Below are 53142 nucleotides of genomic sequence, written 5' to 3'. Positions count from 1 at the left end.
CGACGCCGCCAGTTGATTCGCCTGGCGCGCATTGTCCGCGTTCTGCTTCACGGTGCTGGTCAGCTCTTCCATCGACGAAGCCGTCTCTTCCAGCGAACCGGCCTGCTCTTCCGTGCGGCTCGACAGGTCCTGGTTGCCGGCGGCAATTTGCGTCGACGAGGTGGCGATGCTGTCCGTGCCGCTGCGTACTTCGCTGACGATGGTCAGCAAGCTCGTGTTCATGTCTTTCAGGGCCAGCAGCAGTTGCCCGGTTTCATCCTTGGCGCTGGCGTCGATCTGCGCCGTCAGGTCGCCATCGGCCACCTTGCGCGCCACGTCCACGGCCGTGCGCAGCGGGCGCACGATGCCCATCGTCAACAACCAGGCGCACACAACGCCAAAGCCCAGCGCCAAGGCCGCCAGCACCAGCAGCAGGTTGCGGCTGGTCTTGGCCACTTCATCGATATCGCGCGCCGTGGCGTCGATGCTGGCGCGCTGGTGCTCCAGCAAGTCCAGCACCATCTTCTGGTACTTGGCGGCGGCCGGCACGAAGGCTTTTTCAAACACATCGTTGGCGGCCTCGACCTGTGATTCGCCCTTCAGCTTGTAGACCTGGTCGCGCGAACCGATATACACCTTGCGCTGCTCCAGCAAGCCCGCGAACATGGCCTTTTCCTCCGGCTTGTCGATCAATGCCTCGATCTTCTTTTGCAGCTCGGCCGAGCTGGCCGACGAGACTTTCGATTCCTCGGCGAAATAGCCGCTGAGCGAGGTGTCGCTGCTGCGGGCGATGGCGATCGTGCGGCGCACGGCGCTGTCGATGCGGCCATACCAGTCGGAAATATAACGTTCCTTGGCCAGCGGCTGCTCCATCATGGTGCGCGTGGCCGTGGCCACGTCATGCAAGCGCCACACGCTGATGCCGGTAATAAGCATGGAAAACAGCAAAATCACGGCAAAACCGAGTCCGAGCCGGACACCGATGCTGACGTTGCGTAATACATTCATGTAACTATCCTAAAAAGCCCCAAGGCCAGCGTGGCAACAGGCTGGCGATCCCGCTCAAGAGCGGGCGCTGGCTGGCCGCCATAGCGAATCGGCATAAAAAGTGAAACTGAAGTGAAACTGGCGCACGGTTCGGCTGAACCGTGCGCCAGGAAATGCGCTAGCGTGCGCCTTGCAGAAAAAGCAAACAATGCTTAGGGTCAATTGTTTCTCAAAAAACCCTCCTGGCACCGGGGTGTCAGGACTTGTCGAGGGCAATGCAACGCCGTCCTGGACTTTTCCTGGCGGCCTAGGCGGCCAGTTTCTCGATCAGACCCATGTCGGCGCTGGACATCAGCTGGTCGATATCGACCAGAATCAGCATGCGCTCGTCGATGGTGCCCAGGCCGATCACGTATTCCGTGTTGATCGAACGGCCCATGTCCGGCGCCGGCTTGATTTGTTCGGGCAGCAAGGTGGTGACGTCGGAGACGCGGTCGACCACCATGCCCACCACGCGGTTGCCGATATTGAGGATGATGACGACGGTGAACTGGTCGTAGCTGGGCGTGCCCAGGTTGAACTTGATGCGCATGTCGACGATCGGCACGATGATGCCGCGCAGGTTGACCACGCCCTTGACGAACTCGGGGGCGTTGGCGATGCGCGTCGGCGTTTCATAGCTGCGGATTTCGCTGACTTTCTGGATGTCGATGCCGTACTCTTCCTGGCCCAGGGTAAAAGCCAGGTATTCGGCAGCCTTGGCAACGGCCGCGCCAGATTCGCTGGAAGTGGTGCTCATGATAATCCTTTAGTTAAATCGCCCGGGGGCGCAGGCCACGGCACGCTGCATGCATGCCGTTGACGTGACAAGAGCCATCCGCAAGGAATGGCTCCGACTTATATGTTTTTGCAAATACTTTCCTGCAATTAGCTTATGCTTCTAATTTCCGTGCGGCAATGTTACCCCATGTAAATTTTACATGCACTAAAAAAGAGCGTCTGGCGGCGGGCTTCATTGCCAAAGAGGAAATTACGTGGCAAAAACGGCACGCTGCGCGGCCCCCATCGGATCGCCGGCACAGGCGCCGGTACTGCCCGGCCCGCCGTTTTATGCCACACTGCGGCCTTTACCTCCCTTGTCTTTTAGAAGTCTGAACCATGCATACCTTGCTTTCCCAATGGCAGCCGCGCCTGCTGGCGCTGGCCACGGCCGGCCTCGGCGACGACAGCGCCCACGACATCAACCACCTGCACCGCGTCTGGCGCAATGCCGAACTCCTGCTGCCGGAGCATGCCGACGCCGATGCGCTCGTGGTCTTGGCCGCCTGCTATCTGCACGACCTGGTCAACCTGCCGAAAAACCATCACGAGCGCCACCTGGCGTCGCGCCAGGCGGCCGCGCTGGCCTGCCGCCAGCTGGCGGAACTCGATTTCCCGGCGGATAAACTCGCTGCCGTCGGCCACGCCATCGAAACGCACAGCTTTTCCGCCAATCTGCCGCCGCACACCATCGAAGCGCAAATCGTGCAGGATGCCGACCGCATCGATGCGCTCGGCGCCGTGGGGCTGGCGCGCCTGTTCTATACGGCGGCGCGCATGGACAGCGCGCTGGCGCATGGCGCGGACCCGCTGGCGCAGCATCGCGAGCTTGACGACAAGGCATATGCGCTCGACCATATCGTCACCAAGCTGGACAAGCTGCCCGGCAAGATGCAGACGGCGGCGGGCCGCGCCCTGGCCGAACGGCGCCTGGCCGTGCTGACGGATTTCCGCGCCACCTTTGCCGCCGAATGGGGCGCCGCTTCCGGTCCGGCTTGATGGCGATAGCCAGCATCGCGCATGCTGTCTATAATATAAGGCTCAGCTATCGCGCCACCGCAGCACCGCGTCGGCGCAACGCCAACAACTGAACCCCGCTGGCCGCACGGCTGCGCGGGGTGTGCGCCGAAAGCATGCATGTCCGATAAAACCAGCCCCGACAGCCATTCCACGTCTTCCCCCGCCGCGCCAGTACGTGCCGGCAACCTCAATTTCATCCTCGTCTGCGTCTTCATCGACATGCTGGGCATCGGCCTGGTGGTGCCCGTGCTGCCCATCCTGATCGGCGACTTTGTCGACGGCAAGGATGCGCAGGCGTTCTGGTACGGCATCATGGCGGCCGTCTTCGGCTTGCTGCAATTCATCTTCATGCCCATGCTGGGCGCCATCAGCGACCGCGTGGGGCGCCGCCCCGTACTGCTGTATTCGATGGCGGGCATGAGCGTCAATTTCCTCACCACGGGCTGGGCGCCCAACCTGGCCTGCCTGTTCATCGGCCGCGTCATCGGCGGCGTCTCGTCGGCCAGCATGTCCGTCGCGGCCGCGTATGCATCCGACGTCTCCACGCCGGACAACCGCGCCAAGAGCTTCGGCAAGATCGGCGCCGCCTTCGGCCTGGGCTTCATCTGCGGCCCCATGCTCGGTGGCCTGCTGGGCGAAATCAATCTGCACCTGCCGTTCTACGTGGCGGCGGGCCTGTCGGCAGCCAATTTCATCTATGGCTACTTCATGGTGCCCGAATCGCTGGCACGGGGACCGGGGCCGCGCGCGCCGTTCACCCTGGCCCGCATCAACCCGTTCGCGGCCCTGCTGAAGCTGGCGCGCCGCGTGGAAATCCGCGGCCTCGTGGTGGCTTTCGGCCTGATGACGTTTGCGCAGATGATGCTCAACACGACGTGGGTGCTGTACACGCACTTCCGCTTCGACTGGACGCCGCGCCAGAACGGCATCGCCCTGTTCTGCGTGGGACTGTGCGCGGCCGTGGTGCAGGCGGGCCTGCTGGGCATCCTCATCAAGCGCTTTGGCGAAGTGCGCCTGTCGCTGCTGGGCATGGCGTCGGGCGCCCTCACCTATCTGCTGTATGGCCTGGCCACGCAGGGCTGGATGATGTATGCGCTGATCCTGTGCAATCTGCTGGCCTTTGCCGCCGGCCCGGCCCTGCAAGGCATCATCTCGAAGTCATCCAACGCCGGCGAACAGGGAGAATTGATGGGCTCCCTGCAATCGATCAGCAGCCTGGCCATCATCATCATGCCTTTGCTGGGCAGCATGATCCTCGGCGAAGTGAGCCACCTGCCGGCGCAGGACTGGCGCATCGGCAGCACCTTCTACCTGTGCGCCATCATGCAAACCGGGGGCATCGTCGTGGCCTGGCGCTACTTCAAGGCGCAGCGCCAGACGCGACTTGCGGTTTCCACCACAAAGTAGTCAGCAGGATAATATTGCATTTGAGAAATAAATAGGCGAGAATGGGGAATCAGCCGCGCGTTACCGACGTCCGGCATTCGATGGTGAGCAAGGATGGGTATGACTGACTTTTATTCCAGCGCCTGGCGCCGAACCGTGGCCATGCTGGCGCTGGCGCTGCCATCCCTGGCTGGCGCGCAATGCTCGCGCGACATCCAGGTGCCCGTGGCGGCCATCGGCGCCAGCGTCGTGATCAATGGCGCCAGCATCGGCGGCATCTACCCCGACATGCTGCGCAGCATGGGCGCCAAGGTGGGCTGCCATTTCATCTTCACGGCCGTGCCCCGCGCGCGCCTGGAAGCGATGTTCGAGACGGGCAAGGCGGACATGCTGATCCCCGCCAGCAGCACGCCGCGGCGCGACCAGCACGGCCTGTTCATCCCCCTGATGGGCAACCGGCCCCTGCTCATTTCGCTGCAAGGCGCGCGCGCGCCCATCAGCACCATGCAGGAATTGATGGAGCGGCGCGAATTGCGCGTGGCGCTCGTGCGCGGCTACGACTATGGCACGCCGTACCAGGCGCTGGCCAAGGAACTCTCCAGCCAGGGCCGCCTGTTCTACGAGGTCGACGCGCTGTCCGTGGCACGCCTGATGCAAAGCGGCTTCATCGACGCCACCATCATGAGTCCCACCATCCTCGCCGGCGTGGCGCAAAACGATGCGCGCGTGTACGGCCTGGCGGACCGCCTGCGCCTGGAAGCGCTGCCCGAGCTGCCCTGGGGCATGAGCGGCGTCTATCTGTCGCGCAAGACCTTGACGGCCGATGACCAGGCCACCCTGCGCGAACTGCTGGAAAAGGCGGGCCGCTCGGGCACGCTGATGGATGGCTTCCAGCGCCATCACCGGCAGGAACTCTTGTCGCTGAGCATACGTCCCCGCTAGGGCCCTCGCATGTCGGGTTTGGTCGTCGCCGTCGTCCTGTTTGCCGCCCTGCTGCACGCCAGCTGGAACGCCATCGTCAAGTCGGGCAAGGATACCTTCCTCAGCACGGTGCTGGTCTCCGTCGGCGCGGCCCTGATTTCGCTGGCGGTCCTGCCATTCGTCGCTGCTCCCGCGCCCGCCAGCTGGCCCTACCTGGCTGCCTCGGCCGTGGCCCAGCTGGCCTATTATTCGCTGCTGGCGGCCGCCTACAAGGCGGGCGACATGAGCCACGCCTACCCCCTGATGCGCGGCAGCGCGCCGCTGATCGTCGCGCTGGCCAGCTGGCCCCTGATCGGCGAACGCCTGTCCTTCACGCAGATGGGCGCCGTCGGCTGCATCTGCGCCGGCATCTTCGCCCTGTATGTTGCCTCGCGCACGCCCGCCATCGGCGGCATGCCGAAAAACACGGGGCGCGCCACGGCCTTTGCACTGGGCAATGCCTGCGTCATCGCCAGCTACACGCTGATCGACGGCATCGGCGTGCGCCTGTCCGGCGCGCCGGCCGCCTATACCATGTGGATTTTTGTCTTGAACGGCGCCGGACTCTTGCTGTGGACGGCGGTGCGCCGCCCGGCCGACCTGCTGGCGTATGCGCAAACGCAATGGCATCTGGCCGCGTTCGGCGGCTTCGGCACCCTGGCCTCGTATGGCCTGGCCCTGTGGGCCATGACGCAGGCGCCCGTGGCCGCCATCGCCGCCCTGCGCGAAACGTCGATTTTGTTCGCCATCGCCATCGCGGCCCTGTTCCTGCGCGAAAAAATCAGCCCCCGCCGCTACCTGGCCATCGGCCTGATCGCGGCGGGCGCCGTGCTGATGCGCGCAGGCTAAGGCTTACTCGTTCGGCGCGATCGGCAACTCGATGGCGCTGGCCGCCCCTGCCGCGTGGTATACGCGCTGCGTGGCCTTCCTATAATGGCCCGGGTCGGCCAGGAAGATGTTCGGCACGTAGTTTTGCGGGTTGCGGTCATACAGCGGGAACCAGCTCGACTGTATTTGCACGGCGATGCGGTGGCCGGGCAGGAAGACGTGATTCGCGTTCGGCAAGGCGAAGCGGTAGCGCTCGACCTTGCCCGCAGGTATCGGCGTCGGGTGCTCGAAGCTGTCGCGGTAGCGCCCGCGGAAGATATCCATCGCCACGCCCAGCTGGTAGCCGCCCATGGCCGGCTGCGACGGCACTTCGTCCGGATACACGTCGATCAGTTTCACCACCCAGTCGGCATCCGTGCCGCTGGTGGCGGCAAACAGGTTGACCATCGGTGCGCCGGCGATGCGCACGGCTGTTTTCAAGGGCTCGGAAACATAGCTGAGCACATCCGTGCGGTCGGCATAGCCGCGCTGGTCGCTGACCAGCCATGGCTTCCACACGTCGCCATCGTTCAGGCGCACGGGACGGGGCACGAAGGGCACGGGCTTGGCGGGATCGGCCACGTATTCATCGAAGGCGCCTTCAGCCGCATCCGCGGCGCCCGATGGCGTCGCAAAGCCCAGCTTGTAGCCATCCTGCAGATAGATCGGCGTCAGCTTGGTGTCGCACGTCTCGCACGCCAGCGGCCACTGCTGCAGGCGCTGCCACTGGTTCGTGCCGCTCTGGTACGACACCACGGGCGCCGTGTTCGCGTCCGGCGCGCCATCCTTCAGGTATTGGTTGAGGAATGGCTGCATGACTTTGGCGCGGAACTGACGCGCCGTGTCGCCGTCGAACTTCAAGGCGCCCAGGCTCGAGCCTTCATAATTGACGCCGCTGTGGCGCCACGGGCCGATGGCCAGGTAATTGAGGTTGTTGCGCTTGTCGCGCCCTTCCATCGCCGAGTAGGTGGCGTACGGGCCATAGATGTCTTCCTGGTCCCATTGCCCCACCACGTGCATGGTGGGCACGATCAGCGGACGCTTGGCGAGGATCTTGTCGAGCGCCTGTTCCTGCCAGTAGCTGTCATAGGCAGGGTGTTCGAACAGCTTTTTCGTGTACGTCAGCTTGTCGATGCCGAACTTCTTCGCGTAGTCGCCGGCCGAGCCGATGCGCAGGTAGGCGTCGTAATCGTCATACACGCCGAGGGCCGGCGATTCGCCGCCGCCGCGCACGCTGGTCTGGCCCGCGATGTACGACAGGCTCGGCATGCGGAAGGCGCCGTTGTGGAACCAGTCGTCGCCGCGCCAGCCATCGACCATGGCGCTCATGGGGATGGCCACCTTCAGCGCGGGATGCGGGTCGACCAGGGCCATCAGCACCGTGTGGCCCTCGTAGGAAGAGCCCAGCATGCCCACCTTGCCATTCGTTTCCGGCACGTTTTTCACGAGCCAGTCGATGGTGTCCCACGCATCGGTGACATTGTCGACCTTGGTATTGTTCAGCGGGCCGCGCACGGGACGCGTCATCACGTAATCGCCTTCGGAGCCGTACTTGCCGCGCACGTCCTGGAACACGCGGATATAGCCGTTTTCCACCAGGGTGTCGTCGCCCTGCGGCAAGGTGGCCAGCATGCTGGGGCTGGCGGCGCGCTGGGCCCGGCGTGCCGCGTTGTACGGCGTGCGCGTGAGCATGATCGGCGCTTTTTGCGCGCCTTTCGGCACGACGATCACCGTGTACAGCTTGACGCCGTCGCGCATGGGCACCATCACCACGCGCTTGACGTAATCATTCAGATCCGGCATCACCAGCTTGGCGCCGATATCGGGCGCCATCGGCGGCGTTTGCGCCAGCACGGGGGCGGCAAACACGGAATTCAAGGTGGTACTCAAAGCCAAGGCCAGACCGGTGAGCCGGACGGGGGACGCAACGCGCATACTGTTCTCCAATGGGTTCTTGCCACGTAAAAGTGGCCGAATGGCAATAGTACCCGGAAAGCAAGGCCAGCAGAAGGCAAGCTTCTGACGCGGCGCAGCAGATAAATCGGACCGCAACTTGACAGAACGCGTCCGAACTGCAACCATAACGCCATGAAATTTATTCATTCACAACACGCCCGCTTGAATTGGTGGTCCCGCTCACTCCGCGCGGCCACTGCATAGTGATGTGATTTATGATCAACGCCGCCTCGATCGGTGGCGTAACAGGCTGGAGCCTGGATCATCCCCGATGCAGGCGGCTCGAAAGGAAACTTGATGAGCTTGCCTAATACCCCCGCTACCCCAGACACCGAGAATACCCCTGCCGCGCCGCTGTCGGCCGCCGCCATCGCTTCGCAATCCGTGATCCTGACGGGCGACCGTCCTACCGGCCCCTTGCACCTGGGCCATTTCGTGGGCAGCCTGCGCGACCGCGTTGCCTACCAGAACAGTTACAAGCAATTCATCATGCTGGCCGACGCGCAGGCGCTGACGGACAATATGGACGACATCGACAAGGTGCACCGCAACGTCGTCGAAGTGGCGCTCGACTACCTGGCCGTCGGCATCGACCCGACGAAAACCACGGTCTTCATCCAGTCGCAGATCCCGGAACTGGCCGAGCTGACCTTTTATTACCTGAACATCGTCACCGTGGCACGCCTCGAGCGCAACCCTACCGTCAAGGAAGAGATCCGTTTGCGCGGCTTCGAGCGCGACATCCCGGCCGGCTTTTTGACCTATCCGGCCAGCCAGGCGGCCGACATCACGGCCTTCAAGGCGGGCGTGGTGCCCGTGGGCGAAGACCAGATTCCGATGATCGAGCAGACGAATGAAATCGTGCGCCGCTTCAACCGCATGTACAACCGCGAAGTGCTGATGGAATGCAAGGCGCTGGTGCCGGACATCGGCCGCCTGCCCGGCATCGACGGCAAGGCGAAAATGAGCAAGTCGCTGGGCAACACCATCAACCTGGGCGCGACCTCGGCCGAAATCACGGCCGCCGTGAAAAAAGTCTATACCGACCCGCTGCACCTGCGCGTGGAAGACCCGGGCCACCTGGAAGGCAATATCGCGTTTACCTATCTGGATGCCTTCGACCCGGAAAAAGCGGCGCTGGCCGAGATGAAGGCCCATTACGTGCGCGGCGGCCTGGGCGACAGCATCGTCAAGAAACGCCTGGATGTGGTCTTGCAGGAACTGCTGGCGCCGATCCGCGCGCGCCGCGAGGAATTCGCCAAGGACAAGGGACAAGTCATCCAGATGCTGAAGGAAGGCACCTTCAAGGCCCGCGAAGTGGCGGCCCGCACGGCCGATGAAGTCAAGTCGGCGCTGGGTCTGAATTACTTCTAAGCTGCTTCTCATTAACAAATAGCAATAGCAAACTGATGCGCCTTGGCGGAGTCGGGTAAAATCCCGCTTCCCCCAGGGCGCAATTCATTTGTCACCGTGGCACCAGCAATCAGTAGAGAAGACAACGCGCAATGACCGATACCGCTATCGAACGACTGCTGCAGCAGCATTTTTCCATCGATGCGCTGCAACAGGCGCCCGCGCCCCTGCAGCAGGCGCTGCGCATGCTGGGCGGCTGGCTGGCCGCCGAACGCAGCGAAGCGTATCCGCACACGCCGTACGCCGAACTGCTGACGCAATTGGCCGACACGCGCCCGCCCGCGCACGGCATGGCGGTGGCGGACTTCCTGCAAGAGCTCGATACGACCGTGCTGGCCAATACGGCCCAGCTGAACCACCCGCAATACATCGGCCACATGACCCAGGCCTTGCCCTGGATCAGCGTGCTGGCCGAGGCGTTTACGGCCACCCTGAACCAGAACCAGGTGAAGATCGAGACGGCGTATGTGTCGACCCTGATCGAAAAGCAGATGCTCGGCTGGCTGCACCGCCAGGTGTACCAGCAGTCCGATAGCGTCTACGCGCAGGCGATGGCCGCCACCAGCGGCGCGCTGGGCAATGTCGTCAATGGTGGCACCATGGGCAATTTGACGGCCCTGGCCGTGGCGCTGGAAAAACAGTTGCCCGGCACGCGCAAGCGCGGCCTGTTTGCCGCCATGCAGGATGCCGGCCATGCGGGATTGGCCGTGATCGGCTCGGCCCGCAGCCATTATTCCGTGAAGAAAGCGCTGGCGACCCTGGGACTCGGTGAAAACGCCCTGCACCTGGTGGCCGTGGACAGCGACAACCGCATCGATGTCGCCGCGCTGGAAGCGACCATTGCCGATTTAAAACTGCGCAAGATCAAGGTCGTCGCCATGATCGGCATCGCCGGCACGACGGAAACGGGCGCCATCGACCCGCTGGCCGCCATGGCCGCCATTGCCGCGCGAGAAAACATCTGGTTCCATGTGGACGCGGCCTGGGGCGGCGCCCTGCTGATCGCCGAGCAATACCGTCCGCTGTACGACGGCATCGCCCTGGCCGACTCCGTCGTCATCGACGGCCACAAGCTGCTGTGGGTGCCGATGGCGCAAAGCATGGTGCTGTTCAAGGACAGCGCCAGCCTGAACCTGCTCAAGCACAATGCCAACTACATCCTGCGCGACAATTCGGGCGACCTGGGCCAGACCTCGCTGGAAGGCTCGCGCCGCTTCGACGCCTTGAAACTGTGGACCTCGTTCAAGGTGCTGGGCGTGTCCGGCTACACGACCCTGCTGCAGCAGGCGGCCACCCTGTCCGGCCAGTTGCAGGATTTGCTGGCCGACCAGCAGGATTTCGAGCTGGTCACGCGCTCCGACACCTTCATTCTGACCTACCGCTACGTGCCCGTGCACTTGCGCCAGCGCATGGAAGCCTTGCTGGCCGGCGGCCAGGCAGACGCAGCCGCCGAGCTGAACAAGCAACTGAACACGCTCAACGCCAAGCTGCAAAACCGCCAGAAGGCGGAGGGCCACAGTTTCGTCTCGCGCACGGTGCTCGAATCGACGCGCTACCCTGGCCCGACCAATGTGCTGCGCGTGGTCATGACGAATGTCAAGACGCGCCCCCACCACTTGCGCGCCATCCTGGCCGAACAGCGCGCCATCGGCCAGGCGCTGGTGGCGGAACTGGGCTTGCAGGATTGACCATTATCAAAAATCAATAGTCTGCGCCAGCCGGCAGTGCTAGAATTTTGACTGGAGATGGCATTCCTCCCACGCAACTCTTCGTGAACCGCCCCCGGGCTGATGATGCCTGCAGACTTTCCTGGACTTCCGGAAAGATGCAGGCGCGCACCCAGCGCCCAGACATCGCCCCCGCCTGTCCAGGTTCCATCGACTCCAGACTGGACACGCATGATGACCCGCCGCCCTGCCTTCCTCGCCGCCCTCGCCGACTTGTTGTTGCATCTCGTTAAATGGCTGCTGATCGCCTTCGCCGTGGCCGTGCTGGCCGGCACGGCGTCGGCCGCTTTCCTGTTCGCCCTCGACTGGGCGACGCGCACGCGCCTGGCGCAAACCTGGCTGCTCTGGCTGCTGCCCGTGGCCGGCTTTGCCGTCGGCTGGCTGTACTTGCGCTACGGCAGCAAGGTCGAAGGCGGCGCGAATATGCTCATCGATGAAATCCACGATCCGAAAAACATCATTCCGCTGCGCATGGCGCCGCTGGTGCTGGGCGCCACCGTCGTCTCGCATTTGTTCGGCGCCTCCGTCGGGCGCGAAGGCACGGCCGTGCAGATGGGCGGCGCGCTGGCCGACCAGTTGACGCGCCTGTTCCGTTTGAAGAATGAAGACCGCCGCATCATCCTGATGGCCGGCATCAGCGCCGGCTTTGCCTCCGTCTTCGGCACGCCGCTGGCGGGCGCCATCTTCGGCCTGGAAGTACTGGCCATCGGCCGCTTGCGCTACGAAGCCATGCTGCCCTGCCTGGCCGCGGCCGTCATCGCCGACCAGGTGGTCCTGCTGTGGGGGCCGATTTTGTACATTGCCCACACGCATTACGCCGTACCGCCGGTCCCCGCCATCTCGGCCTGGACGCTGGGCGCCATGGTCATCGCGGGCGTGCTGTTCGGCGTGACCGGTAAAGTGTTTGCGCAAGCCACGCACGGCTTGAGCGGGCTGATGAAGCGCTGGGTCGCCTACCCTCCCCTGCGCCCGCTGGCGGGCGGCCTCGCCGTCGCAATCGCCGTGTGGCTGCTGGGCACGGACCGCTACATCGGCCTGGGCATTCCCACCATCGTCGACGCGCTCAAGGGGCCGCTGCCGGCGCATGACTTCCTCGACAAGATGGCGTTTACCATTGTTTCCCTCGGCACCGGCTTCAAGGGCGGCGAAGTGACGCCCCTGTTCTACATCGGGGCGACATTGGGCAATGCGCTGGGGCCGCTGCTGCACCAGCCCGTCACCCTGCTGGCCGCCATCGGCTTTGTCGCCGTGTTTGCCGGCGCAGCGAATACCCCCATCGCCTCGACCCTGATGGCCATGGAACTGTTCGGCGCGGAGATCGGCGTGTACGCAGCCATCGCCTGCGTCGTGGCCTACCTGTTTTCCGGCCATGCGGGCATTTACCGGGCGCAGCGGGGCGGCCATGCGAAGCGCACAGCCAGCAAGGAGCTTGATACATGACACAGAATATCTACGACAACGACGCCTTTTTCACGGCCTACGGCCAGCTGCCCCGCTCCGTTGGCGGACTCGACAGCGCACCCGAATGGCCGGCCCTGCGCGCCATGCTGCCGCAGCTGCAAGGAAAACAGGTGCTGGACCTCGGCTGCGGCTATGGCTGGTTTTGCCGCTGGGCACTGGACGCCGGCGCGGCGCGCGTGCTGGGCGTGGATGTCTCGGAAAAGATGCTGGCGCAGGCGCGTGCCATGGGGGAACGCGCAGCCGTCAGCTATGCCCGGCTTGATATGGAACAACTGGCCTTGCCGCCGGCCGGCTACGACCTCGTCTACAGTTCGCTGGCATTCCACTACATCGAGCGCTTCGACGCCTTGCTGGCCGCCATCCGCCATGGCTTGAAACCGGGCGGCAAGCTGGTGTTTTCCATTGAGCATCCGATCTTCATGGCGCCGCGCCAGCCCGGCTGGCTGACGGATGCGCAAGGCCGCAAGAGTTGGCCCGTCGACAGCTACCAGCAGCAAGGCCCGCGCGTATCGGACTGGCTGGCGCCCGGCGTCGTCAAGCAGCACCGCACGCTGGGTACGACGCTGAATTTATTGATACAAGCCGGTTTCCAGATTGAACACGTGGAAGAATGGGGTCCCACCGACGAACAGCTGACGCAACAGCCGGCGCTGGCGGAAGAGCGCGAGCGGCCGATGCTGCTGCTCATCGGCTGCGGTCTCGGCTAAGCGCGCCCTCAGCTGGCCACATTGCGCGTAAAGCGCAAGGTGGAGGCGCCCGCATTGACGTAGGCATACGCTTGCGCGCTGCTGAAGACCAGAAAATCGCCGCTGGCCAGCTGTCTGGTCCCAGCCGCCAACTCCAGCTGCAACTGCCCTTCCAGCACATAGATCATTTCGCTGAAGCCGGCAGGGTCGGCTTGCGCATCGTAGCGCTCGCCCGGCGCCAGGGTCCATGACCACAGCTCCACCTGGCGGCTGGCGGGGGCCGCGCCCAGCAGCACGGCCTGGCTCGCCTGCGATGCACTTTGCCACACCAGCACGCGCAGGCTGTCATGCGGCTGCCGCGGCGGCTGGACCAGGTCGACGAAGGCCACGTTCAGCGCGGCCGCCACGTGGTCGAGGTTGGCCAGGCTGATGTTGGTGCCGCCCGCCTCGACGCCGTTGAGCATGCGCCGGCTCAGGCCGGACAGACGGGCCAGTTCCTCCTGGCTCAGTCCGGCAGCCAGGCGCAGGCGCCGCAGATTTTTGGACAGGTGTGCCAGCACGCCACCGGCCTCGGCTTGACTGCGCAATATATTGCTCCTATGATGATGGGAAATATTTTGCTCATAGCATAGCTCCCCATGAAAACACACGCAAGTCCCCCGCCCGCCCTCGGCCTGCCCGAACTGGCCCTGATCGCCATCACCTTCATCTGGGGCGGCACCTTCCTCATCGTGCAGCACGCCGTGACGGTCAGCGGCCCGCTGGCCTTCGTTGCCGCCCGCTTCGCCGTCGCCGCCGGTATCGGCGCCCTGATTTGCCGGGGCCAGCTGCGCCAATTGACGAAGGCGGAGTTGCTGACGGGTATGGCGATTGGCGTCAGCATCTTTGGCGGCTACGCGCTGCAAACCTATGGCTTGATGCATATCACGAGCAGCAAGTCGGCCTTCATCACGGCCTTCTATGTGCCCATCGTGCCGCTGGTGCAATGGCTGGCCTTCAAGCAGCGGCCCCATCCGGCCGTGTGGGCGGCCGTGGCGCTGGCCTTTGTTGGCTTGCTGCTGCTCACCGGCACCGATGGCCTGAGCATGGGCTTTGGCAAAGGCGAGCTGATGACGGCCGTGGGCGCCATCGCCATCGCGCTGGAAATCATCCTCATCAGCCGCGTTTCGCCGCAACTGAACATCCTGCGCGTGACCATCGTGCAACTGGCCACGGCGTCGCTGATCGCCCTGCTGCTGATGCCCGTCATGGGCGAAGCGCCGCCCGCCCTCAGCCAGACCTTCCTCCTCAGCGTGCTGGCCCTGGGCTGCGCCAGCGCGCTGATCCAGTACGTGATGAACTGGGCGCAAAAGCGCATTTCCGCCACCAAGGCTACCCTGATCTATGCGGGCGAGCCCGTGTGGGCCGGCGTCATCGGCCGCATCGCCGGCGAACGCCTGCCAGCCCTGGCCATCGTCGGTGCGATCCTGATCATCGGCGCCGGCATCCTCAGCGAATGGCGGCCGAAGCGCACGCCGGACGCCGGCAAGGCCGTGCAACCCTGAATTTCATTCCACGCCGCGCCGCAGTGCCGGCTCGCCATGCAAGGCAAACGGCACGGCCCTGGCCCAGCGGTTCGAGGATAGCGAGAACGTCAGCGCGCGCACCTGGTGGTACCAGCCGGCGGGCACGTACAGCATGTCACCCGGCTCGACGATGCATTCGATCATGGTCGCCTGGCGCGCCAGCGGGAAGCGCTGGAAATCGGGCGCCTCGGGGTCGAAAGGCGAGCCGAACAGGATGGCGTTCGCCTCGCTGGGATACAGGAAGGCATCGTGGTGCGGCGGCGATAAAAAGATGCGCTTGCTGCCCCACACTTGCGCAAAGATATTGTCGTCGTAATCGCAATGCAGCGGCGTCACCGTGCCGGCCGGCCCGACCCAGAAGCGTGGCGGCCCCATCTTGTCGAAATACGCGGGCCAGTGGCACAGGCTGTTCAATTCGCGCAGCTCCAGGTTGCCCAGGTAAGGCGGCAGCGCGTGCTGTCCCTCTTCCACCAGGTCCAGGTATGCCCCCATCGACATATCCTGCATGGCGCGGTCGGGCGCGAACGCCGTGTTGATGTAGTCGCCCACGCGCGCGCGCACGGGCACGTGACTGTAGCGCTCGCGCAAGACGCCGGGCGCCAGCCCGGACAAGGGCCAGCGCTTGAGCAGGCCGCTCATCAGGAAAGGCAGGCCCAGCGCGGCGCGGGCGCGGAAGGCGGCCGCGTCCAGCATGCCCAGGCGCGGCACCTCGGCGATGGCCGGCAAGTGGCGCGCGGCGCGCCGGATGGCCTCGCGCATGGCGTGGATGGACGTCACGCCGCGCACCTGCGCATCCTTGTGCTCGCGCGCGAGCTTGCGGGCAAGGGCCGCCTCGGGCGAGCTGAATTCGGCTGGCGGCCGCGGCGGCAAGGCGCGGGCCGCGCCAGGCGCCGTGGCGGACTGGGGAGGTAACTTTTTCTCTACTGACATAAGCTTCTTTACGATGGACGCGTTGCCTGGCAGACGGCAACAGAGCGCTATTCTAAGCCAGCAAGGTGCGCCTGAGCACGTCGGCCTGCTCGCCAGCCTGGCGCGCCCTGGCGCCGTATTCGCTGGCAGTGCCCGGATGCAGCCAGGCCTGGGCCTTGGCGGCCAGGTCCAGGTACAGCCTTTCCTTTTCCTGCAGTGCCCGGATGGCGGCCCAGATGGCCTCTTCCGCCTTGTCATTCTGCAACTCGCCAAGCACTTGCGCCGTGAAACTGTGGCCCGTATGGCAGCGGAAGCGCTGCGGCTGCTGGCCATGCAGTTCCCATAGGGTGCCTTGGCAGGCCGGGCAGGTAAATGTGGATGGCACGGCAATTTTTTCCAGTTGTTCCATATTCCCCACTCCCCTGGCAAAACGGTTTTCCACGGCGATCCAGTGCGGCGCCGGCTGCAGCGCCTGGGGCGGCGCCGGCTTGCCGCTGACCAGCGCCAGCAGGGCCGGAGCGATCTGGGCGACGGGCAGGCGCCAGTCCACGTCCACGTGGTCGATGGCGCTTTGCGACATCGACGGCGCCACGGCTTCCTGCGGCTCCTGCACCAGCACCTTGCCGCCGCACGCCTTGATGGCTTGCAAGCCGGCCGTGCCATCGTCGAGGTAGCCGCTGAGGATCACGCCCACGGCCCTGGGGCCGAACGCGGCCGCCGCGCTGCGGAACAGAGGGTCGATGGCCGGGCGCGTGTGGTTTTCCTTCGGGCCGCGCGTCAGCTCGATGGTGGCCTGGCCAGCCGCGATGGCGACCAGCATATGCCGGTCCGGCGGCGCCAGCAGGATGCGCCCCGGACGCACGGGTTCGCGCCCTTCGGCAAAGCGCACGGGCAAGGAGCAAGTCTTGCCGAGGATATCGGGCAGGATGCTCTTGCGCGCGCCCACATGCGCGACGACCAGCACGGGCGCCGGCAAGGTGGCGGGCAAGGCGGCAAAGATGCAGGACAACGCTTCCATGCCGCCCGTGGAAGCTCCGATCAGTATCAACGCTTCCATGCCAGCCCCCTTTCGCGCGACGCATCCCCGCAGTCATTCTGGAACGCCCGCAGCGCCGATTCCGTGCGCCGCCTAACACAGGACGCCATGCGCCGGCGCTGCGGTTACAATGCGGCTCCCACACTGCCGTGACCGCCATGCCCTATCTGATACTTGCCGTATTTGTCCTCGCTTACCTGCTGGCCAGCCTGCTGTGGCACGTGCCCGTGCTGGTGGCGGCCGTGTACGGCGTGATGAGCGTGACTTGCTTTGCCGTCTACGCCATCGACAAGCGGGCGGCCCGCACGCAGGCGTGGCGCACGCCGGAGAAAACCTTGTGGCTGCTGGGATTGCTGTGCGGCTGGCCCGGCGCCGTGCTGGCGCAGCAGTGGTTGCACCACAAGACGAGCAAGACCTCGTTCCAGATCGTGTTCTGGATTACGGTCGCGCTGAATATGGGGGGATTTGCCTGGCTATGCATGCGCTATGCGCAGCCAGGCGTCTAGCAGGCAGACTTGCCACACCGCACAAAACCGTAGCGAGCGGGATGGGTTGTGCTTGAGAAGCGCAGCTGTGCGGATGCACGGGGCCGCCGAGTCACTGAGCATCGCACGCCGCAAATCGCGACGCGCTGCAGGTTTTGGCGGGTGTTCTTAAACGGGCGTCTTGAAGATCGGATCGACGATGAACTGCTGCGCCTTGATGCGCAAGGTGCGCTCTTCGTCCAGTTCGGCGCGCGTTTCGCCCAGTTCCTCGCGTTCCGCTTCCAGTTCCAGGCGCACGGCCGCCAGTTCCGTTTCCACGCGCGTCAGGCTTTCCAGCTTCAGCTGGGCCTGGATCAGTTCGGCACGGGCCGCTTCGGCCGCCTCTTCCAGGCGCGGGATGCCTTCGAGCTTGAATTGCGCCTTGGCCAGGTCCATGCGCGCCTGCTCGGCAGCCTCTTCCAGGCGCGGCAAGCCCTCCAGCCGCAATTGCGCCTTGGCCAGGTCCGTGCGGGCCTGGTTGGCGACCTGGCGCTCGCGTTCGAGTTCCTCGCGCAGGGTGTCCAGTTCGCCCGCCTGCAAGTCCAGCACTTCCTGCTGGCGCTCGTTTTCGCTGGCCAGGTCCATCAATTCCTGTTGATTGTCGTTCATCTCGGCTTCATGCGCACTGTGGCTGGCGCTCAATTCCTGTCCTACATAATCGAGAATGGCTTGCTGCAGCACGGGCGACAGTTCGGCCGCCGCGGCGATCTGGCGCTGCGCACCGGCCTTGCGGCGCTGCAAGAGCTTGCTGATGGTGCCCAGGCAGGCGCCATTGCCCAACCGCTCGCGCAGCGCGCGCACCGTGATGGCCAGGCCTTCGGCCGCCATCGCCTCCATTGCCGCATTGATCTGTTCCGCGCTTGCTTTTGCCATGTCGTATTCTCGTGAATGTTGCCTGGGGCCATATTACTGGGACTATCTTGCCCAGGGGCATTATCTTATGCCAGCGGCGGCAAAGCGTAAAGTATTTCTCAATAGAAATTGCAATTGCACAACGGAAGCGTGTGCAAACATGCGGCCTGGTCGCCGTCAGTCTTCCAGCAAGCCATTTTCCGTGAGCATGTCCTGCACCAGTTCCAGACGCAGCACGGGATTGTCCTGGCTGAGCAGCAGCTGCTTTTGCATGGCCGTCAGCGACAGCAGTTCGCACCAGCGGTTCGCCACCCAGCCGCACTCGTCGAGCCGGTATGGCGGCTGCAGCGGCATTTGCTCGGGCGGGATCTTTTGTTCCTGCAAGGTGCGTATCAGCGCGCCCAGGGCGTCGGCCACGTTCTGCTGCTCTTGCGGGATGGGGATGGCCTTATCCGGCGGCAAGGTCTCGATCCGCGCCGTCCACAAGCCGTGTTTCAGCTGTTCGCTGGAAACGATGTGGAAGCGCTCCATGCCCATGCATTTGATTTGCAGCAAGCCCGACAACGGCGCCGCCCAGTCGATGACGCGCGCCAGGGTGCCTACCGGCGCCAGCGTTTCCAGCTGGCCCGGCTTGCGCACTTCCGCGCCGTCCAGCAACTGCACCACGCCGAACGGCTGCTCGCCCATGATGCACTTGCGTATCATGTCCAGATAGCGCACCTCGAAGATCTGCAAAGGCAGATAGCCGTCGGGATACAGCACCGTATTGAGCGGGAACAAAGGTATCGAGGTCATAGGCGCATGATGGCACGAATGGCATATCCGTGCAGCGCGCCTTGCCCCCGATTACTTGTAGAAGCGGCGCTTCTTGGCGCGCTCGGCCGCCTTCGGCGCCAGCACTTTGACGGCCTTCTTCTGGATCGTGCCGCCGGCGGTCGTGCCCGGCACGCGATGCTCCGCCTCGTAACCGGGTTCTTCGGCGCGTTTGAGCGTTTGCCGGGTCAGCGCTTCGACGGCCGACAGCAATTCCACCTCGTCGGCGCAGACGAGGGAAATCGCCTCGCCCGAAGCGCCCGCGCGGCCCGTGCGGCCGATGCGGTGGATATAGTCTTCGGCCACGGTCGGCAAGTCGAAATTGACGACGATCGGCAATTGGTCGATGTCCAGGCCGCGGGCAGCCACGTCGGTGGCCACCAGCACCTGCACCTCGGCCGCCTTGAAGCGGGCCAGCGCGCGCAGGCGGTTCGGCTGCGTCTTGTCGCCGTGGATGGAATCGGCGCGCACGCCCTGCTCCAGCAAGGTGTTCACCAGTTGCTCGACGCCCTTGCGCGTCTTGACGAAGACCAATACCTGGCCCCAGCGCTTTTTCTTCAGCAGGTGCAGAAACAGTTCCGGCTTGCGTTTCTTGTCGCACACGATCACCGACTGTTTCACGGCCTTGACCGTGCTGTTGCGCGCGCTCACCTCCACCGAGACAGGGTCCTTCAACATGGTTTTCGCCATGGCGCGGATGGCGTCCGAGAAGGTAGCCGAGAACAGCAGGGTCTGGCGCTGCTTGGGCATGGTCATCAGCAACAAATCCAGCTCGCGCTCGAAACCGAGGTCCAGCATGCGGTCGGCTTCGTCCAGCACCAGGGTCTGCACTTGCTCGAACTTGACGGCGCCCTGCGTCTGCAAGTCCAGCAGGCGGCCCGGCGTGGCCACCAGCACGTCGAGGCCCTTGCGCAGCTTGCTGATCTGCGGCTCGATGGGCACGCCGCCATAGGCGACAAAGCTGCGCAGCGGCAAGTTGCCGCCATAGCTGCGGAAACTCGCATAGACTTGCTCGGCCAGTTCGCGCGTAGGCACCAGCACCAGCACGCGCACGCATTGCGGCGCCACCACGCCTTCCAGGGTCAGGCGCTGCAGCAGCGGCACGGCAAAGCCGGCCGTCTTGCCCGTGCCCGTCTGGGCGGCGGCCATCAGGTCGCGTCCGGCCAGCACGGCGGGAATCGATTGCGCCTGCACGGGCGTCGGCTTGGCATAGCCAAGCTCGTCAAGTTTGCGGACCAGGGGATCGATCAGGCCGAGGGAGGAAAACGTCATGGGAAAAGCAATCTTGGCAAATGAAAAGGTGGCGCGCACGGACGGGCCGCGCGCGCGATTGCCGAGATTATAGGCCAGCGGGGATGCCGGCCGGGGTTTCACGACGGATTTTCAGCCTGGCATCAGCATCAAAACTTCATTTCCATGGTCGCGCGCGCTTGCGGCGAGCTCGGTGAAATGCTGTTGCGCTGTATCGTGCCGCTGGCGTCCGTGTAGCTGGTGCGGCTTTCGAAGTCTTGCGCCAGCAGGTTCGATACGGCCAGGCGCAGCTGCTGCTTCGCGTTGAATTTCCACAGCGCATAAATATCGAGGTCGCGCCGCGGCGTCGTATAGGCACTCTGGCGCTCGGTGATGCGCACCGGGCCGCCATTGCGGAAGTTGAAGCTGCCGCCCGTCGTCAGCACGCCGTCCGGCGTCTTGTAGTCGAGACCGACGTTGCCGCTGACGGGCGTTTGCTGGTCGAGCCGGTTGTCCGGCCCCGGCACCTGCTCCACCTGCGACCAGTTGCGGCTGACGCTGGCGCGCACATCCAGCGCCGGCACGGGTCCGGCCAGCACGGCGCGCAGCGGGAACTTCGCTTCCAGTTCCAGTGTCTGCGTAGTCGCGCGGCCGTCGTTGACGGGCGTGGATACCCAGCGCTCATTGAGATACAGCAAACCCTGGCGCGTGTAGCCATCGATGCGGCGGGCCGAGGCGCGCGCACTGAGCAAGGCGCCTTCGGCCCAGTAATGTTCGTAGGAAGCGTCGATGCCCAGCGCCAGCTCCGGCTTCAGGTTCGGATTGCCTTCGCGGTCAGGCTCGGTCTGGCTATTATTCGTCGACATCATACGGCGCGGAATCAGGCTGGAGGTGGCCGGCGCCTTGTAGGTGCGCGTCAAGGCCAGGCGCACCTGGTCGCCCTTGGTGTCAGGCAATTTCCACAAGGTTTGCAGCAGCGGGCTCCAGACGCTGCTGCACTGCTGCACCTCGTCATACGTGTTGCCGATACTGCGCGTATCGATGCCTTCCCAGCGCACGCCCGCATACATGGACCAGCGCGGCGTGATATCCCACTCGTCCTGGGCATACAGCGCCAGGCGCTTGATGTCGGCATTAAAGTCTTCATCGACGTTGAATGGCGGGCGCCCGCCCGGCAAGGCCAGCTCACGCTGCCAGCGCTCCTCGTCCCGCTTGCTGTAGCCGCCATCCCAACCCATCGACAAGGCATGGCCCGGGATGAGCGGCGAAGAATACTTGCCGGTGGAAGAGACGCTCTTTTCCGACGCATCCACGCGCGCGGTACGGTCCAGCGCCAGTCCCACGCCATCAATACGGCCGAGCGGGTGGTTATCGGACGAATTATTGCTGAGGCCTACGCGCAGTCCCAGTTCCAGCCTGGCGCCGCCATCGAGCTTGCGCACCCAGGTCAGGTCCGTTCGGCCAAATACATAGTGGTTGCCGCCGTCGCTGTCGTTCGTATCGTAGTCTGGTCGCAAGCCCATGATCGTGTCGGTACGGCTGTGAGTACGGCTTTCGTTGCGTCCGAGATTGAGGAAAAATTGCGCCGTCAGATTATCGCCGCCGGGAAAAGCCCAGTTCAGGCGCGGCGACATGTTGATGCCTTCCGAGCGGCCATCGCCCGTGCCCTTGCTGTTGCGCAGCAGATTTTGCTGGCCGTCCGGCACATAGCCAAGGTCCCGTGCCGGGTTTGCATAGTGATAGTCATAGCGATAAAAGGAGGCCGCCAGCGAATAGGAAAAAATGCCGTCCTTGTCCGACAATTGCAGGTTGCCATTGCTGGAAAACGCATCGCGCCCTCCCCCCGCGCCCAGCTTGACATCGCGCTGCGCCGTCTTCACCGCTTTCTTGAGCACCACATTGATGGTGCCGGCGATCGACTGCGTGCTGTACTCGGCGCTGGCCGCATGCAGAATCTCGATGCGTTCGATGACGTCGGGCGACAGGGTGTCGAGCGAGAAACCGGCCGGCGCCCGTTCGCCGTTGAGCAAAATCTGCGTGTAGCCGCTGCCCAGGCCGCGCATGCGGATTTCGCCGCCCGAGCGCCCGGCCGCGCCGGACACGGTGATGCCGGGCAGGCGCTTGAGCACGTCGGTGACGCTGGTGTCGCCATACTTGAGGATTTCTTCGCTGCTGACCACCATCTTGCTGGCCGTATCGTCGCGGCGCGGATCATAGCCGCCGCCCTTGACTTCGACGGTCTGCATGGCGGGAGCGGTGGATTTCTCGGCCTTCTCGGCCTTCAGCGGCGCGGCGGCGGCATCAGCGGCTGGCGCTTCGGATTGCTGCGCCTGGACATTCCAGGCAAGTAAAACGGCGGAACAAAGAATGGTAAGGCGGAGGCAACGGCGTGGCATCATGACCTGGCTAAAAAAAGTTGGCTGAATAAAAATGGCTAAAAGCTAAAAAACAGGCCGCTGTATTGTGCTGCAATTTTTTCCGAGTGGCACAGTTTCCTGAAAATATACCCTATGGCAAATTAAATTCGGCAGCAGACTGCGATATGTCCCCTTGCATACGGTACATATCATTGCGTACCACATCGCCGCTATAATGCGTTTTCGCCATTATTCCCACCACCCCGTCAAAGGCTTCCCATCGTGTCTGACCGTCTTGCCGTTTTGCCTCAATATCTGCTGCCCAAGGGAGCGTTGACCAACTTCGCCGGCCGCATCGCCGGCGCCAAGGGTGGCGCCATGACGACGCGCCTGATCCGCTGGTTCGTCGGCCGCTACAACGTCAACATGGATGAGGCGCTGGACCCGGACATCACGCACTACGCGAGCTTCAACGACTTCTTCACGCGCGCGCTGCGGCCCGACGCCCGTCCGCTGGCGCAAGCCGACTATGTCTGCCCCGTCGACGGACGCATCAGCCAGTTCGGCATGATCGACAAGGACCAGATCTTCCAGGCCAAGGGCCACAGCTTCAGCACCACGGCCCTGGTGGGCGGCGATGCGGCCCTGGCAGCGCAGTTCGAACACGGCAGCTTTGCCAATCTGTACCTGAGTCCGCGCGACTACCACCGCATCCATATGCCGTGCGACGGCCGCTTGACGCGCATGATTTATGTGCCCGGTGAATTGTTCTCCGTCAACCCGACGACGGCGCGCGGCATCCCCGGCCTGTTCGCCCGCAACGAGCGCGTCGTCTGCGTGTTCGATACGGCCAACGGCCCGTTCGTCATGACCCTGGTGGGCGCCACCATCGTCGGCAGCATGGCCACCGTCTGGCACGGCGTCGTCAACCCGCCCCGCACGGGCCAGGTGCGCGACTGGAGCTACGCCAACGACAATGTCGTGCTGAAACAAGGCGACGAACTGGGCCGCTTCCTGCTCGGGTCCACCGTCGTCATGCTGTTCCCCAAGGACAGCGTGCAATTCAATGCCAACTGGCAACCGGCCGGCCCCGTGCAGTTGGGCGAAGTCATGGGCAAGCTGCCCAAGTAAATGGCGCTCGGCGCGCGCCTACACGGGCGCGTCCGTGCGATACATTTCCTCCATCAAGTCCAGGAACGCGCGCGTCTTGGCCGGCATCAGCCGCCGGCCGGGAAACACGGCCCAGCCCGTGACCAGCGGAAAACTCCATTCGGGCAGGACCCGCACCAATTCCCCCGTCGCCACGTATGCCTTGGCAAAGCGGTCCGTGCTGGCCGCGATGCCCACGCCCGTGCACGCCATGCGCACCAGCAACTCCGGAGAGTTCGCCAGCAGGCGCACGGGCAAGTCGCGCTCCCATGTCGTCTTGCCGCGAATCAAGGTCCAGTGCACGAGGCCATGCACGGCCCGTGGCAGGCTGAGCAAGTCATGGCCGTACAGGTCGTCGGGATGCTCGGGCAAGCCGTGCACGCTCGTGTATTGCGGCGACGCATACAGCGCCAGGGTGCTGAAGGCAACGCGGCGCGCGGCCAGGCTGGCGTCGTCGGGCAAGTTGCCCATGCGGATGGCCAGGTCGAAATTTTCTTCCAATAAATCCACGCGGCGCGCCGACAGGTCCAGCTCCAGCGAAATGGCCGGATAGCGGCGCACGAATTCGGCAAGCACCTGGCGCATCAGCGCGTCGCCGAAGTCGGCCGGCATGGAAATGCGCAGCAAGCCGCTGGGCCCCGCCTGGCGGTGCTGCGCCAGGGCACCTGCCGCCTCCGTTTCCTCCACCACCTTGCGCGCATGCTCGAGCAGGCTGGCGCCAAACTCCGTCAGCGCCAGCTTGCGCGTGGTGCGCAGCAGCAGCCGTTCGCCCAGTTTCGCCTCCAGCTGCGACAGGCGCCGCGACAAGGTTGACTTGGGCAAGTCCACGCGCACGGCGGCGCGGCTGAAACTGCCGCATTCGACGACGCGCGCGAACAGCAGCAAGTCTCCGGGATCGATATCCATGCTTGACCTCTCAACTTTATTGTTCCACCAGTGGATTAATGTTATCCATTTTAACGGCTTCCGCATCAATTTTGGAATTGCTATAGTTCATCCATCGCAAGACACCTCACACGGAGAAACAAGATGAACATCCTGCAAATCAATTCCAGCGCCCGCAGCACCGGTTCCGCCTCGACCCGCCTGGCCGACGCCCTCGTCGCCCGCGTACAGGCGGGCAACCCGGACGCCGCCCTGGTCCGCCGCGACCTGGCCGCCGTACCGCACCCCGTGCTCGACGAGCCGACCCTGCAAGCGCTGTTCACCCCGGCCGACAAGCGCACGCCGGAACAGGCGGCCCGCATCGCCCTCGACGACGCGCTGATTGCGCAAGTGCAAGCGGCTGACGTGATCGTCATCGGCGCGCCGATGTACAACTTCGGCATCACCGTGCAACTGAAAAGCTGGTTCGACGCGATTGCCCGCGCCAACGTCACCTTCAAGTACACGGAAAACGGCCCCGTGGGCCTGCTGACCGGCAAGAAAGTCTATGTGGGCCTGTCCCGCGGCGGCTTGCACCGCGATAGCGCCCACGACAGCCAGGTGCCATACCTGAACACCATGTTCGGCTTCCTCGGCATGACCGACGTGCAATATGTGTATTCGGAAGGCATGGGCATGGGCCCGGAAGCCGTGGCCAAGGCGCAAGCGCAGGCCGATGCCGAGATCAACGCGATCCTGGTATAAGTACAACGATTGATGGGCATCAACCCGGGACGGCGCACGAGCGCCGTTCTTCCCAACTGGAGAGCAGCATGAGCGACATCAATACCCTCAGCAAACCGCGCGCCGTCGAGCGCGTGATCGCCGGCCAGGCCGTCATGGATGGCGCCGGCGTGAAGATCAACCGCGTGCTGACGCAGCAGCTGCAGCGCCGCCTCGACCCGTTCCTGATGCTCGACAATTTCGCCAGCGACAAGCCGAACGACTATATCGCCGGCTTCCCCGAGCATCCGCACCGGGGCTTCGAGACAGTCTCGTACATGATCACGGGACGCATGCGCCACCGCGACAGCGCGGGCAACGAAGGCTTGCTGACCTCGGGCGGCGTGCAATGGATGACGGCCGGCAGCGGCGTGGTCCACTCGGAAATGCCGGAGCAGGAAGCAGGCGTGATGGAAGGTTTCCAGCTATGGCTGAACCTGCCCGCGCGCGACAAGATGCGCACGCCGTGGTACCGCGATTTCGAGAGCAGCGAAATTCCCCGCTACACGATGGATACGGGCGTGGTCGTGCAAGTGATCGCCGGCGAGAGCCATGGCGTGACGGGCGCCGTGCAGCGCGAGCTGACGCAGCCGCTGTACCTCGATATCGACTTGCCGGCCGGCACCAGCTTCGAGCAGCCCTTGCCGCCAGGCCATAACGCCTTCCTGTACACCTTCCGTGGCGAAGTGCAGGTGGATGGCAAGGCCGTGCCGGCCCTGCGCATGGCGATCCTGGCCAATACGCCGGGCAGCGACGGCGTGCGCATCGAGGCGCCCGAAGGCGGCCGCATGATCCTGATCGCCGGCCAGCCGCTGAACGAGCCGATCGCGCAATATGGTCCGTTCGTCATGAATACCCAGGCAGAGGTGTTCCAGGCCGTGCAGGACTTCCGCGAAGGCAAGTTCGGTGTAACGGCCGCGCCAGCCGCCTGACGCCGGCAAGGCGCGGCACGGCCGCTCACAGCGCCTGGAACACGTGGCCGGCGCGCGTCGTGACGCTCGCCCTTGCCGCGCGTTTCAGCTGCTTCACGTTGCCAGCCACGCGCCGCGCGCCGCGGGCCAGGCTGGCCACCGGCGCCGCCGCCGTGCTGGCGGCCTCCGTGGCGGCCAGCTTGAAGATGCTGACCACCTGCACCAGGTTGGCGGCCTGGTCCTGCAAGGATTCGGCCGCCGCCGCGGCTTCCTCCACCAGGGCCGCATTTTGCTGCGTCACGGTATCCATCTGCGTGATGGCTTGATTGATCTGCTCGATACCCGACGTCTGCTCCTGGCTGGCGGCCGTGATTTCACTCATGACGTCCGTCACGCGCTTGACGCTCTCGACAATTTCTTCCATCGTCGCCCCCGCCTGCTCGACCAGCTTGCTGCCGGCATCGACGGCATCGACAGAATGCGTGATCAACTCCTTGATTTCCCGGGCCGCGGCGGCCGACCTCTGCGCCAGGTTGCGCACCTCGCTGGCCACCACGGCAAAGCCGCGTCCCTGCTCGCCGGCCCGCGCCGCTTCCACGGCCGCGTTCAAGGCGAGGATATTCGTCTGGAACGCGATGCCATCGATGACGCCGATGATGTCGACGATCTTCCTGGCCGATTCGTTGATCGAGCCCATGGTGCCGACCACTTGCGCCACCACGTCCCCTCCCCTCAGCGCGACATTCGATGCCGACTGCGCCAGCTGGTTCGCCTGGCGCGCATTGTCCGCATTCTGCTTGACGGTCGAGGTCAGTTCCTCCATCGACGAAGCCGTTTCTTCCAGGGAACTGGCTTGCTCTTCAGTACGCGAGGACAGGTCCAGGTTGCCTGTAGCGATCTGGCCCGAGGCAGTGGCGATCGTATCGATGGATTCGCGGATGTCGCCGACCGCCTGCGCCAGGTTTTGCTGCATGATCTGCATTGCATACAGCAGGCTGTGGTCGTCGCCGCTGTGGGTGGTCACCGGCACGGCCAGGTCGCCGGCGGCGATGCTGCGCACGATATGCGCCGCGTATTCCGGCTCGCCGCCCAGCTGGCGATAGATATTGCGGATGAGGAAAAACCCGATCACGGCGGCCAGCAGCGCACCGAGGACTATGATGGCGATGATGATCGTACGTAAAGTGACATAGCGGGCGCTCGACTCCTCGTATTCCTTTTTCGCCTCGTCGACTTGCAGTTTGTGCAAGGCATTGATGCCTTCGCGCATCGCCGGAATCAGCGTTTGCAGGTGCGCCTCGGCCTGCCTGGCGCCGTCGATCTTGCCTTCGCGCAGGGCCGCGACGGCCGGCATCAGGCCTTCCCTGACCATCTTCTCTCGGTCGACGGCAAATTTATCGGCCAGCAGTTTCTCGTGCGGCGTCAGGTACGTTGCCATGTAAGCATTCCAGATCTTGTTGACCTCGGTGATCGTCGCCTCTATCGTTTCCGCCTTGGCGTGGATCTTCGCGGCGACGGGGTCAAGCAAGGCTTCGGCCAGCTGCAGCCGGCTGCGCACCAGCAGGCTATCGATGCGGGCGACTTGCTCCAGCGCCACGGTACGGTCTTCATAGGCCGTCTTCAAGCCTTCATTGGTCTTGTTCATGCCATACAGGCCAAACAAGCCGATCACGATGGACAGCAGGGACAGAAAACCGATCACGACACTCAAATGCGCCTTCAATGTCATCTTCATTGCTGGATCTCCAGGTAGGTCAAGCGACTTTCATGCGTTCTCACCTTGTCATGCCGCCATGCGCCAAGTTGGCTGGCATCAGCAATAAATTATGCAGGGAACTGTGCAAACAAATCTCCCGCTTTGTCACCGGCCAGTTTCCCCCTCCTTGCCGCGTGCCTGCGCCCGGCATCGCCGCATTTCCTTTACACTAGCGCAACATCCACCCACCACCGACTCCATGCACGAGACTACCGAACACGATGCCACCCACCTGCACGCCCATTTAAAAGGCGACGCCAAGCACACCCATTCGTTCGAGGGACGCAGCCAGAGCATCCTGGCCTGGGCCCTGGGCCTGACCCTGTCGTTTGCCGGCATCGAGGTGGCGGCCGGCTTCCTGTCCAATTCGCTGGCCCTGATTTCCGATGCAGGCCACATGGTCACGGACGCGGCCGCGCTGGGCCTGGCCCTGCTGGCGCAACTGATCGCGCGCCGTCCGCCATCGCCGCGCCACTCGTTCGGCTTCGGCCGCGCCGAGGCGCTGGCCGCCTTCGTCAACGGCCTGGCCATGCTGTGCGTGGTGGGCTGGATCTGCTACGAAGCCGTGCTGCGCTTTTCCGCCCCGCAAACCGTACAGGGTGGCATGGTCTTCGTCGTGGCCTTCATCGGCCTGCTGATCAACCTGGTGGTGGCGTGGGTCTTGTCGAAGGACAAGCAAAGCGTGAATACGCGCGCCGCCCTCGTGCACGTGATGGGCGATTTGCTGGGATCGGTCGCCGCCATCGTCGCCGGCGCCGTGATCTATTTCACGGGCTGGATGCAGATCGACCCGCTGCTGTCGATGCTCGTGTCCCTGCTGATCCTGAAATCCACGTTCGGGGTATTGAAAGAGTCCTACCACTTCCTGATGGAAGGCGTGCCCATGCAGATCGACTACATCGCCGTGGGCACCGATGTGGAACAGGTCGATGGCGTGATCGCCGTGCACGACCTGCACGTCTGGGACATGTCGCCGGGCCAGCCGGCCCTGATCGGCCATGTGGAAATCGAACACCTCGACCACTGGCCGAAGGTCTTGCGCGCGATCAAGAAGATGCTATTGAGTAAGCACGGCATCGACCATATCACCCTGCAGCCGGAGACGGCCACGATGGCGGGCTTGCATGCAAGCGACAAGACGCACTGACAGGGAGACGTGGGAATCCGGGCCGGATTCCCACGGATAGATTAACTTCTTCTTGCCTCAAGCACGCCACTGACGTCCTTGATCACATTCAGCGCCTTCAACAACTGCGCCGTCGAACTGATCTCGGCCGTAAACGTCATGCGGGCCTGGCCCTTGGCGCTTTGGGTGTTGACGCCGATCACGTTGATCTTTTCGCGCGAGAAAATTTCGGAGATGTCGCGCAGCAAGCCCTGACGGTCGCCCGCGAGGATGAAGATGTCGACCGGATAGACGGTGTCGTGGCCCGTGCTGCCCCACTCCGTGAAGATCACGCGTTCTGGCGCCTTGGCGCGCATTTCCTCGAAATTCTTGCACGTGGCGCGGTGGATGGAGACGCCCTTGCCGCGCGTCACGAAGCCGACGATACTGTCCGGCGGCGCAGGCTTGCAGCACTTGGCCAGCACCGTCATCAAGCCTTCCGTGCCCACCACCAGCACGCCGGACTTGGCGCCCTGCTCCACGCTGGAAGCGCGGCTCTTGCCCACCAGCACGGCATCTTCCGGCACCACCACTTCGCCATTGTCGTGCAGCGCCTGCTCCACGTGGCGCAGGCTGAATTCATCCTTGCCGACCGACAGGAACAGCTCGTCGACTTTCGCAAAGCCCAGCTTTTGCGCCAGCGCCTCGAGGTTGACGGCCGTCTTGCCTTCGCGCTGCAGCGATTTTTCCACCAGCGCGCGGCCGTGGGCCAGGGTTTCCTGCATGTCGATGGCGTGGAACCAGGCGCGTATCTTCGAACGCGTGCGCGTGCTGACGGCGTAGCCGGCGCTGAGCCAGTCGCGCGACGGCCCGGCCGTGCCCGGCGCGCCCTTGGCCGTGATGATTTCGCAGGTCTGGCCATTCTTCAGCTGCGTATTCAGGGGTACCATGATGCCGTCGACCTTGGCGCCGCGGCAGCGGTGGCCCACGTCCGTATGCAGGTGATAGGCAAAGTCGACGGGCGTGGCGCCCACGGGCAATTCCAGCACCCTCGCCTGCGGCGTCATGACGAAGATGCGGTCGTCCAGCGTGGCGGATTTGAGCTTTTCCACCCATTCGCGCTGGATTTCTTCCTGGCCCACGACGGCGTCGGCCACTTCCGTCTTCCAGGCCAGCAACTGGCGCAGCCAGGCGATCTTTTCGTCGTACTTCTGGCCGGCGAAGTTCGAGCCGCCCTCTTCCTTGTAGCGCCAGTGCGCGGCCACGCCGTATTCGGCAAAGCTGTGCATTTCATTGGTGCGGATTTGCACTTCCAGCGGGCGGCCATCCTCGGCCGTCACCACCGTGTGCAGCGACTGGTAACCGTTGGGTTTCGGCCGCGAGATGTAATCGTCGAATTCTTTCGGGATCGGCGTCCAGATATTGTGCACCACGCCCAGCACCGTGTAGCAGGTCTTGACGTCGGCGACGATGACGCGGAAGGCGCGCACGTCGTACAGGGCCGTGAAGTCCAGCTCCTTGCCGCGCATCTTGTTCCAGATGCTGTAAATGTGTTTCGGGCGGCCAAAGACTTCGGCCTGGATGCCGGCCGAAGCCAGCTCCGTCTGCAGGCGCAAAATCGCCGAGGAAACGAAGCCCTCGCGCATCATGCGCTTTTCTTCCAGCATCTTGGCGATGCGTTTATATGCTTCCGGCTCGATGAAGCGGAACGACAGGTCTTCCAGTTCCCACTTCAGCTGCCAGATGCCGAGGCGGTTCGCCAGCGGCGCGTACAGGTCCAGCGTTTCCTTGCCGTACTCGCGCGTCATTTCATTGAACAGCTTCAAGTCGGCAAAATAGCGCAAGGTGGTGACGCAGGCGGCCAGGCGCACCAGCACGACGCGCATGTCGGACGCCATCGCCAGCAGCATCTTGCGCAGGGTTTCCACCTGGGCCACGGCTTGCTGCGCCGCATTCTTGCCACGCCCGCCAGTGCTGCCGTGCTGCGCCTGGGTCAGGGCGCGCAAACGTATCAGCTGGCGCACGCCGGTGGCCAGGTCGCACACCTGCTTGCCGAAGCGCGGCTCGATATCGGCCGCGGTGTCCGGCTCGAGCAGGGTCAGCTCGAACATCAGGCCGGCGATGCGCGTTTCCGCATCGCTGCGCAGGAAGGCAAGCGTGGTGGCGACGCCAATGGCGAAGTCCAGCGCGGAGCGGCCGGCGAAGGTCTGCTTGTCGCCGTACGCTTCGGTGGCATACGCGAGCGCGTCCAGCACGCGCGCGCTGTCCGGCGCACTCAAGCCCTCTACCAATTGTTCCGATGTGGCGCTATGCGGGGCCGAGATGGAAACCATGTAATACCTTCAACTTAGTAAATCAACAGCTTAACGTTCTGCAGCGATGATGACGATTTCAACCAGGCAAGCTGGATTGGCCAGTTTGGCCTCTACCGTGGCGCGCGGCGGCGTGTGGCCGGAAGCCACCCAGTCGTCCCACACTTCATTCATGCCGGGAAAATCCTTCATGTCGGCGATATAGATCTGGCACGACAGGATGCAAGTCTTGTCGCTGCCCGCTTCCATCAGCAGGCGGTCGACGTGGCCCAGCACTTCGCGCGTCTGGCCGACGATGTCCTGCGTCGTGTCTTCGGCGATCTGGCCCGCCAGGTAGATGGTGCTGTTATGAATCGCCACTTCGGAGAGGCGTTTGCCTACGTGCAATCGTGTAATTTCCATCTTATTTCTCGTTTCGGTTGTTTCAAAATCGGTCGTGCGTTACTGCGGTATGACGGTGTGACGCTATTACTTGCCCAGCAAAAACTTGCGCGCGATGGCGATCTGGTCGTCGTGCACGAACGTGGGGGCATGGCCGACGCCGGCGATTTCCACCAGTTCCGCCTTCGGGCCGCGGCCCAGCATCAGCGTGGCCGTGTCATGCGACAGCAAATCGGATTCCGAGCCGCGCACCAGCAGGGTCGGACAGCGCACGGCGTCGTACGCGGCCCACAGCATGGCTTCGTCGCTGGCCGCCGATTCCGGCGTGGCCGAACGGAACGGCATCGCCAGTCCCATATCGTAATGGCGGCGCCAATGGCCATCCTTATCCTGGCGCAACACATCGGCCGCCAGTTTATGCCATTCGGCGTCCGTGTGCGGGCCGAAGCTGGCCGACACGTCGCGCACAAACTTGGCGCCCTGCTCGAAGGTCTCGAAACGCAGGTCCTGGCCGATATAGTCGCCGATGCGCTGCAGCGCTTCCGGCGCCAGGGTCGGGCCGATATCGTTCAAGACCAGCTTGCTGATCGGGCTGTGCGGCAGCGATGCCAGGCCCAGGCCGATCAAGCCGCCCATCGACGTGCCGAACCAGTCCACCGTCTGGCGTTCGCCATTGGCCAGCACGCGCGCCAGCAGGGTCACCATGTCGCTCACATATTGCGGCACGCGGTAAAACTGCGGGTTGGCCAGCCAGCCCGAGCGGCCACGGCCCACCACGTCGGGACAGATGACGCGGTAATCGCTGGCCATGGCGCGCGCCAGGTTGTCGAAGTCGTCTGCCACGCGCGTCACGCCATGGGCGCAAACCAGCACGTTCGGGTTGTCCGCCGCGCCCCATTCCTTGTAGGACATGGTGTGCAAGCCTGCGGGGGAGATACACTGGACAGATTTGATGCTTGCTTCGATCATGCGATTCCTTATAAGGCCAGACAAAATCTGCTGCACGTCGGTGCTTGCGGCCGGCGGTGCTCGCCGTACTCCCGTACGGTTGCGCTTCCCGGCCAGCACTCCCTTCCGCTCGCTACGGTTTTGTCAGGCGTCGTTATTTGGTAGTAAAAAAACAAAGAAACCGGCAATTTGCCGGATGCCCCGCGCTCGACTCTTCGGCAGTGTAGCGCAGCGCGGGCAATGCTCCAAGCGCGCGCCTGAAATGCTGCGCCGCAGCACTCCATTCATGGGGCAATACCCGATATAGCGAAAGTGCATATCTGCGGTTATCCACAATTGAGCGGCCCGTCCAATCGGTGGATGATCGCAGCATCAACCCGCAAGAGGAGACCACTCGTGAAAAAACCATTCTATAAAATCCTGTACGTCCAGGTGCTGTTCGCCATCGTGGCAGGCGTGCTGCTGGGGGTGTTCTACCCATCGAACGCCGTCGACATGAAACCGCTGGGCGACGGCTTTATCAAACTGATCAAGATGATCATCGCCCCGGTGATCTTCTGTACCGTGGTCTCCGGCATCGCCGGCATGCAGGACGTCAAGAAAATCGGCCGCGTGGGCGGCAAGGCGCTGCTGTACTTCGAAGTGGTCTCCACCTTCGCGCTGGCCATCGGCTTGCTGGTTGCTAACATCCTGAAACCGGGCGCCGGCTTCAACGCCGATCCGGCCCACCTGGACGCCAAGTCGATCGCGCAATACACGCACGCCGAAGGCTTGACGACGACCGACTTCCTGATGAACATCATCCCGAAGACCTTCGTCGACGCGTTCGCCAAGGGCGACATCCTGCAAGTGCTGCTGATCGCCGTGCTGTTCGGTTTCTCGCTGTCCTTACTGGGCGAGCGTGGCCGCCCTGTCACCAAGCTGATCGACGAGCTGTCGCACGCCATCTTCGGCATGGTCAACATCATCATGAAAGTCGCCCCGATCGGCGCGTTCGGCGCGATGGCCTTCACCATCGGCAAATACGGCCTGGCTTCGCTGATCCCGCTGGCTAAACTGATGGGCTCGTTCTACCTGACCTGCTTCCTGTTCGTCTTCGTCGTGCTGGGCCTGATCGCCAAGTACACGGGTTTCTCGATTGGCCGCTTCCTGCTGTACATCAAGGAAGAACTGCTGATCGTGCTGGGTACCAGCTCGTCGGAATCGGCCCTGCCGGCCCTGATGAAAAAACTCGAGCGCCTCGGCTGCTCGAAACCGGTGGTCGGCCTGGTCGTGCCTACCGGCTACTCGTTCAACCTGGACGGCACCAACATCTACATGACCATGGCCGCCCTGTTCGTGGCGCAGGCAACCAACACGGAACTGACCATCTGGCAAGAGCTCACCATCCTCGGCGTGGCGATGCTGACCTCGAAAGGCGCCTCCGGCATCACCGGCGCCGGCTTCATCACGCTGGCCGCCACCCTGGCCGTGGTGCCGACGATTCCCGTGGCCGGCATGGCGCTGATCCTCGGCATCGACCGCTTCATGAGCGAATGCCGCGCGCTGACTAATTTTGTGGGCAACGGCGTGGCAACCATCGTCGTGTCGAAATGGGAAAAAGAGCTGGACATGGACAAGCTGCATAGCGAGCTGGCCAATCCGACCTCGCCCGTCGACGACGCCTACATCGCCCCGGCAGTCAATATCGTCAAGTAAGCGGCCTCCCCCGCAGCGGCAATACGAAGAAGCCCCGCAGAGCGATCTGCGGGGCTTTTTGCATGGGCGCCCCCTGTTGCATCATCAACCAATAGTTAATGATGCATCAACTTGAAGCCAGATGATTAATCGACGCAAAACAATTACAGTTACAGTACTGTTCGCCAGCAAGCTCCCGCATAATGACATTGCGTTAATGCAAGCCTGACACCGAACCATCGACCTTTTGAATGGAGTACTCATGTCCCTCACGCCCGCCTTTTACGCCACCTGGAGCCCACGCCTGTTGGGCTTGCTTCGCATCATCCTCGGCTTTCTCTTTCTGCAGCACGGCACGGCCAAGCTGTTCGGCGCGCCGCACGTGGCCATGTTCGACGGCCTGCAACTGTTTTCCGTGATGGGCGCGGCCGGCGTCATCGAGCTCGTCGGCGGCACGCTGCTGCTGATCGGCCTGTTCACGCGCCCCGTCGCCTTCATCCTGTCGGGCCAGATGGCGGCCGCCTACTTCATGGCGCATGCGCCGGCCGGCTTCCTGCCCATCCTGAACGGCGGCGAAATGGCCGTGATGTACTGCTTCACCTTCCTGTATTTCGCGGCAGCGGGCGCCGGCGCCTACAGCCTCGACGGCTTGCGCGGCAAGGCGGGCGCATAAAAAAAGAGCGGACATCGCTGTCCGCCCTTGCATTTCCTACAACCATCCGTTTATACGGCGGACACGTCCAGCTCAGCGCCCGTGGCCGCCTGCACCTGTTCCTTGCTCACGCCTGGCGCCAGCTCCACCAGCTTCAGGCCGTTTTCCGTCACGTCGATCACGCCCAGGTCGCTGATGATGACGTCGACCACGCCCACGCCCGTCAATGGCAGGTCGCACTGCTTGAGCAGCTTGTGCGACGTCGTGCCATCCTTGGCCGTGGCCACGTGTTCCATCAGCACCACGACGCGCTTGACGCCGGCCACCAGGTCCATGGCGCCGCCCATGCCCTTGACCATCTTGCCTGGAATCATCCAGTTCGCCAGGTCGCCCTTTTCCGACACTTGCATAGCGCCCAGGATGGCCAGGTTGATCTTGCCGCCGCGGATCATGCCGAACGAGTCGGCCGAGCTGAAGTAGGCGGCGCCCGGCAAGGCCGTCACCGTCTGCTTGCCGGCATTGATCAGGTCCGCATCGACTTCCTCGTCGGTGGGGAACGGGCCGATGCCCAGCAAGCCGTTTTCCGACTGCAGGAACACTTCGATATTTTCCGGTACGTAATTGGCCACCAGGGTCGGCAAGCCGATGCCCAGGTTCACATAAAAGCCATCCTGCAATTCCCGCGCAGCACGCGCAGCCATTTCGTCTCTCGTCCAAGCCATGATGTTCTCCGTATTCTTTTTTAAGCTTCGCTGCGCACGGTGCGCTGCTCGATGCGTTTTTCCGGGTTCGCGTTGACCACGATGCGGTGCACGAAGATGCTCGGCGTATGCACCTGGTCCGGGTCGATCTCGCCTACCTCGACCAGTTTTTCCACTTCGACGATGGTGATCTTGCCAGCCATGGCCACGTTCGGGTTGAAATTGCGCGCCGTCTTGCGATAGACCAAATTGCCCGCGCGATCGGCCATGTAGGCTTTCACCAGCGACACGTCGGCCACGAGACTGCGTTCCATCACGTACTGCTCGCCGTCGAATTCGCGGATTTCCTTGCCGTCGGCAACGATGGTGCCCACGCCCGTCTTGGTAAAGAAGGCGGGAATGCCGGCGCCGCCGGCGCGCAGCTTCTCGGCCAGCGTGCCTTGCGGCGTGAATTCCAGTTCCAGCTCGCCGGCCAGGTACTGGCGCGCGAATTCCTTGTTTTCGCCCACATAGGAGGCGATCATTTTCTTGATCTGGCGCGTGGTCAGGAGCTGCCCCAGGCCGAAGCCGTCCACGCCGGCGTTGTTGGAAATGGCTGTCAGGCCCGTCACGCCCGAATCGCGCAAGGCGCCGATCAGGGCTTCGGGGATGCCGCACAGGCCGAAGCCGCCGACAGCGATGGTCTGGCCATCTTGGACGATACCGGCCAGCGCCGCAGCGGCGTCAGGATAAACTTTATTCATGGGTGTCCCTCTATTTTGTTAAGCTTTGGCCTAGAGTCCAGGACTCTGGCAGCGACTCAGCATAAAATACGCGAGTGGAAAGTACAATACCGTAGAACTACCGGCGCCGTGCCGGCAATCCCCCTGTGAGAGTGATACGCATCAGATGAACGCCGCGTCAGCCATCGACTATGAAAGCATCTTCCTGCACGCGCCCGTCGGCATGTGCATGTCGGAAAACCGCATCATGCGCAGCTGCAACGAAGCGCTGGCGGCCATGTTCGGTTACGCGCGCGCCCAGCTCGACGACCAGTCGTTCGAGGTACTCTACCCCACGCACGATGAATTCCTGCGCACCGGTGACCGCATCATTCCCATCATGAACGCCAGGGGCCGCTATTCGGATGAGCGCATCATGCGCCGCAGCAATGGAGAATTATTCTGGTGCCACGTCACGGGCCACGCCATGCTGCCCGCGCAGCCGCTGGGGCCGGGCATCTGGACGTTCGAGGATGTCAGCGAGAAACGTCCCGTGACGGCGGAACTGACGCCGCGCGAGCGCGAGATCGCCGCCCTGCTGGTGGAGGGCAAGACGAGCAAGCTGATCGCCCGGCAGATCGACCTCAGCCCCCGCACGGTGGAAATGCACCGTGCCAAGCTGATGCGCAAGTTCGCCGCCTCCACCTCATCCGAGCTGGTGCACAAGCTGGTGGGCTTGCAGCTGCAGCGCTGACGGCGGAGGTCAGGGCGCGCCGGCCTGCTCCCGCCTTGCCTGTTCGTACTTGATGATTTTCAATACCCTGGAGTTGGCAAAATACTGGATGCAATTGAGCGGCGAATAGAAAATATCCGTTTTCCATTCCCCCGACACCAGCTCCTTGCCCGTCGGGTCGTCGGCAGGCTGGAAAATCGTATCGGCCAGAATGCGGTGGACGCCAGACACATTCGGCCCCGACTCATGCCACGTCGAGCTGTTCATGACCACGAAATCGCCGGCATTCAAAACAGGCGTGACCTTGACGAACTTGATGCTGAAACTGTCGGGATTGATTTCGCCAGCATCGCCGAGATAACCGAGTTTATGCGAGCCGACATAAAAACTCATTGCGCCGTTGGCCTCATCCACACGGCTCAAGGCGGTAAAAACGCTGCACTTATTCAGATTGCCCAGGTGATAACAGCTATCCTGATGCAGGAATACCCGGTTCGGGCTGAACGCATCCTTGATGACGAAGCGGTGATTGTATAGCGCCACATCGGGACCGAATATCCGCGACAGCGTTTCGGCATAGACCGGCGCACGGTACATTTCCAGCAATTTTTCCGGCAGCTCTTCGGTCAGCGACACCGGATTGGCCTGGCTGACATTGCGGCCGGAGCGCAGCTTGGCGTCATAAAACATGTCCCACTCGTGCTGCCACTGCGCCAGCAGATCCGGCGCAATGGCGTTACGCACGACAAAGACGCCCGTCTCCCGGAATATCTCCGGCACGAATCGATCCCCGCTGATGCGCCGCAAGACGTCCTCGGCCTGTTCATTTACTGCAGCCAGTACCATCGCCACTCCTAGATAAAACGGAACGTCAGTTCATTGTCCTGCGTGTTCTTGAACTTGTTGCACTTCGCCAGCACGTTATATTTGATCGGGAACAGCTCACGGTCGGGCGTTTCCAGAATATCGATTTCAATGATGTCGAAATCGCGCAGCAAGGCGCTCCAGCCATGCTCGGTAATACGCCAGCAATCCGGAATCGGGCCATGGATGCGCCAGTTCAAGGGAGCGGAAATGAGCAGATAGCCTTCATGCTTGAGGATGCGGCGGATTTCCTTGACGGTGTCAAACGGATTGAGCGTATGCTCAATCACTTCCAGGCAGACGACGCAGTCATAGGCACTGTCCGCGATCGCCGCATTGACCTTGGTGATGTCGCCCACCAAGGTGGGGCTGTAGGTATCGACGATATCAAAGGTATCGACGCTGAAATTGCTGAAGTTTTCGCGCACGGTGGAGCGATCCTGCGGCCCCACTTCCAGCAGCTTGCCCGTCTCACCGGCAAGCTTGGCGGCGGTCCTTGCAACAAAAGCATTCAAGTGATCGCGGGCCAGCTGAAACGTGTCATTATCAAACTTCGAGGGAGTTGCCATCGTGAAATTCTCGTATATTATGGTTATGCTCGGACGCTATGCCGCAAGCAAAACCATCATAGCCGCTAATTTTCCATGTGGCAACAATCCCCTGCCCCATGCCAGCTACATGCTGGCCATGCCGCCATCAGCGGAAATAATCGCGCCGTTGATGAAATGCGAATCCTCGCCCGCCAGCAACAGCAGCAAGCCGTCGAGGTCTTCCGGCTTGCCCGGGCGCTTGTTCGGCAGCATCTCGATCAGCTTCTTGCCTTGCTCGGTGGCGAAGTAATCTTCATTGATCTCGGTGGAAATGTAGCCGGGACAGATGGCGTTGGTGTTGATGCCATACTTGCCCCACTCCACGGCCATGGCGCGCGTCATGTGCACCATGCCCGCCTTGCTCATGCAATACACGCCGATCTGCGGCAGCACCTGCAAGCCCGCCATCGAGGCGATATTGATGATGCGGTGCTGTTTCTTCGGGTCGCCCTTGGCGCGCGCGATCATGCGCTTGGCCGTTTGCTGGGCCACGAAGAACGATCCGCGCAGGTTGGTGTCCATCACGAACGAGTAATCTTCGGGCGTGACGTCGACCAGGCGTTGCGTGGTGGAGACACCTGAGTTGTTGACGAGGATATCGATGGGCCCCGCTTCCGTTTCCGCATGCGCGATGGCCGACTTGATGCTGGCGAAGTCGGTCACGTCGAGCGACACCACGTGCGCGGCGCCGCCATCGGCTTCGATCTCGGCGCGCAACTCCTTCAGGCGTTCGGTGCGGCGCGAAGCCAGCACGACCTGGGCGCCGGCCTGGGCCAGCACTTTCGCAAAGCGCGCGCCGAGGCCGCTCGATGCGCCGGTAATCAGGGCAATCTTGCCCTCGAAATTGACTTCTATGCCCACGAGCTACTCCTGTTTTATTTTAGACAACACTTTACGCCGTGCCACTGGCACAGGGGCAAAATCGCCCGCGGCGCACTTGAGCAAAAGTAAACGCCATCATTACACAAAATGGCGGGATTTAGATTGCGGCGAGGGGCAATGTCACGCAAAATGGCGCCAAAGTTGCAATCCTCGCCAAAAACAAGCACACTCGTGCTTAAATTTCCCCCGATGATGCTTTATTATCCTTTGCTATCTAATTGAGTGACTATAAATCGAGACCATGACACAGCCTAATAACTTAGTTGAACAGTACGGACCGCGCGAGACCATGGAGTATGACGTGGTCATCGTGGGCGGCGGCCCCGCAGGTTTGGCGGCGGCGATCCGCCTGAAGCAGCTGGCCGCGGAAAAGAGCCAGGAAGTGTCCGTCTGCGTGCTGGAAAAAGGCGGCGAACTGGGCGCGCATATCCTGTCGGGCGCCATCATGGACCCGAAAGCGTTGACCGAACTGATCCCGAACTGGAAAGAACTGGGCGCGCCGCTGAACACGGAAGTGACGGAAGACCGCATCCTGTTCCTGACGGAAACCAAAGCGTATAAAACGCCAAACTTCGCCGTGCCGGCCTGCTTTGAAAACCACGGCAACTACATCGTCTCGCTGGGCAATGTGGTGCGCTGGATGGGCCAGCAGGCGGAAAACCTGGGCGTGGAAATCTTCCCCGGCTTCCCTGCCGCGGAAATCCTCTACAACGACGACGGCTCCGTGAAAGGCGTGGCGACCGGCAACATGGGCGTCAAGCGCGACGGCCAGCCCGGCCCCGATTTCCAGCTGGGCATGGAATTGCACGCCAAGTACACCCTGTTCGCCGAAGGCGCGCGCGGCCACCTGGGCAAGCAATTGATGGCCAGGTATGACTTGAACGCCGGCAAGGACCCGCAATCGTACGGCATCGGCATCAAGGAATTGTGGGAAATCGATCCGGCCCAGCACAAGCCGGGCCTGGTGATCCACTCGAGCGGCTGGCCGCTGGACACGAAAACCTATGGCGGCTCCTTCCTGTACCACCTGGAAAACAACCAGGTGATGGTCGGCTACGTGGTGGGCCTGAACTACGAAAACCCGTATTTGTCGCCGTACGAGGAATTCCAGCGCTATAAAACGCATCCGGAAATCCGCAAGTTCTTCGAAGGCGGCAAGCGCATCTCGTACGGCGCGCGCGCCATCGCGGCCGGCGGCCTGCAATCGTTGCCGAAACTGGTGTTTGCCGGCGGCGCGCTGATCGGCTGCGATGCGGGCTTCCTGAACATGAGCCGCATCAAGGGCAGCCACGCCGCCATCAAGAGCGGCATGCTGGCGGCCGAGGCGGCTTTCGGCGCGCTGGGCGAACAGCGCCAGCACGACGAACTGACGAGCTACCCGGTCGCATTCGAGCAATCCTGGCTGCATGAGGAACTGCACGTGGCGCGCAACGTCAAGCCATGGCTGTCGAAAGGCCTGTACCTGGGCAGCCTGATGACGGGCATCGACCAGCTGATCTTCCGCGGCAAGGCGCCATGGACCCTGCACCACACGCATGGCGACCACGAATGCCTGAAGCCGGCCGCCCAGTCGAAGAAGATCGTGTATCCGAAACCCGATGGCAAGCTGACCTTCGACAAGATGTCGTCCGTGTTCATCTCGAACACGAACCACGCGGAAGACCAGCCCATCCACCTGACCTTGAAGAACGCCAGCGTGCCCGTCGATGTCAACCTGGCCACGTATGCGGGCCCGGAAGCGCGTTACTGTCCGGCCGGCGTGTACGAGTTCGTGAAGAACGACGATGGCGCCGAACGCCTGCAGATCAATGCGCAGAACTGCGTGCACTGTAAGACCTGCGACATCAAGGACCCGACGCAAAACATCGTCTGGATCACGCCGGAAGGCGGCGGCGGGCCCAACTACCCGAACATGTAGGCGCCCCCGGGCGCAGCTGGCGGGTTCGCGCCCGCCAGCGCATGCGACGACAGCGCGGCACCTTCGGGCAGCCGCGCTTTTTTATTTTCATGACAAGCTTTCCTGCCGCTGTGGCCTGCCGGGAACAGCAGGAATTGCTCAATGATGCTCTAAAGCAAAATTCCGTAGGGAAATTTTCTATTCATCTCTGCCAGCAGTTACAATTGCCGCTGGTACATTTTCCCTCCCTCCCATGAACACTGACGCCACCTCCGCAACGCAACTCGACACCCAACTGGAGCTGGCACTGAGGGAGCACCAGGCTGGCCGCCTGGAGCAGGCGGAAGACCTGTATGTCGCCATCCTGCAGGCACAGCCCTACCATGCCATCGCCAACCACAACATGGGCCTGCTCGCCGGCCAGGTGGGGCAATTCCGGGCAGGACTGCCATTTCTGCGCAAGGCCCTGTCCGTCAATCCGGACGAGGGCCAGTTCTGGCTGTCGCTGGCCGACGGCTTGCTGAAGGCGGGCGAGCGCGACGAAGCGCTCGACATCATCGACACGGCCATCGGACGCGGTCTCGACAACGAACAGTCGCAAGCGCTGCGCGCGCGCATCGCCGAGGCAATCGCCGCCGCGCCAACGGCTGCGCAATGCCAGCAGCTCATCGACCTGTACCAGGCCGGCCGCTACGCGGACCTCGAACAGGGCGCCCACGCGCTGATCGCCCGCTACCCGACCTCCGATTTTGCCTGGAGCGTGCTCGGCACCGCCCTGCAGGTGCAAGGCAAGGATGCGCTCGACGCGCTGCAAACGACGACACTGCTGACGCCGTATGACGCCGAAGCCCATTGCAACCTGGCCAACGCCTGGCAGGCGCGCGGCGACTATGCGCAAGCCGTGCAGGCGTATCAGCAAGCACTGCAGTTCAATCCCGCGTTTGCCGAGGCGCACAGCAATCTCGGCGGCGCCCTGCAAGCGCTCGGTGCGCTGGACGAGGCGGAGCAAGCCTACCTGCAGGCGATCGCCCTGCGCCCCGACTATGGCATGGCGCACTTTAACCTGGGCAACACGCGCAAGGCGCGCGGCGACCTCGACGGCGCCGTCAGCGCCTACCAGGCGGCCCTGGCCAGCATGCCCGCCGACGCCGAAGTGTTCAGCAACCTGGGCAATGCCCTGCAGGGACTCGAACGCAACGAGGAGGCGGCGGACAGCTATCGCCGCGCGCTGGAACTCGATCCCCGGCTGGTCATGGCGCACAGCAACCTGGGCGCCGCCCTGCTCAATCTGGCCCGGTTCGACCAGGCCGAAGCAAGCTACCGCGCGGCACTGGCGCTGGCGCCGCGCGATGCCGGCCTGTGGAATGGCCTGGGCAACAGCCTGCAGTCGCAGCAGCGACTCGACGAGGCGGCCGACGCCTACCGCCAGGCCTTGGCCGTCCAGCCCGGCTATCCGCAAGCCCAGTCCAACCTGGGCAGCGTACTGGTGAGCCTGGCCGAGTTCGACGCGGCCATCGCCTGCTACCGCCAGGCCCTGCTCCTGCAACCGGACAGCGCCGATGCGCACACCCAGCTTGGCCTGGGCCTGCAAGCCATCGGCGCAGCCGATGAACTGGACGAAGCGCTGGCCATGCACCAGCGCGCAGTGCAACTGGCACCCGAGAAACAGCAGGCATACACCTGCCTGGGACATTGCCTCAAGCAGATGCGCCGCTTCGAGGAAGCGCAAGGTGCCTACCGACAAGCGCTGGCTTTTTCGCCCGATGTCGCCAACCGGCATAACGACCTGGCCATCGCCTTGCAGGATGCCGGCGATTATCCCGAAGCCATCCGCATGTATCAGCACGCGCTGACACTGGACCCGCAGTCGACTTTGATCCATTGCAACCTGAGCGTGGCGCTGGAAGACAGTGGCCAGCCGGAGCAGGCGCTGGCCTACCTGCAGCGCGCGCGCGACTTCGCGCCCGATTCCAGCCGCGTGCACTTTATAATGGGCAACTGCCTGCGCTCCCTGAAACGCTACGACGAAGCGCTGGCCAGCTATGGCCGCTCGCTGGAAGTGCAGAAGGATTTCATCGGCTCGCACCTGAACATCTGTGCCACCTACAGTGAAATGGGACGTACCGACGATGCCGTCCAGGCATGTCGCTCGGCACTGGCCAAGTATCCGGAATACGATGATATCTACAGCAACATGCTGTTTGGCCTGTCGCATGTGCATTGCGACGACCCGGCCACGCTGGTGGCCGAGCATTTCGGTTTCGGCGAGCGCTATGAAACGTCCCTGCGCGCCGCATGGCAGCCGCATGCGAACGACCGCGATCCGCAGCGCCAGCTGAAGATCGGTCTGGTCTCTGGCGATTTCTGTAACCATGCGGTGGCGCATTTCATCACGCCCCTGCTCGAGGAACTGGCCACGATGCCGCAGTTTGCGTTGTATGCGTACTACAACAACAGCCGCGTCGACAGCGTGACCATGCGCATCGCGCAGCTGCTGCCGAACTGGCTGCCCGTCACCCACCTGAGCCAGGACGCGCTGGCCAAACGCATCCGCGCCGACGGCATCGACATCCTGATCGACCTGTCCGGGCACACGGCGAAAAACTGCCTGCTGGCCTTTGCCCGCAAGCCGGCGCCCATCCAGATGAGCTGGATAGGCTACCCGCTGACGACGGGCCTGCAAGCGATGGATTACTACCTGAGCGACCGTTTTTTCTCGCCGCCCGAGGAATTCGCCAGCCATTTCACGGAAAAACTGATCTTCCTGCCGACCATCGCGCCCTTCCTGCCATCCGAACATGCGGACGGCATCCTGCCGGCGCCCGTGCTGACGAATAAATACCTGACCTTCGGCAGTTTCAACCGTCCCAACAAGCTGAATCGCCCGACCATCGCGCGCTGGGCCAAGGTCTTGCGCGCCATCCCGGATGCGAAAATGCTGCTGGCGGCCATGCCCGAGGCAGGGCCGCATCCCGTGCTCACGGCCTGGTTCGCCGAGGAAGGCATCAGTGCCGACCGGCTGATCTTCGAGCCGCGCGCCAACATGGCCAACTTCCTGTCCATGCATCACCGCGTCGACATCTGCCTCGACACGGCACCATATGGCGGCGGCACCACCACCTTCCATGGCTTGTGGATGGGCGTGCCCACCCTCACCGTTGCCGGACCAACAGTACCCAGCCGCGCCGGCACGTCCATCCTGCGCCACGTGCAGCTGGAAGAATTCATCGCCCGCGACGACGAGGAATTCGTCAGCAAGGCCCTGCATATGGCGGCCAATCCCATGCTGCTGGGCGCCTACCGCTTCAGCACGCGGCACCGCCTGGTGCAAACGGCGCTGGGCCAGCCGCGCCTGATTGCCGAAGGCGTGGCCAACAGCCTGCGCCTGGCCTGGCAGCGCTGGTGCGACCACTTGCCACCGGTCAGTTTCGATGCCCCGCTCGACAGCCAGCTGCCCGGGGAGATCGCGGCATGAGCGGCAACAAACCCATCTACGTGACGCAGCCCCTGCTGCCGGACTTGCAGGATTTCCTGCCTTACCTGGAATCGATCTGGGAAAACAAGATACTCACGAACGGCGGCCCCTTCCACCAGCAGCTGGAACAGGCGCTGTGCGAGTATCTGGGCGTCAGGCATATCTGCCTGTTTACCAACGGCACGCTGGCACTGATGACGGCCCTGCAAGCCTTGCGCATCAAGGGCGAAGTCATCACGACGCCGTATTCCTTCGTCGCCACGGCCCATTCGCTGCTGTGGAATGACATCAAGCCCGTCTTTGCCGACATCGACGCGCGCACGCTGAACCTCGATCCGGCGCGCATCGAGGCGGCCATCACGCCGCACACGACGGCCATCATGCCCGTGCACTGCTATGGCCAGCCCTGCGATGTCGAGGCGATCCAGAAGATTGCCGACAATTATGATCTCAAAGTCATCTATGACGCCGCCCATGCCTTCGGCGTGCGCCACCGCGGCACCAGCGTGCTGAACTATGGCGACCTGTCCGTGCTCAGCTTCCACGCGACGAAGATCTTCAACACCTTCGAAGGCGGCGCCATCATCTGCCCCGACGCCAAGAGCAAGCAGCGCATCGACCACCTGAAGAATTTCGGCTTCGTCGATGAAGTGACGGTCGTTGCCGCCGGCATCAACGGCAAGATGAGCGAAATCAATGCCGCCTTCGGCCTGCTGCAACTGAAGGGCATCGACCAGGCGCGCCAGCAACGCCAGCTCATCGACGCCCATTACCGGCAGCGCCTGGCCGGGGTGGCCGGCATCACCTGCCTGGAACAAATGGATGCCGAAGCGGCCAACCATGCGTATTTTCCCATCCTCGTCGGCCCCGACTATCCGCTGGCGCGCGACGCCCTGTTCCAGCTGCTGCGCGAACGCGAAATCTATGCGCGGCGCTATTTCTACCCGCTCATCAGCGATTTCCCCATGTACCGGGGCATGCCGTCCGCCGCGCACGCCAACCTGCCGGTGGCGCGCCTGGCCGCATCCCAGGTGATCTGCCTGCCGATCTACCCGGCGCTCGAGCTGGCGACCGTGGACGCCATCACCGCCGTGATCGCCAGGACCGCCTGAGCGCCGCGCCCTCCCCATCGACCCAGACAACGGCCACCGCATGTCCCACTACGCCCAACTTACCGCCGTCGCCTACCACCTGCCGCAGGCCATCCTGACGAATGCCGCGCTGGAACAGGAATTCAGCGACTGGCCGGCGCAAAAGATCCTCGACAAGACGGGCATCGCGCAACGCCATATCGCCGCGCCGGACGAAACGGCCAGCGACCTGGCCTATCATGCCGCGGAAAAACTGTTTGCCACGCATGACATCGCGCGCGCCGACATCGATTTCCTCATCCTGTGCACGCAGGCGCCCGACTACCTGTTGCCCAGCAGCGCCTGCGTGCTGCAGCAGCGCCTCGGCTTGCCAACCTCGTGCGGCGCGCTCGACATCAACCTGGGCTGCTCCGGCTACGTGTATGCGCTGGCGATGGCCAAGGGCCTCGTCGAGAGCGGCATCCGCAAGAAGGTGCTGCTGCTGACGGCCGACACCTATTCGAAGTACATCAATGCGCGCGACCGCAGCGTGCGCACCCTGTTCGGCGACGCCTCCGCCGCCAGCGTGATCGCCGGCGGCGCGCCAGAACAGGCGCTGGGACCGTTCGTGCTGGGCACGGACGGCAGCGGCGCCAACAACCTGATCGTGCCGGCCGGCGGCATGCGCACGGCGCGCAGCGCGGCGACGGCCAGCGAAACGGAAGATGCCTCGGGCAACTGGCGCAGCCAGGACGACCTGTTCATGGATGGCGCGCAGATCGTCCAGTTCACCTTGGGCGCCGTGCCGCGTACAATGCAGGAATTGCTGACCGCCGCCGGCAAGACCCTGGACGACATCGATCACGTGATCTTCCACCAGGCAAACAAGTTCATGCTCGACGCCCTGCGCCGCAAGATCCGCATCCCGGAAGACAAGTTTGTGATTGAAATCGATACCGTCGGCAATACCGTCTCGTCGACCATTCCCATCGCCATCGCCCGCGCCCGCGCCTCGGGCCGCATCCGGCCGGGCGACACGGCCCTGCTGCTGGGCTTTGGCGTGGGCTATTCCTGGGCCGGCACGCTGGCGCGCCTGTAGGCGCCCCGTCCGCCCCAGTACTGAACACCTCTGAAAGGAAACATGATGCAAGAATTTTTCAACGGCATGGCCGACATCCTGGAAATCGACGCCGACAAGGTCGTGCCCGAGCTGAAACTGGGCGACTACGCCTGGGATTCGCTGGCCATCATTTCCACCATCGCCCTCGTCGACGACCTGTTCGACCAGATGCTCGAAGGCCAGGCCCTGGCCAAGTGCGAGACCATGGCCGACGTGCTGGCATTGATCGCCGTCAAGGTCTGACCATGTCCAGCCAGCGCCTGGAATCGGGACTGCCCTTCAGCAGCGCGCACCTGGCCATGCGCGGCGTCGTCTGCGCGCTGCCGCGCACGCAAATCCACAATGCGGACCTGGCCGCGCGCTTCGGCGCCGAGGCGGTCGCCGATGTGAGCAAGATGATCGGCGTGCAATCGCGCCGCCGCGCCGCCGACGGACAGACGACGGCCGACCTGTGCCAGGCGGCCGCGCAAACCCTGCTCGACGACCTGGGCTGGGAGCGCGACAGCATCGACGCCCTGATCTTCATCTCGCAAACCCCCGATTACGTGCTGCCGGCCACGGCCTGCGCCCTGCATGGCCGGCTGGGCCTGCACAAGGCCTGCGCCGCCTTCGACATCAACCTGGGCTGCTCGGCCTACGCGTATGGACTGTGGCTGGCGGCCAAGATGCTCGATGGACAAGCCATCTGCCGCATCCTGCTGCTGGTGGGCGACACCATCAGCAAGACCGTCGACGAGACGGACCGCGCCACCGCCCTGCTGTTCGGCGACGCCGGCACGGCCACGGCGCTGGAATTCGATGCCGCCGCGGCGCCCGCCCACTTCATCGTCGGCAGCGACGGCGGCGGCGAACGCCACCTGATGATGGCCGCCAGCGCCTGCCGTCCGTATGCCGGCGACGATGCGCGCCTGGCGCAGCGCGATCCCGCCAAGCTGTACATGGATGGCGGCGAAATCTTCAATTTCACGCTGAAGAGCATTCCGCCGCTGGTGGCGGACCTGCTGCGCCTGGCCGGCCGCACGAGCGACCAGGTCGATGCCTTCCTGTTCCACCAGGCAAATACCTTCATGCTCAAGCACATCATCAAGAAAGCCAAGCTGCCGCCCGAGCGCGCACCGATCAATATGGACCGCTACGGCAATACGTCGAGCGCCTCGATTCCCCTGCTGATCGCCGACAGCCTGGGCGCCGCCGCGCAGGGCCAGACCATCGCCATGTTCGGCTTTGGCGTCGGCTATTCCTGGTCGGCAGCTGTGCTGGGCCTGCAATCGCTGACCGTCAACCGCCTTATCGAAGTCTGAACCATGATCTTTCAACCCGACATGCTGGCTGGCCAGCGCATCCTCGTCACCGGCGCCTCGTCCGGCATCGGCCGCGAAACGGCCCAGCTGCTGGCGCGCTGCGGCGCGCAATTGCTGATCAGCGGACGCGACCCCGAACGCCTTGAACAGACCCTGCAGTCGTTGCAAGGCGACGGCCACCGCGCCGCAGTCCTCGAACTCGATGGCGGCGACCACATCGTCGACTTCCTCAAGCAAGCCACGCAGGACGCCCCCCTGTCCGGCATCTTCCATGCGGCCGGAGTGGAACTCTTGCGCCCGGTCAAACTGTCCAAGGCCCAGCAGTTTGACGAGGTGTTCGCCTCCAGCGTGAAATCGGCGCTGGCGCTGGCGCGCGGCGCGGCCCTGCGTGGCGTGCTCAACGATGGCGCCGCCCTGCTCTTCATGTCGTCCGTGGCGGCCCAGAGCGGCCAGTCCGGCATGAGCGTGTATTCGGCGGCCAAGGCAGCCATCGATGGCCTGGTGCGCGCGCTGGCCGTGGAACTGGCGCCGCGCGGCATGCGCGTCAACAGCATCGCCGCCGGCGCCGTCGAGACGGAAATGCATGCGCGCCTGAGCCGCGGCTTGCCGGACGAGGCCATGCAGGCCTACGTGCAGCGCCATCCGCTCGGCTTCGGCCGCAGCAGCGATATCGCGCAGACGGCGGCCTTTTTGCTGTCGCCGGCCGCGCGCTGGGTCAGCGGCGCCACCTGGGCCGTCGACGGCGGCTACCTGGCCCGCTAGGAGAACCCATGCAAACCATCCTCATCGTCGGCGCCGGCCGCTTCGCGCGAGAAATGCTGTGCTGGCTGGAAGACAGCCTCGATCCCGCCACGGCCCGCATCGGCGGCCTGCTCGACGACACCCTGGCGCCCGCAGCGCAGCTCGATGCCGACTACCCGTATCCGGTACTGGGCAGTATCGTCGACTACCAGCCGGCGCCCGGCGAGACGCTGCTGCTGGCCATCGGCGCGCCGAAGGCCAAGCTGGACATCGCGCTGGCGCTGGCGGCGCGCGGCGCGCGCTTCCATACGCTGATCCATCCGAGCGCCATCATCGCGCGCACGGCGCGCATCGGCCAGGGCGCCGTCATCTGCCCGTTCGCCCTCGTTTCGGCGGGCAGCGAACTGGGCGACTACGTCACCATCAACAGCTACGCCAGCGTCGGCCATGACGCCGTGCTGGAACAGGGCTGCACGCTCAGCTCCCACGTCGACATCACGGGCGGTGTGCGCCTGGGCCAGGCCGTCATGGTCGGCTCGGGCGCGTCGATCCTGCCACGCGTGGCCGTCGGCGCCGGCGCCACGGTCGGCGCCGGCGCCGTCGTCATGCGCCGCGTGGCCGAAGGCGCCACCGTGTACGCTCCACCCGCAAAGACTTTATGACTTCCACTTCCCAGGCGCGGCAGCTGCGCGACCACTTCTGGCACCTGCTGTGCCACCGCAGCGAATTGCCCGACAGCGGCGACTACCTGAAGCTCGACTGGCTGGGCGAGGAAGTGGTCGTGTATAACGACCAGGGCGAGCTGATCGCCTTCGACAACCTGTGTCCGCACCGCGGCACGCGCTTTTTCACGGAAAAACGCGGCAATGCGCCGCTGGCCTGTCCCTACCACGGCTGGGCCTACCGGGCCGGCGCCATGCATATTCCCTGCCGCGAGCGCTATGCGCCGGCCGAACTCGAGCACGCCCGGCTGCAGGTGCTGCAGCTGGACTGGTGCGCCGACTTCCTGTTTGCCGCGCCGCAGCCGCGCATGTCGCTCGCGGCGCAGCTGGGCGACACGCAGGCCACCCTGGAAAATATCTCCTTCAACATCGCCGGCCTGGGCGACTTCAACGCCTATGACTATGAGTGCGACTGGCGCATCGCGCTGGAAAACGCGCTCGAACCGCTGCACGTGCCCTTCGTGCACCCGGAATCGCTGGCACAGTTGCAACTGGACGATGGCGACAACCGGTTCACGGACTGGACCTCGACATGGGAAGCGGGCCTGGGCAACGCCGGCATGGCGAGGAAACTGCGCTCCATCAAGCGCCTGTTCCAGCTCGACAGCCAGTTCGAGGGCTACCAGAGCCTGTACCTGTTCCCGTTCACCATGCTGTCGTCGACGTTTTCGTACTCCTATTCGCTGCAGCATTTCTTCCCCTCGGCCCAGCCGCAGCGCACGCATTTCTCGAGCCGCCTGCTGAAGGCCGTCACCAGCCCCGCCGCTGCCGCCTCGCTGCAGGGCTTTTTCGACTCGAGCGCGCAGATGAACCGCCAGGTATTCGAGGAAGACCACGCCATCTGCCGGCGCATCGCCGTGCAGGCGGCCGACAGCGCGCGCTTCAAGATCCTGTCCAGCGACGAGGCCAAGATCGCGCATTTCCGTGCCTGCCTCGCGGCGGCGGGGCAGCCGTGACGGGGCTGGCGGCCCGTCCGCGAGCCGATGTGAAACTTTTTTAAAAGAATTTAAAAAAATTTCCACAAAGCATTTAATAAGCTTATGCGGATGGTCGTCTTGTACTTGGGAGAGCACAAAGAACCGTTGCTCCGGACTGAACCCACCAAACCAGGAGTTACACCATGCTGAGCCTTCACACTAACAACGCTGCACTGTCCGCACAAAATTCGATCACCCGTACCCAAAGCCAACTGTCGACCTCGATGACGCGCCTGAGCACCGGCTTCCGCATCAACTCGGCAATGGATGACGCAGCAGGCCTGCAAATCGCAACCCGCCTGAAAGCACAAACCAGCGGCATGACCGTTGCAATGTCGAACACCCAAAACAGCACCTCGATGCTGCAAACGGCCGAAGGCGCGTTTGACGAAGTCACCAACATGCTGATCCGCATGAAGGATCTGGCAACCCAGGCAGCCGATGCTTCGTCGGGCGCCAAAGACAAAACCGCAATGCAATCGGAATACGATGCACTGGGCCTGGAACTGTCGAACGTGATGAAAAACACCACCTTCGGCGGCAACAAGCTGCTGGTAGGCGGCACCCTGGCATCGTCGATGACGTTCCAGATCGGCGCGAGCTCGACCGAAACGATGGCATTTGACGTTTCCGCCAAAATGACCAGCCTGACGGCATCGCTGACGTCGGCTACCGCCAACTACGCTGCAGCTTCGACCGGTACCGAACTGACCAGCACCGCCAACGCCACCATCGCTCTGCTGGAAACGGCAATCGGCGACGTCGGCACCGTTCGCTCGGCACTGGGTGCTGCTGCCAACCGTCTGGACCACGTCAACACCAACTTGTCCAACATCGCCACCAACACCAAAGCCGCTACCGGCCGCATCATGGACGTCGACTTCGCTACCGAAAGCTCGAACATGACGTCGTCGCAAATGCTGCTGCAAGCTGGCACCGCAATGTTGAAACAAAGCAACAGCATGTCCTCGATGGTCATGTCCCTGCTGCAATAATATGTCCCTGCCTGGCCGTTCGCGGCCAGTCGCTGAAAACCAGGCCGCGGCCTGGTTTTTTTTCGTCCCGCCCCCGCCCCGCCTTTGCATGCAAAGGAAACTATTTCCTGGCAATCTTTAACGATGTGGCCCGCGCGGTCGCCTGTCTGATAGGTAAGCCCATCCAACAGCCGTCATCCACAGGAATTGCCGAGTGCTGAGCCTCCATACGAATATCGCCGCACTAGCCGCACAAAATGCCGCCGCACGCGCGCAATCGCGACTGTCGACGTCGATGACGCGCCTCTCCACCGGCTTTCGCATCAATTCGGCCATGGATGACGCGGCTGGCCTGCAAATCGCCACGCGGCTGCGGGCGCAGGCGAGCGGCATGGCCGTCGCCATGCGCAACACGCAAAACAGCACCTCGATGCTGCAGACGGCCGAAGGCGCGTTCGACGAAGTGACCACCATGCTGATCCGCATGAAGGACTTGGCGACCCAGGCCGCCGATGCTTCCTCGGGCGCCAAGGACAAGGTCGCCATGCAGGCCGAATACGACGCCCTGGGCCTGGAACTGGCCAACGTGATGAAAAACACTAGTTTCGGCGGCAACAAGCTGCTGGCCGGCGGCACGCTGGCATCGTCCATGACGTTCCAGATCGGCGCCAGTGCGAGCGAAACGATGGCGTTCGACGTCTCGGGCAAGATGGCCGGCGTGCTCGCCTCGCTCGGCGCGGCCAGCGCCAACTTCGGCGCCCCCGCCACCGGCACGGAACTGACGGGCAGCGCGAATGCCACCATCGCCCTGCTGGAAACGGCCATCGACGACGTCGGCGGCGTGCGTTCGGCCCTGGGCGCGGCCGGCAACCGCCTCGACCACGTGCATAACAATCTGTCGAACATGGTCACCAACACCAAGGCGGCCATCGGCCGTATCATGGATGTCGACTATGCGGCGGAAAGCGCGAACATGACATCGGCGCAGATGCTGCTGCAGGCCAGCACGGCCATGCTCAAGCAAAGCCAGAGCATGCAGAAATTGATACTCTCCCTGTTGCAGCCATGATGGCTGACGCGGCCCGCGCGGCCGGCCTTTTTATGGAACCCGACCTGGAAGCAGTGGCATGGCGATAGACCGCATTTCATCAGGCAACCCTGTCCCCCTGATTACCCAGCGCTTCGACGTCAGTCCCGCCACGCCGATGGTGCCGGGCGTGGTCCAGCCGCTGGTGCCCGTCGGCCCCTACATGGCGCCGGTGCCCGATGCCGGCACCCTGCCCGCCCAGCTGCAGCAAAAGGCCCAGGA

General features: G+C 63.5%; 49 protein-coding genes and 1 riboswitch (1 of these 50 only partly in view). Of the genes, 29 read left to right on the top strand and 20 right to left on the bottom strand.

All coding sequences use genetic code 11. The annotated features are described in order from the left end of the window. The coding region (locus tag AC1RDJ_RS14270; RefSeq protein ID WP_493027780.1) for a methyl-accepting chemotaxis protein at window positions 1-987 on the bottom strand (987 nt) is incomplete at its 3' end. Window positions 988-1273: 286 nt separating this feature from the next. After that, complete coding sequence (locus tag AC1RDJ_RS14265) at window positions 1274-1765, bottom strand: chemotaxis protein CheW (protein WP_071324046.1); 492 nt, start codon at window positions 1763-1765, stop codon at window positions 1274-1276. Between the two features lie 359 nt (window positions 1766-2124). Between AC1RDJ_RS14265 and AC1RDJ_RS14260 the strand changes: the two genes are divergently transcribed. The 4 genes from AC1RDJ_RS14260 to AC1RDJ_RS14245 all read left to right on the top strand — a co-directional run bounded on the left by AC1RDJ_RS14260 (window position 2125) and on the right by AC1RDJ_RS14245 (window position 6000). Further along, window positions 2125-2784 carry an HD domain-containing protein gene (locus AC1RDJ_RS14260; RefSeq protein WP_493027779.1) on the top strand — a complete coding sequence of 220 codons (660 nt, stop codon included), beginning with the start codon at window positions 2125-2127 and terminating at the stop codon, window positions 2782-2784. 138 nt (window positions 2785-2922) lie between these two features. Next, the gene (locus AC1RDJ_RS14255; RefSeq protein WP_493027778.1) at window positions 2923-4212 is read left to right on the top strand and encodes a TCR/Tet family MFS transporter; all 1290 of its coding nucleotides are present in this window, start codon (window positions 2923-2925) and stop codon (window positions 4210-4212) included. A gap of 99 nt (window positions 4213-4311) precedes the next feature. Further along, window positions 4312-5133, top strand: coding sequence for a substrate-binding periplasmic protein (locus AC1RDJ_RS14250; RefSeq protein ID WP_493027777.1), 822 nt, complete (start codon window positions 4312-4314; stop codon window positions 5131-5133). 9 nt (window positions 5134-5142) lie between these two features. Continuing rightward, on the top strand, window positions 5143-6000 hold the full coding sequence (locus AC1RDJ_RS14245) for an EamA family transporter (RefSeq protein ID WP_493027776.1): 858 nt from the start codon (window positions 5143-5145) through the stop codon (window positions 5998-6000). Between the two features lie 3 nt (window positions 6001-6003). Here AC1RDJ_RS14245 and AC1RDJ_RS14240 read toward each other — a convergent pair whose 3' ends face one another. Beyond that, the gene (locus AC1RDJ_RS14240) at window positions 6004-7908 is read right to left on the bottom strand and encodes a CocE/NonD family hydrolase (RefSeq protein ID WP_493027774.1); all 1905 of its coding nucleotides are present in this window, start codon (window positions 7906-7908) and stop codon (window positions 6004-6006) included. A 363-nt stretch (window positions 7909-8271) separates the two neighbouring features. On the opposite strand from AC1RDJ_RS14240, the gene trpS reads away from it, so the two are divergent. The 4 genes from trpS (at window position 8272) to AC1RDJ_RS14220 (ending at window position 13282) form a co-directional block, all read left to right on the top strand. Beyond that, complete coding sequence (gene trpS / locus AC1RDJ_RS14235) at window positions 8272-9348, top strand: tryptophan--tRNA ligase (RefSeq protein WP_232250904.1); 1077 nt, start codon at window positions 8272-8274, stop codon at window positions 9346-9348. A 131-nt stretch (window positions 9349-9479) separates the two neighbouring features. Further along, on the top strand, window positions 9480-11075 hold the full coding sequence (locus tag AC1RDJ_RS14230) for a pyridoxal-dependent decarboxylase (RefSeq protein WP_493027773.1): 1596 nt from the start codon (window positions 9480-9482) through the stop codon (window positions 11073-11075). Between the two features lie 44 nt (window positions 11076-11119). Beyond that, a riboswitch (Fluoride riboswitch) is annotated at window positions 11120-11194 on the top strand. A 91-nt stretch (window positions 11195-11285) separates the two neighbouring features. After that, complete coding sequence (locus AC1RDJ_RS14225) at window positions 11286-12554, top strand: voltage-gated chloride channel family protein (protein WP_493027772.1); 1269 nt, start codon at window positions 11286-11288, stop codon at window positions 12552-12554. Further along, the gene (locus AC1RDJ_RS14220) at window positions 12551-13282 is read left to right on the top strand and encodes a class I SAM-dependent methyltransferase (protein ID WP_493027771.1); all 732 of its coding nucleotides are present in this window, start codon (window positions 12551-12553) and stop codon (window positions 13280-13282) included. The genes AC1RDJ_RS14225 and AC1RDJ_RS14220 overlap by 4 nt, the downstream gene beginning before the upstream one ends. A gap of 8 nt (window positions 13283-13290) precedes the next feature. On the opposite strand, the gene AC1RDJ_RS14215 is transcribed toward AC1RDJ_RS14220, so the two are convergent. After that, window positions 13291-13848 carry a helix-turn-helix domain-containing protein gene (locus AC1RDJ_RS14215; RefSeq protein WP_493027770.1) on the bottom strand — a complete coding sequence of 186 codons (558 nt, stop codon included), beginning with the start codon at window positions 13846-13848 and terminating at the stop codon, window positions 13291-13293. Window positions 13849-13899: 51 nt separating this feature from the next. Between AC1RDJ_RS14215 and AC1RDJ_RS14210 the strand changes: the two genes are divergently transcribed. Next, window positions 13900-14805 carry a DMT family transporter gene (locus tag AC1RDJ_RS14210; protein ID WP_071324055.1) on the top strand — a complete coding sequence of 302 codons (906 nt, stop codon included), beginning with the start codon at window positions 13900-13902 and terminating at the stop codon, window positions 14803-14805. Between the two features lie 3 nt (window positions 14806-14808). Here the strand turns inward: AC1RDJ_RS14210 and AC1RDJ_RS14205 are convergent, their stop codons facing one another. Then, window positions 14809-15756, bottom strand: a complete 948-nt coding sequence (locus AC1RDJ_RS14205) for a cupin-like domain-containing protein (RefSeq protein ID WP_493027769.1) — start codon at window positions 15754-15756, stop codon at window positions 14809-14811. Between the two features lie 52 nt (window positions 15757-15808). Next, window positions 15809-16792, bottom strand: coding sequence for a chemotaxis protein CheB (locus AC1RDJ_RS14200; RefSeq protein WP_493027768.1), 984 nt, complete (start codon window positions 16790-16792; stop codon window positions 15809-15811). Between the two features lie 137 nt (window positions 16793-16929). Here AC1RDJ_RS14200 and AC1RDJ_RS14195 point away from each other — a divergent pair, with 137 nt between their 5' ends. Next, window positions 16930-17277 carry a DUF1294 domain-containing protein gene (locus AC1RDJ_RS14195; protein ID WP_493027767.1) on the top strand — a complete coding sequence of 116 codons (348 nt, stop codon included), beginning with the start codon at window positions 16930-16932 and terminating at the stop codon, window positions 17275-17277. Between the two features lie 147 nt (window positions 17278-17424). On the opposite strand, the gene AC1RDJ_RS14190 is transcribed toward AC1RDJ_RS14195, so the two are convergent. The 4 genes from AC1RDJ_RS14190 to AC1RDJ_RS14175 all read right to left on the bottom strand — a co-directional run bounded on the left by AC1RDJ_RS14190 (window position 17425) and on the right by AC1RDJ_RS14175 (window position 22436). After that, the gene (locus AC1RDJ_RS14190) at window positions 17425-18168 is read right to left on the bottom strand and encodes a DNA-binding protein (RefSeq protein WP_493027766.1); all 744 of its coding nucleotides are present in this window, start codon (window positions 18166-18168) and stop codon (window positions 17425-17427) included. A gap of 156 nt (window positions 18169-18324) precedes the next feature. Beyond that, the gene (locus AC1RDJ_RS14185) at window positions 18325-18942 is read right to left on the bottom strand and encodes an LON peptidase substrate-binding domain-containing protein (RefSeq protein WP_289887173.1); all 618 of its coding nucleotides are present in this window, start codon (window positions 18940-18942) and stop codon (window positions 18325-18327) included. Between the two features lie 51 nt (window positions 18943-18993). Continuing rightward, window positions 18994-20232: a DEAD/DEAH box helicase gene (locus AC1RDJ_RS14180; RefSeq protein WP_071326518.1), complete on the bottom strand. Its 1239-nt coding sequence runs from the start codon at window positions 20230-20232 to the stop codon at window positions 18994-18996. 128 nt (window positions 20233-20360) lie between these two features. Beyond that, complete coding sequence (locus tag AC1RDJ_RS14175; protein WP_493027765.1) at window positions 20361-22436, bottom strand: TonB-dependent receptor plug domain-containing protein; 2076 nt, start codon at window positions 22434-22436, stop codon at window positions 20361-20363. Between the two features lie 393 nt (window positions 22437-22829). On the opposite strand from AC1RDJ_RS14175, the gene asd reads away from it, so the two are divergent. After that, a complete protein-coding gene (gene asd / locus AC1RDJ_RS14170; RefSeq protein WP_493027764.1) occupies window positions 22830-23678 on the top strand; it encodes an archaetidylserine decarboxylase in 849 nt (282 codons plus the stop codon). A gap of 18 nt (window positions 23679-23696) precedes the next feature. On the opposite strand, the gene AC1RDJ_RS14165 is transcribed toward asd, so the two are convergent. Then, entirely contained in the window at window positions 23697-24602 is a 906-nt protein-coding gene (locus AC1RDJ_RS14165) for a LysR family transcriptional regulator (RefSeq protein ID WP_071324062.1), read from the bottom strand. Between the two features lie 123 nt (window positions 24603-24725). Between AC1RDJ_RS14165 and AC1RDJ_RS14160 the strand changes: the two genes are divergently transcribed. Both AC1RDJ_RS14160 and AC1RDJ_RS14155 read left to right on the top strand, forming a co-directional pair. Next, window positions 24726-25325 (top strand): FMN-dependent NADH-azoreductase, encoded by a 600-nt coding sequence (locus AC1RDJ_RS14160; RefSeq protein WP_071324063.1) that lies wholly within the window; start codon window positions 24726-24728, stop codon window positions 25323-25325. A 68-nt stretch (window positions 25326-25393) separates the two neighbouring features. Continuing rightward, window positions 25394-26275, top strand: a complete 882-nt coding sequence (locus tag AC1RDJ_RS14155) for a pirin family protein (RefSeq protein ID WP_493027763.1) — start codon at window positions 25394-25396, stop codon at window positions 26273-26275. Window positions 26276-26300: 25 nt separating this feature from the next. Here the strand turns inward: AC1RDJ_RS14155 and AC1RDJ_RS14150 are convergent, their stop codons facing one another. Continuing rightward, the gene (locus tag AC1RDJ_RS14150) at window positions 26301-27989 is read right to left on the bottom strand and encodes a methyl-accepting chemotaxis protein (protein ID WP_493027762.1); all 1689 of its coding nucleotides are present in this window, start codon (window positions 27987-27989) and stop codon (window positions 26301-26303) included. 220 nt (window positions 27990-28209) lie between these two features. Here AC1RDJ_RS14150 and AC1RDJ_RS14145 point away from each other — a divergent pair, with 220 nt between their 5' ends. Then, a complete protein-coding gene (locus AC1RDJ_RS14145) occupies window positions 28210-29157 on the top strand; it encodes a cation diffusion facilitator family transporter (RefSeq protein WP_071324066.1) in 948 nt (315 codons plus the stop codon). Window positions 29158-29198: 41 nt separating this feature from the next. On the opposite strand, the gene AC1RDJ_RS14140 is transcribed toward AC1RDJ_RS14145, so the two are convergent. The 3 genes from AC1RDJ_RS14140 to AC1RDJ_RS14130 form a co-directional block, all read right to left on the bottom strand. Further along, entirely contained in the window at window positions 29199-31448 is a 2250-nt protein-coding gene (locus AC1RDJ_RS14140; protein WP_071324067.1) for a RelA/SpoT family protein, read from the bottom strand. A 30-nt stretch (window positions 31449-31478) separates the two neighbouring features. Further along, complete coding sequence (locus AC1RDJ_RS14135) at window positions 31479-31829, bottom strand: RidA family protein (protein ID WP_071324068.1); 351 nt, start codon at window positions 31827-31829, stop codon at window positions 31479-31481. A 66-nt stretch (window positions 31830-31895) separates the two neighbouring features. Continuing rightward, window positions 31896-32777: an alpha/beta fold hydrolase gene (locus AC1RDJ_RS14130; RefSeq protein ID WP_493027761.1), complete on the bottom strand. Its 882-nt coding sequence runs from the start codon at window positions 32775-32777 to the stop codon at window positions 31896-31898. Between the two features lie 339 nt (window positions 32778-33116). Here AC1RDJ_RS14130 and AC1RDJ_RS14125 point away from each other — a divergent pair, with 339 nt between their 5' ends. Together AC1RDJ_RS14125 and AC1RDJ_RS14120 are read left to right on the top strand one after the other, a co-directional pair. Next, window positions 33117-34454, top strand: a complete 1338-nt coding sequence (locus AC1RDJ_RS14125; RefSeq protein ID WP_232250906.1) for a dicarboxylate/amino acid:cation symporter — start codon at window positions 33117-33119, stop codon at window positions 34452-34454. 241 nt (window positions 34455-34695) lie between these two features. Beyond that, window positions 34696-35106, top strand: coding sequence for a DoxX family protein (locus tag AC1RDJ_RS14120; protein WP_071324071.1), 411 nt, complete (start codon window positions 34696-34698; stop codon window positions 35104-35106). A 50-nt stretch (window positions 35107-35156) separates the two neighbouring features. On the opposite strand, the gene AC1RDJ_RS14115 is transcribed toward AC1RDJ_RS14120, so the two are convergent. Together AC1RDJ_RS14115 and AC1RDJ_RS14110 are read right to left on the bottom strand one after the other, a co-directional pair. Then, window positions 35157-35807, bottom strand: coding sequence for a CoA transferase subunit B (locus AC1RDJ_RS14115; protein ID WP_071324072.1), 651 nt, complete (start codon window positions 35805-35807; stop codon window positions 35157-35159). A gap of 20 nt (window positions 35808-35827) precedes the next feature. Continuing rightward, window positions 35828-36529: a CoA transferase subunit A gene (locus AC1RDJ_RS14110; protein ID WP_289887179.1), complete on the bottom strand. Its 702-nt coding sequence runs from the start codon at window positions 36527-36529 to the stop codon at window positions 35828-35830. Window positions 36530-36674: 145 nt separating this feature from the next. On the opposite strand from AC1RDJ_RS14110, the gene AC1RDJ_RS14105 reads away from it, so the two are divergent. Then, window positions 36675-37241, top strand: coding sequence for a PAS and helix-turn-helix domain-containing protein (locus AC1RDJ_RS14105; protein WP_289887180.1), 567 nt, complete (start codon window positions 36675-36677; stop codon window positions 37239-37241). 9 nt (window positions 37242-37250) lie between these two features. On the opposite strand, the gene AC1RDJ_RS14100 is transcribed toward AC1RDJ_RS14105, so the two are convergent. The 3 genes from AC1RDJ_RS14100 to AC1RDJ_RS14090 form a co-directional block, all read right to left on the bottom strand. Next, window positions 37251-38066 carry a phytanoyl-CoA dioxygenase family protein gene (locus AC1RDJ_RS14100; protein ID WP_493027760.1) on the bottom strand — a complete coding sequence of 272 codons (816 nt, stop codon included), beginning with the start codon at window positions 38064-38066 and terminating at the stop codon, window positions 37251-37253. Between the two features lie 8 nt (window positions 38067-38074). Continuing rightward, a complete protein-coding gene (locus tag AC1RDJ_RS14095) occupies window positions 38075-38653 on the bottom strand; it encodes a class I SAM-dependent methyltransferase (RefSeq protein ID WP_071324075.1) in 579 nt (192 codons plus the stop codon). Between the two features lie 105 nt (window positions 38654-38758). Next, window positions 38759-39535 (bottom strand): SDR family oxidoreductase, encoded by a 777-nt coding sequence (locus tag AC1RDJ_RS14090; protein WP_070221564.1) that lies wholly within the window; start codon window positions 39533-39535, stop codon window positions 38759-38761. Between the two features lie 262 nt (window positions 39536-39797). On the opposite strand from AC1RDJ_RS14090, the gene AC1RDJ_RS14085 reads away from it, so the two are divergent. The 12 genes from AC1RDJ_RS14085 to AC1RDJ_RS14030 form a co-directional block, all read left to right on the top strand. After that, complete coding sequence (locus AC1RDJ_RS14085) at window positions 39798-41474, top strand: electron transfer flavoprotein-ubiquinone oxidoreductase (RefSeq protein ID WP_198043693.1); 1677 nt, start codon at window positions 39798-39800, stop codon at window positions 41472-41474. Window positions 41475-41706: 232 nt separating this feature from the next. Beyond that, window positions 41707-44928, top strand: a complete 3222-nt coding sequence (locus AC1RDJ_RS14080) for a tetratricopeptide repeat protein (RefSeq protein ID WP_493027759.1) — start codon at window positions 41707-41709, stop codon at window positions 44926-44928. Then, window positions 44925-46040: a dTDP-4-amino-4,6-dideoxy-D-glucose aminotransferase VioA gene (vioA, locus tag AC1RDJ_RS14075; RefSeq protein WP_493027758.1), complete on the top strand. Its 1116-nt coding sequence runs from the start codon at window positions 44925-44927 to the stop codon at window positions 46038-46040. The genes AC1RDJ_RS14080 and vioA overlap by 4 nt, the downstream gene beginning before the upstream one ends. A 40-nt stretch (window positions 46041-46080) precedes the next feature. After that, window positions 46081-47097, top strand: coding sequence for a ketoacyl-ACP synthase III (locus tag AC1RDJ_RS14070; RefSeq protein ID WP_493027757.1), 1017 nt, complete (start codon window positions 46081-46083; stop codon window positions 47095-47097). Between the two features lie 45 nt (window positions 47098-47142). Then, window positions 47143-47361 carry an acyl carrier protein gene (locus AC1RDJ_RS14065; RefSeq protein ID WP_071324080.1) on the top strand — a complete coding sequence of 73 codons (219 nt, stop codon included), beginning with the start codon at window positions 47143-47145 and terminating at the stop codon, window positions 47359-47361. A 2-nt stretch (window positions 47362-47363) separates the two neighbouring features. Next, window positions 47364-48419, top strand: coding sequence for a ketoacyl-ACP synthase III (locus tag AC1RDJ_RS14060; protein WP_493027756.1), 1056 nt, complete (start codon window positions 47364-47366; stop codon window positions 48417-48419). A 6-nt stretch (window positions 48420-48425) separates the two neighbouring features. Continuing rightward, window positions 48426-49181, top strand: coding sequence for an SDR family NAD(P)-dependent oxidoreductase (locus AC1RDJ_RS14055; protein ID WP_493027930.1), 756 nt, complete (start codon window positions 48426-48428; stop codon window positions 49179-49181). A gap of 8 nt (window positions 49182-49189) precedes the next feature. Next, window positions 49190-49822 carry a NeuD/PglB/VioB family sugar acetyltransferase gene (locus AC1RDJ_RS14050; protein ID WP_071324083.1) on the top strand — a complete coding sequence of 211 codons (633 nt, stop codon included), beginning with the start codon at window positions 49190-49192 and terminating at the stop codon, window positions 49820-49822. After that, a complete protein-coding gene (locus AC1RDJ_RS14045; RefSeq protein ID WP_071324084.1) occupies window positions 49819-50838 on the top strand; it encodes an aromatic ring-hydroxylating oxygenase subunit alpha in 1020 nt (339 codons plus the stop codon). The genes AC1RDJ_RS14050 and AC1RDJ_RS14045 overlap by 4 nt, the downstream gene beginning before the upstream one ends. A gap of 164 nt (window positions 50839-51002) precedes the next feature. Next, complete coding sequence (locus AC1RDJ_RS14040; RefSeq protein ID WP_071324085.1) at window positions 51003-51854, top strand: flagellin N-terminal helical domain-containing protein; 852 nt, start codon at window positions 51003-51005, stop codon at window positions 51852-51854. A 193-nt stretch (window positions 51855-52047) separates the two neighbouring features. Then, window positions 52048-52902 carry a flagellin N-terminal helical domain-containing protein gene (locus AC1RDJ_RS14035; protein ID WP_289887190.1) on the top strand — a complete coding sequence of 285 codons (855 nt, stop codon included), beginning with the start codon at window positions 52048-52050 and terminating at the stop codon, window positions 52900-52902. Window positions 52903-52960: 58 nt separating this feature from the next. Continuing rightward, a protein-coding gene (locus AC1RDJ_RS14030) for a hypothetical protein (protein ID WP_493027755.1) crosses the window boundary here: on the top strand, window positions 52961-53142 show its start. It continues 922 nt past the right edge of the window; 182 of the gene's 1104 nt are visible here — the first part of the coding sequence; its start codon is at window positions 52961-52963; the stop codon falls past the right edge of the window.

It is taken from the genome of Janthinobacterium sp. GW822-FHT07H10, assembly GCF_058798675.1.
The sequence above is the reverse complement of the archived record's forward strand: the minus strand, read 5'-3'. Positions and strand labels throughout refer to the sequence as shown.

Excerpts from the sequence above, each read along its gene's own strand:
- AC1RDJ_RS14265 (WP_071324046.1), bottom strand. The coding sequence starts at position 1,765 with ATGAGCACCACTTCCAGCGAATCTGGCGCGGCCGTTGCCAAGGCTGCC.
- AC1RDJ_RS14225 (WP_493027772.1), top strand. The coding sequence starts at position 11,286 with ATGATGACCCGCCGCCCTGCCTTCCTCGCCGCCCTCGCCGACTTGTTG.
- AC1RDJ_RS14080 (WP_493027759.1), top strand. The coding sequence starts at position 41,707 with ATGAACACTGACGCCACCTCCGCAACGCAACTCGACACCCAACTGGAG.
- AC1RDJ_RS14185 (WP_289887173.1), bottom strand. The coding sequence starts at position 18,942 with ATGACCTCGATACCTTTGTTCCCGCTCAATACGGTGCTGTATCCCGAC.
- AC1RDJ_RS14140 (WP_071324067.1), bottom strand. The coding sequence starts at position 31,448 with ATGGTTTCCATCTCGGCCCCGCATAGCGCCACATCGGAACAATTGGTA.
- AC1RDJ_RS14045 (WP_071324084.1), top strand. The coding sequence starts at position 49,819 with ATGACTTCCACTTCCCAGGCGCGGCAGCTGCGCGACCACTTCTGGCAC.
- AC1RDJ_RS14210 (WP_071324055.1), top strand. The coding sequence starts at position 13,900 with ATGAAAACACACGCAAGTCCCCCGCCCGCCCTCGGCCTGCCCGAACTG.
- AC1RDJ_RS14150 (WP_493027762.1), bottom strand. The coding sequence starts at position 27,989 with ATGAAGATGACATTGAAGGCGCATTTGAGTGTCGTGATCGGTTTTCTG.
- AC1RDJ_RS14100 (WP_493027760.1), bottom strand. The coding sequence starts at position 38,066 with ATGGTACTGGCTGCAGTAAATGAACAGGCCGAGGACGTCTTGCGGCGC.
- AC1RDJ_RS14145 (WP_071324066.1), top strand. The coding sequence starts at position 28,210 with ATGCACGAGACTACCGAACACGATGCCACCCACCTGCACGCCCATTTA.
- AC1RDJ_RS14130 (WP_493027761.1), bottom strand. The coding sequence starts at position 32,777 with ATGATCGAAGCAAGCATCAAATCTGTCCAGTGTATCTCCCCCGCAGGC.
- AC1RDJ_RS14135 (WP_071324068.1), bottom strand. The coding sequence starts at position 31,829 with ATGGAAATTACACGATTGCACGTAGGCAAACGCCTCTCCGAAGTGGCG.
- AC1RDJ_RS14040 (WP_071324085.1), top strand. The coding sequence starts at position 51,003 with ATGCTGAGCCTTCACACTAACAACGCTGCACTGTCCGCACAAAATTCG.
- AC1RDJ_RS14125 (WP_232250906.1), top strand. The coding sequence starts at position 33,117 with ATGATCGCAGCATCAACCCGCAAGAGGAGACCACTCGTGAAAAAACCA.
- AC1RDJ_RS14195 (WP_493027767.1), top strand. The coding sequence starts at position 16,930 with ATGCCCTATCTGATACTTGCCGTATTTGTCCTCGCTTACCTGCTGGCC.
- AC1RDJ_RS14220 (WP_493027771.1), top strand. The coding sequence starts at position 12,551 with ATGACACAGAATATCTACGACAACGACGCCTTTTTCACGGCCTACGGC.
- AC1RDJ_RS14245 (WP_493027776.1), top strand. The coding sequence starts at position 5,143 with ATGTCGGGTTTGGTCGTCGCCGTCGTCCTGTTTGCCGCCCTGCTGCAC.
- AC1RDJ_RS14165 (WP_071324062.1), bottom strand. The coding sequence starts at position 24,602 with ATGGATATCGATCCCGGAGACTTGCTGCTGTTCGCGCGCGTCGTCGAA.
- AC1RDJ_RS14110 (WP_289887179.1), bottom strand. The coding sequence starts at position 36,529 with ATGAATAAAGTTTATCCTGACGCCGCTGCGGCGCTGGCCGGTATCGTC.
- AC1RDJ_RS14155 (WP_493027763.1), top strand. The coding sequence starts at position 25,394 with ATGAGCGACATCAATACCCTCAGCAAACCGCGCGCCGTCGAGCGCGTG.
- AC1RDJ_RS14255 (WP_493027778.1), top strand. The coding sequence starts at position 2,923 with ATGTCCGATAAAACCAGCCCCGACAGCCATTCCACGTCTTCCCCCGCC.
- AC1RDJ_RS14105 (WP_289887180.1), top strand. The coding sequence starts at position 36,675 with ATGAACGCCGCGTCAGCCATCGACTATGAAAGCATCTTCCTGCACGCG.
- AC1RDJ_RS14190 (WP_493027766.1), bottom strand. The coding sequence starts at position 18,168 with ATGGCAAAAGCAAGCGCGGAACAGATCAATGCGGCAATGGAGGCGATG.
- AC1RDJ_RS14115 (WP_071324072.1), bottom strand. The coding sequence starts at position 35,807 with ATGGCTTGGACGAGAGACGAAATGGCTGCGCGTGCTGCGCGGGAATTG.
- AC1RDJ_RS14260 (WP_493027779.1), top strand. The coding sequence starts at position 2,125 with ATGCATACCTTGCTTTCCCAATGGCAGCCGCGCCTGCTGGCGCTGGCC.
- trpS (WP_232250904.1), top strand. The coding sequence starts at position 8,272 with ATGAGCTTGCCTAATACCCCCGCTACCCCAGACACCGAGAATACCCCT.
- AC1RDJ_RS14050 (WP_071324083.1), top strand. The coding sequence starts at position 49,190 with ATGCAAACCATCCTCATCGTCGGCGCCGGCCGCTTCGCGCGAGAAATG.
- AC1RDJ_RS14085 (WP_198043693.1), top strand. The coding sequence starts at position 39,798 with ATGACACAGCCTAATAACTTAGTTGAACAGTACGGACCGCGCGAGACC.
- AC1RDJ_RS14095 (WP_071324075.1), bottom strand. The coding sequence starts at position 38,653 with ATGGCAACTCCCTCGAAGTTTGATAATGACACGTTTCAGCTGGCCCGC.
- AC1RDJ_RS14200 (WP_493027768.1), bottom strand. The coding sequence starts at position 16,792 with ATGGAAGCGTTGATACTGATCGGAGCTTCCACGGGCGGCATGGAAGCG.
- vioA (WP_493027758.1), top strand. The coding sequence starts at position 44,925 with ATGAGCGGCAACAAACCCATCTACGTGACGCAGCCCCTGCTGCCGGAC.
- AC1RDJ_RS14175 (WP_493027765.1), bottom strand. The coding sequence starts at position 22,436 with ATGCAGACCGTCGAAGTCAAGGGCGGCGGCTATGATCCGCGCCGCGAC.
- AC1RDJ_RS14250 (WP_493027777.1), top strand. The coding sequence starts at position 4,312 with ATGACTGACTTTTATTCCAGCGCCTGGCGCCGAACCGTGGCCATGCTG.
- AC1RDJ_RS14230 (WP_493027773.1), top strand. The coding sequence starts at position 9,480 with ATGACCGATACCGCTATCGAACGACTGCTGCAGCAGCATTTTTCCATC.
- AC1RDJ_RS14120 (WP_071324071.1), top strand. The coding sequence starts at position 34,696 with ATGTCCCTCACGCCCGCCTTTTACGCCACCTGGAGCCCACGCCTGTTG.
- AC1RDJ_RS14205 (WP_493027769.1), bottom strand. The coding sequence starts at position 15,756 with ATGTCAGTAGAGAAAAAGTTACCTCCCCAGTCCGCCACGGCGCCTGGC.
- AC1RDJ_RS14180 (WP_071326518.1), bottom strand. The coding sequence starts at position 20,232 with ATGACGTTTTCCTCCCTCGGCCTGATCGATCCCCTGGTCCGCAAACTT.
- AC1RDJ_RS14065 (WP_071324080.1), top strand. The coding sequence starts at position 47,143 with ATGCAAGAATTTTTCAACGGCATGGCCGACATCCTGGAAATCGACGCC.
- AC1RDJ_RS14160 (WP_071324063.1), top strand. The coding sequence starts at position 24,726 with ATGAACATCCTGCAAATCAATTCCAGCGCCCGCAGCACCGGTTCCGCC.
- AC1RDJ_RS14070 (WP_493027757.1), top strand. The coding sequence starts at position 46,081 with ATGTCCCACTACGCCCAACTTACCGCCGTCGCCTACCACCTGCCGCAG.
- AC1RDJ_RS14060 (WP_493027756.1), top strand. The coding sequence starts at position 47,364 with ATGTCCAGCCAGCGCCTGGAATCGGGACTGCCCTTCAGCAGCGCGCAC.